The following is a 56484-nucleotide window of genomic DNA, read 5'->3' on the forward strand; positions in this document are numbered from 1 at the left end:
GCCGGCAGGCCAAAAAGATTCGCATGGCCGCGAGCACAGCGGCAAGCCGAGAATCGCGCCAGCCTTCCCATCAGGAATCCCCATGAGTCGCCGCTTCGCTTGCTTGCTCGCCCTGTGCCTGGCCTGGCCCGCCCATGCCGGCCCCGGCCAGGCCGCGCATTTCTATCTCTATCGCATGCAGCCGGGCGCCGCCGAGTCATTCGAGCAAGGCTATCGCCACCACCTGGAATGGCATCGCGCCCAGCGCGACCCGCTGTCGTGGTACGGCTGGACCATCGAAGACGGCGAGCGCAGCGGCTGGTTCGTCGATGCCAGCGTGGGTGAGTCGTTTGCCGCCTTCGACCACCGGGTGAACGTGGCTGGCGATGGCGCCGACTTCCGCGCCAACGTCGCGCCGTATGCCACGCCGATGGGCCAACCCACCTACGTGCTGCTGCGCGAAGCCAGCACCGGCACGCCATTGGAGAACCGCAAGCCCAGCGCCACCATGCAGGTGACGCACGTGCACGTCCAGCTCGGTATGGAGGCACGCTTCGAGCGCGCACTGGCGGCCATGCACCAGGCCTTGCAGAAGGAGCCGGATGCGCCGGCGCATACCTGGTATCGCCTGGTCACCGGTGGCGACTCGGCGCAATACATGTTGCTGGTGGCCCGCGACGGCTGGGCCGGCTACGACCGCTTCGAGCGCAGCCCCGGTGCGTTGCTGGCCGGCGACGAAGCCGCGCAGCGCGATATGGCCGAGTCAGTGCAGACGGCCACCACGGAAACCTGGCGTTACCGCGCCGAACTGAGCGCATTGCATTGACGAAGCGGGGGAGCGCAGCCGCTCCCCCGCAGTTGGCTTCAGCCGATCACGCCAAGCTCGCGCCCGACCTTGGTGAAGGCCGCGATCGCGCGATCCAGATGCTCACGCGTATGCGCCGCGCTCATCTGCGTGCGGATGCGCGCCTGGCCCTGCGGCACCACGGGATAGAAGAAGCCGGTGACGTAGATGCCTTCGTCCAGCAGCTTGGTCGCCATCGCCTGCGCCTTCTTCGCGTCGTAGATCATCACCGGCACGATCGGGTGCACGCCCGGCTTGATATCGAAGCCGGCCTGGCTCATCTGCTCGCGGAAATAGCGGGTGTTCTCCTGCACGCGCTGGCGCAGCTCGCCCGCGCTGGACAGCATGTCGAACACCTTCAGCGCCGCGGCCACCACGTGCGGCGGCAGCGAGTTGGAGAACAGGTACGGGCGCGAGCGCTGGCGCAGCAGTTCGATCACCTCGGCGCTGCCGGTGGTGAAGCCGCCCAGCGCGCCGCCGAGCGCCTTGCCCAGGGTGCCGGTGAAGATGTCGATCTTGTCCATCACGCCGTTGACCTCGGCCGAGCCGCGTCCGTGGTCGCCGAGGAAGCCGGTGCAGTGGCATTCGTCGATATGCACCATCGCGTTGTACTTCGCGGCCAGCGCGGTGATCTGGTCCAGCGGCGCGATAAAGCCGTCCATCGAGAACGCGCCGTCGGTGGTGATCAGCTTGGTGCGTGCACCGGCGGCATCGGCCGCCTGCAGCTGCTTTTCCAGGTCCGCCATGTCGCAGTTGGCGTAGCGGAAGCGCTTGGCCTTGCACAGGCGGATGCCGTCGATGATCGAGGCATGATTGAGCGCGTCGGAAATGATCGCGTCCTCTTCGCCCAGCAGCGGCTCGTACAGGCCGCCGTTGGCGTCGAAGCAGGCAGCGTAGAGGATGGTGTCCTCGGTGCCGAAGAACTCGGCGATTTTCTTTTCCAGCTGCTTGTGCAGGTCCTGGGTGCCGCAGATGAAGCGCACCGAGGCCATGCCGAAGCCGTGGCTGTCCAGCGCCTCCTTGGCCGCCTGGATCACGTCCGCATGGTCGGCGAGGCCCAGGTAGTTGTTGGCGCAGAAGTTCAGCACCTTGCGCCCGCCCTCCAGCTCGATCTGCGCCGACTGCGGCGAGACGATCACGCGCTCGGCCTTGAACAGGCCCTGCTCGCGGATGGAGTCCAGTTCGGCGGCGTAGCGCGCCCGGGTGGAATCGGAATAGCTCATCGGGATCGGCCCTGGGGGAAAGATGCCGATTGTGAGCCTTTGCGGCCCGCCGGAAAACCCGAGCCCCCATCAAAAAGCCCGCGTAGGTTGGGGTGAGCCGCAGGCGAACCCCAACATCGCAACGCCCGAACGCACCGCATCGTTGGGGTTCGCCTGCGGCTCACCCCAACCTACGCAGGCCGGCAAGCGTCAATGCAAGCCGAAATCCACCCGCGTCGTCTTGCCCTTGTCGTCGATCCCTTCCGGCGTCAGCTTGGGATCCTTCACCCCGTAGCGGTTGTCCGGCAGCTTGCCCTTCAACCAATCCCGTACCGCGTTCGCCCGCCGCCCGGCCAGGTCACGCATCGCCGCATCGTCCGTCTTGACGTTGGTCTCCAGCAGCGCGCGCATCTCATCCGGCTCCAGCGACTTCTTCAGACCCAGCGCGTTGCGCGGCTTGTCGATGTCCTCGGCGTGCTTGTAGGCACGCGCCAGATAGCGCTCTTCCTGATCCGGCGTGATCGCCACCGCGGCCAGCGCGGCGGGCGAGGTGTCGGCGTTCTTGCCGCCGTCGTCCAGCACCTTCTCCTTGCGGATCATGTCTTCGACGGTGACCTTGCGCAGCCCGTTCTGGTCCTGCGCGGGGTCGGCGCGGCCGACCACGTCCAGGGTCAGCGAGGTCTTCTGGTTGAGCATCGCGACGACCTTGCCCAGGCGCTCCTGCGCGGCGCCGTTGAGCACGGCCGAGCCGGGGTCGAATTCCACATAGCCGAGGTCTTCGTGGTTGCCGCCGCCGAAGGCCGAACCGAGCAGGCGGAACGGCGAGGTGACGGCCTTGACGATCAGGTTGCCGATGGCGCGCCAGATCAGGCCGCCCATGCTGAATTGCGGATCGTCCAGTGAACCGGAGACCGGCACGTTGACATCGATATTGCCCTGCGTGTCCTTCAGCAGCGCCACCGCCAGCTTCACCGGCAGGTGCGAAATGCCGGGGCTCTCGATGCGGTCGCCGAAGGTCAGCTGGGTGATGTAGATGTGGTTGTCGGCCTTGAGCTTGCGCTGGTCGAGGTTGTACTTCACGTCGACGCTGAGCTTGCCCGCAGTGATCGGATAGCCGGTGTACTTGCTGGAGTACGCGCTCAGCCGCGTCAGCTCCACTTCGTTGGCCTTGCCCTGGATATCGAGAAAGGCCACCGGCGCCAGCGGATTGATGCTGCCGCTGATGTCCACCGGCGAGCTGTCGTCCAATTGCGCCTGCACGGCCACGTCGGCCGGCGGACCGCCGGCGGTGCCGAAGGCGCCGATCTTGCCGGTGACCTTGGTCAGGTTGGCGGTGTAGTTGGGCTTGATGAAGTTGTCGGTGTAGTTGAGCTGGCCGTTGAGCAAGGTGATCTGGCCGAGCTGAATATCCGCTGCCGGTGCGATGGATTCGGTGGGCTTCTCCGCTTCCACCGTCTTGGCCACCTTGGGCGCCGCGGGAGCATTGGGTTCGGTGCGCGTCACCGATACCGGCGCTTCCTGCTCCGGCTTGGCCACCACGTCGGCAAGATTCAGGCGGCCGTTGGCGTTGACGATCACGCGCGCATAGAACGCGCTCAGCACCAGGCTGCCCACGTGCATGCGCGGCGTGCCGCTGCCGGCGGCGACGTCGAGATTGCCGGCATTGAGCGCGCTCCAGCGCATGAAGTCGTCGCCGGTGACCTTGTCCTGCACGCGCACGCGTTCCAGCGCGGCATTGCCCTTGAAGCCGAACTTCGGTTCGGCGCCGCGGCCGTCGTAGTGCAGCTTGCCCTTGCCGCTCAGGCGCGCGCTGGAGATGGTCACGTTGAGCGGCACGCTGATGTAAGGCGCGAAGGTGGCGATGTCCAGGCCGCGCGTGGTCACGTCCAGGTCGGCCAGGGCAGGGACGGGCTGCACCTTGCCGGCCAATGCGAACGTGCCCTTGCCGATCGCGCCGTCGAGCTTCATGGCGCGCTGCTGATTGAACTTGTCGCTGAGTTCGTCGATGCCACCCTTGAGCGACTGGATATCCAGCACGGCCGGCTTGCCATTGCCCACCGCGCGGTCGGTGAAGCGCACCGCACCGTTCTCCAGGCCGAGGTGGCCGATGCTCCATTGCCACGCCGGATCGGCATCGGCCGGCTTGCTCTTGGTGCGCGGCGCGGTTTTCGGCGGCGCGAACAGTTCGGACAGCGAGAGGTTGCCGTTGGCGGCGCGCTGCACGTCCAGGCTCAAGCCGGTACCGACCAGGCTCTTGAGGCGCGCCTGGCGCGAGGCCAGGTCCAGCTGGTCGATGTCCGCCTGCAGCTTGCTCCACGCCACCGGCGCGGCCTGGCCCTTGCCGCCCGCGTCCAGCGCGAAGTCGGTGACCGTCACCTGCGCCGGTGCCAGATGCGCGTTGGTGGTCTTGCCCCAGTCGAGCTGCAACTGGCCGTTGGCATCGAGCTTGCCCTTCGCTGCGCGCGCGGCGATGGCGGAACCCGCCATCGCCTGCAGCGGCACCATGTCCACCTGCTTCAGCGCCAGCGCCGCATTGAGCTTTGCCGCGGCCAGATCGAGCGTGCCCTTGGCGCCGACGTCGCCGCCGAACAACTGGCCAGCCAGGTCGAGTTTTGCCGGCGGCGCGGCAAGCATGCTCAGGCCGAGCAGGCTGCCGTGCAGGTTGGCGAGATCGAGTTTGTTCTGCGTCGCGTCGGTGTAGTGGATGGTGCTGCCGGTAAGCGCGATCGAGGCGATGCGCAGGTCGGTGGGCGTGGCCTTCCTGGTGGGATCCGCCGGTGCCGAGGGCGCCGTCAGCGTGTCGTAGTTGCTGTGCCCGCCTTCGCCTGCCGTGTAGTAGACCTGGGCCTGCTCCAGCTTCAGCGCGCCGAGCTGATAGCGCGACACCAGCGGCTGCACGTCCGCCAATTCCGCCGTGCCATGGCCGAGCCGCGCGATCGGTTCGCCCTTGCTGCTGTCCAGCGCGAAGTCGTCCAGCTGCAAGTTGCCGCTCAGGCGCACCTGCGGCGTCTCCGGCGTCTGCACGAAGTTCAGTTCCAGCTTGCCGCTGAGCTGACCCTTCGGAATCGCCACCGGCAGCGGCTTCGGCACGTAGCCCAGGTAGCGCGGCAGGTCGAGGTGGTCGAGCTGGAAGTCGATGGCGGATTCGCGATTGCTGGCGAAGGGCTTGGTCTGGCCTTCGATGCGCAGCGGGCTGCCGTCCACCTTCATCGCCAGCAGCGGCTTCACGAAGACGTCGGTGCTGCTGGGCAGGTTGGCGAGGAAGGGAATGCCCAGTTCCAGTTGCTCGACGTGGTGGCTGGCCTTGGCTGCCTGGTCGTCGAACAGGATATCGCCGCCGTGCACGCTGATATTGGACAGCGCGAAGCGCGCCGGCTTGGCATCCGGCGCGGCCGGCTGCGAGGCATAGCGGTCGATGATGTCCGAGAAATTGAAGCGCTGGTCGGCAGTGCGCGCCATACGGATGCGCGGCCGCTGCAGCGACAGCTCGTCGAGCACCGGCGCCAGGCGGAACAGCGACGACCACGAGGTGTTGGCGACGATCTGGTCGACGTCGACGAAGCTGGTCTTGCCGTCGCGTTCGCCGATATGAAGCTGGTCCAGCTGCAGCCGCAAGGTATAGGGATTGAGGTGCACCTTGCCCAGCGTCACCGGGCGGTCCAGCGCGGCGCTGGCGCGCTTCTCGAGCTGGCCGCGGATGATCGACGGCGCGGCAAGGAAGCCGAACAGGCCGAACAGCACCAGCACGATGGCGGCGATCAGCGCCGTCTTGCGCGTGCGTCGCGAGCGGTACACGGTGAGCGCGCGTGCGCGCGCCGCCGTCAGCCGGGAACTGCCGGAAGAAACCTGATCTGCCATGCGGGCGATGCTCCGTCAGTGATGCGACCCGACGGCGTGCGGCCCTACCCCAGCCGCGCACTTCCAAACCCAGTCCCATGTGCGCCGGTCGCGGCGGGGAGTTTACCCGGGCGTGAGACGTTTCGGTGGGCTCCCGCGCACGCCCGGCGCGGGAGCCTTCAGGCTTCGGCTCAGAGCCAGGAGCACACGACCTTGCCGCAATGGCCGGCGTCCATCAGGTCGAAGCCCTTCTGGAAGTCGTCGATATGGATCTGGTGGGTCAGCACCTTCTGCAGCGGGAAGCCGGTGAGCACCATCTGGGTCATCTTGTACCAGGTCTCGTACATGCGGCGGCCGTAGATGCCCTGCAGGGTGAGGCCCTTGAAGATCACCTTGTCCCAGTCGATGCCGGCGCCGCGGGGCATGATGCCGAGCATGGCGATCTTGCCGCCGTGGTACATGCAGTCGAGCATGTCGTTGAAGGCGCGCGGGTTGCCGCTCATCTCCAGGCCCACGTCGAAGCCTTCGATGTGCAGGTCCTTCACCACGTCGCGCAGGGACTGGTTGGCGACGTTGACCACGCGGGTGGCGCCCATGTCGGCGGCCAGCTTCAGGCGGTAGTCGTTGACGTCGGTCACCACCACGTTGCGCGCGCCCACGTGCTTGGCGATGCCGGCGGCGATGATGCCGATCGGGCCGGCGCCGGTGATCAGCACGTCCTCGCCGATCAGGTCGAACTCCAGCGCGCAGTGCGCGGCGTTGCCGTAGGGGTCGAAGAAGGCGGCCAGCTCGGAGGGGATCTGGTCCGGGATCGGCCACAGGTTGGAGGCCGGCATGGTCATGTATTCGGCGAACGCGCCGTTGCGGTTCACGCCGATGCCCACCGTGTTCGGGCACAGGTGCTGGCGGCCGGCGCGGCAGTTGCGGCAGTGGCCGCACACGATATGGCCTTCGGCGGAGACGCGGTCGCCGATCTTGTAGCCGGTGACGCCCGGGCCGATCTCGACGACGCGGCCGACGAACTCGTGGCCGATGGTCAGGCCCGGCTTGATGGTGCGCTGGCTCCACTCGTCCCACTTGTAGATGTGCAGGTCGGTGCCGCAGATCGCGGTCTTCTCCATCTTGATCAGCACCTCGTTGGGGCCGACCTCCGGCACGGGCACTTCTTCCATCCAGATGCCCTGCTCGGGCAAGCGCTTGACCAGGGCTTTCATCATCTGCGGCATGGGGAATCCATCGGCTGGCCCGCAAGGCGGGCGGGGAAAGCGGCGATTATAAAGTGCGGGCATGGCGGGGCGTCTTCGTGCAGTGCAGCGTTGCCCGGCTGGCGGCTTCGGACTATGGTCGCAAGTTTGTGCGAATACCCACGGGGGACGACGGATGCGTAAGAAGACGATGGGCCTGGCCGCAGCCATGGCGATGGGCCTGGCGCCGGGTGCGCAGGCCGACGAGGGCATGTGGATGCCGTCGCAGCTGCCCGCGATCGGCAAGCAGCTGCGTGCCGCGGGCTACCTGGGCAACCCCGCCGACCTGGCGGACCTGACCAGGCCGCCGCTCAGCGCGGTGGTCAAGGTGGGCGGCGCCACCGGCGCCTTCGTCAGCGCCGACGGCCTGGTGCTGACCAACCACCACGTGGCGTTCGGCGTCATCCAATACAACAGCAACCCGCAGCGCGACCTGATCCAGCATGGCTTCGTCGCCGGCGACCGCACGCAGGAGCTGCCGGCCAATCCGGACTTCCGCCTGCGCGTGACCACCGGCTTCGACAAGGTCACCGACCGGGTGCTGGCCCAGGCCCGGGGCAAGACCGGCCGCGCCTACTACGACGCGGTGGACGCCGCCGGCAAGGCGCTGGTGGCCGAGTGCGAGCGCGAGGCGGGCTACCGCTGCAGCGTGGTCAACATGTTCTACGGGCGCGACTTCTATCTGGTGAAGCAGCTGGAGCTGCGCGACGTGCGCCTGGTCTATGCGCCGCCGCGCGCGATCGGCAACTACGGCGACGAAGTGGACAACTTCGTGTGGCCGCGCCACAGCGGCGACTTCACCGTGCTGCGCGCCTACGTCGGCCCGGACGGCAAGCCGGCCGCTTATGCCAAGGAAAACCAGCCCTACCACCCGCCGGCGCATCTGCAGGTCGCCAGCGAAGGCGTGAACGAGGGCGACTTCGTGATGCTCGCCGGCTATCCCGGCACCACCTATCGCCACCGCACCGCGGCGGAGTTCGCCGACCAGGTGCAGTGGCGGTTGCCAAAGTCGGTAGAGGTGATGAAGCAGGTGCAGGGCGTGATCGAGGACGCGGGGCGCGCCGACAAGCAGGCGGCGATCCGCTATGCCTCGCAGCTGCAGTCGCTGAAGAACGGCATCAAGCGTTTCAGCGGCGAGCTGGATGGGCTCAAGCGCAGCGATGCCGTCGAGATCCGCCGCAAGGACGAGGACGCGATGCTGGCGTGGCTGGAGAAGCAGCCGCAGGCCAGGACGCTGCGTCCGGATATCGATGCGGTGGCCAAGCTGATCGCCAACGGCAATGCCAACCGCGAGCGCGACCTGCTGTTCGCCATCCTGCAATCGCAGACCCAGCTGATGCGCTCGGCGCTCACCTTGCAACGCCTGGCGCACGAGCGCACCAAGCCCGATGCCGAACGCGAAACCGGCTACCAGCAGCGCGACGAGGACCTGACCGCGGGCATGCTCAAGCAGGTGCAGCGCCGCTACGACGCCGCGGTGGAGAAGCACGTGCTCAGCGCGCTGCTGCTGCGCTACCAGCAGTTGCCGGACCCGCAGCGCGTGCCGGAATTCGACGCCGCCTTCGGCCGCACCCCGGCCGAACTCGCCACCACGCTGGACCACGTCTACGGCGCGACCCGGCTCGGCGACGAAGCGCAGCGCCTGCATTGGCTGAAGGCCCAGCCCGACGAAGTGGCGAAAGCGGACGACGCCCTGCTGAAGCTCGCCGCCACGCTGCAGCCGGCGCTGCTGCGCATCGAGGACCAGCGCAAGGAGCGTGACGGCGAACTGCTGCGCCTGCGCCCGGCCTACATGCAGGCGCTGATCGCCTATCGCGAGCAGCAGGGCCGGGCGGTCTACCCGGATGCCAACTCCACTTTGCGCGTCAGCTACGGCAAGGTCACCCCGCTGAAAGCGCGCGACGCGGTGAGCTATTCGCCGCTGACCAGCACCGCCGGCATCGTCGAGAAGAACACCGGCGTGGAGCCGTTCGACGCGCCCAAGCCGTTGCTGGACGCGATCGCCAAGGGCGACTACGCGGCTTACCTGGACAAGCGTTCCGGCGTGATGCCGGTGGACTTCCTCAGCAACCTCGACACCACCGGCGGCAATTCCGGCTCGCCGGTGCTCAATGCGCACGGCCAGCTGGTGGGGCTGAACTTCGACAGCAACTGGGAGGCGGTGAGCGCGAGCTGGATGTTCGACCCGCGCTACAAGCGGGCGATCCACGTGGACATGCGCTACATGCGCTGGCTGATGGACAAGGTGTATCCGGCGCCGTGGCTGCTGAAGGAGCTGGGCGTCCCGGCGCGCTGATGCCGCGTCGGCGGCGAACGTAGGTTGGGGTGAGCCCGGCGAACCCCAACGGACGTTTCAGGTCGCCGTACCAAACGGTAAGGCCGGGTACCGTGGCCGCGTCGGGGTTCGCTGCGCTCACCCCAACCTGCGCGGCGGATCAGCGCAGCGCCGAATAGATCAGCGCGAACACCAGGCTGGCCGCGACGCAGACCACGAACCAGAAGCCGCGGTTGTCCTTGTGCCACACCGGTGGCGCGCCATTTTCGCCCACGCGTTCGGGCTTGGCGGCGGCAGCGGGTGCCGAGGCGCGGTTGCCGGGTTCGGCCACCATGTACTTGCGTTTGTTCATCCCGTACTTCCCCCCGTTCAACGTATCTCGATCGTTCGCTATGGCTGACCACGGTTGCGATCGTGCAAGACACCGTGATTCTCGTCCAAAATGTGAAGCAAGGCACGTGCCCATGCCGTCCAAATGGCGTTGCGTTGCCGTTGGACGTGATATCGAGCGCGTCGCCGCCTGACCCTGCACGTCACCTTGAGCCCTCCGGAAGCCTGCATGCCTGCCGACTCGCGTCACCCCGCCATCTTCCTGATGGGCCCGACGGCTTCGGGCAAGACGGCGCTGGCCTGCTCGCTGAGCGAGCGTTTTCCGGTGGAGCTGGTGAGCGTCGATTCCGCACTGGTGTATCGCGGCCTGGACATCGGTGCGGCCAAGCCCGATGCGGCAACCCTCGCGCGCTATCCGCATGCGCTGATCGATATCCGCGATCCGGCCCAGCCCTATTCGGCGGCGGATTTCCGCACCGACGCCTTGACGGCGATCAAAGACATCACGGCGCGCGGCAAGGTTCCGCTGCTGGTCGGCGGCACCGGCCTGTACTTCCGCGCGCTGCAACAAGGGTTGTCACATTTGCCGGAGGCGGACGCCGCGATCCGCGCACGCCTCAGTGCGCAGGCCGAGCTGATCGGCTGGCCGGCGTTGCACGAGCGCCTGCGCGAAGCGGATGCCGCCGCCGCCGCGCGGATCGGGCCGAACGATGCACAGCGCATCCAGCGCGCGCTGGAAGTGATCGAACTCACCGGCCGGCCGCTATCCGAGCAGCAGCGCGGTGGCAACGGCGAACGCTTTCCCTGGCGCGTGCTCAAGCTGGCGCTGCTGCCGCTGGAGCGGGCGTCGCTGCACGCGCGCATCGCCGAGCGCTTCGACGCCATGCTGCGCGACGGTTTCCTCGACGAAATGCGCGGCCTGCGCGCGCGCGGCGACCTGTATCCGGACCTGCCCTCGATGCGCGCGGTCGGCTACCGGCAGGCCTGGGAGCATCTGGACGGTGCCACCGACGCCGCCCAGTTCCGCGACCGCGGCATCTTTGCCACCCGGCAGCTGGCCAAGCGCCAGATCACCTGGCTGCGCGGCGAGCTGGATGCGCGGGCGTTCGACCCCGACCGGCCAGGGCTGGAGGCCCGGGCGGTGGAGGCGCTGGAACTGTTCCTGGGGGTGGCGGGCTAGGCTTTTCGCGACCGGGTTCGCGCTTCGCCGGCGGGGCGCGCGAAAGCCGCTCGTTGACCCGCCGCGCTCTTTCATCAGCGATTTAAAAGTGGTTAATATTCCGAAGCCTTGGGCCGGGGCGCGCGAGCGTCTTTTATCCGGCCCGTCCGATGCGAGGGGAGAACAACAATGTCCAAAGGGCAGTCTTTGCAAGATCCATTTTTGAACGCATTGCGCCGCGAGCGCGTCCCGGTTGCCATCTACCTGGTCAACGGCATCAAGCTGCAGGGCACGATCGAGTCCTTCGACCAGTTCGTGGTGCTGCTGCGCAACCAGGTCAGCCAGATGGTCTACAAGCACGCCATTTCCACCGTGGTGCCCAGCCGCAACGTGCGGATGGGGACCAGCCACGAGGGCCACGTCGAGGCTACGGCGGCGCCCGAAACGGAAGGTTGAAACGGGCCTGGAATGACCCATGTGTAAGAGGCGGCGGGGCCTAGGCGCCCGCCGCCTGGTCGTTTCCGACCCCGCGGCCGCCGACGCCGCTACACTTTGCTTTCGCCTCATCGCGGCCATCCGGCCCGATGCCCGGCCCATTCCGCACAGGTCATTCCGCATCCGTGTTCGATAGACAAAAGAAAGGCGAGCGCGCCGTCCTGGTGCTCCCGCATTCCCGTGGCGAGGGCGACACCGTGCGCCGCGCCGAAGAATTCACCGAGCTGGTGAAATCCGCCGGCGCCGAGGTGCTGGGCAGCATTGCGGCCCGCGTCGAGGATCCGAACCCGCGCTACTACATCGGTTCCGGCAAGGCCGACGAGGTCGCCGAGATGGTGCAGGCGCTCGAGGCCGACGTGGTGCTGGTGGACCACACCTTGAGCCCGGTGCAGGAGCGCAACCTCGAGAAGCACCTGAAGACCCGCGTGGTCGACCGCGCCGGCCTGATCCTGGACATCTTCGCCCAGCGCGCCCGCTCGCACGAAGGCAAGCTGGAAGTGGAGCTGGCCCAGCTCAAGCACGTGGCCACCCGGCTGGTGCGCGGCTGGACCCACCTGGACGCCCAGCGCGGTGGTGCCATCGGCAACCGCGGCCCGGGCGAAACCCAGCTGGAAACCGACCGCCGCCTGCTCGCCGAGCGCGTGAAGATGCTCAGCAAGCGCCTGGAAAAGGTGCAGGTGCAGCGCACCCAGCAGCGCCGCGCGCGCCTGCGCAACACGGTGCCGCGGGTGGCCCTGGTGGGCTATACCAATGCCGGCAAGTCGACGCTGTTCAATGCGCTGACTTCCGGCGAGGTGTTTGCCGCCGACCTGCTGTTCGCCACGCTCGATCCGACCGTGCGCAAGCTGGACGACCTCAGCTGCGGTCCCGCCGTGCTGGCCGATACCGTCGGCTTTATCCGCGATCTTCCGCACGACCTGGTGGCCGCCTTCCGCGCCACCCTGGCCGAGGCGCGCGACGCCGACCTGCTGCTGCACGTAAGCGACGCCGCCGACGAGGAGCGCGAATACCTGCACAAGGTGGTCGACGGCGTGCTGGAGGAAATCGACGCCGGTGAGGTGCCGCAGCTGCGCGTGATGAACAAGATCGACCTGGCCGGCACCGAGCCGCGCATCGGCCGCGACGACGAAGGCCGCCCGGTCAGCGTGTGGCTGTCCGCCGCCACGGGGCAGGGCCTGGACCTGCTGCGCCAGGCGCTGGGCGAACTGCTCGGCGGCGAGCGCGTGCAGTCCGAACTGCGCCTGCCACTCACCGCCGGCCGCCTGCACGCACGGCTGAAGGCCGCCGGCGCCATCGCCAGTGAGGACGTGGACGAGGACGGCTGGCGCCTGCGCATCGATGCCCCGCGCAGCGTGATCGCCCCGCTCAGCGGCGGCAGCCCGGCGGAAGCGGAGCTGCTGCGCGGCGTGCTCGGCGAACCGCACGAGGCCTGACCGCGACCTTGCCTAACCCGCAGGGGAGAAGGACTCGCATCCAGCGCCTCTGCTAGAATGCCCGCTGTTTGTGCCGCTTCCGTGCCGGGCAGGACCTTGCCCGGACGCGACTCGCCACCATGATGCTTTCTGACCAAGGTGCTTCCGGCTTTACTGCCGGCCTCCCAGCGGCCTCAAGGAGACTGACAATGGCCTGGAACGAACCCGGCAACGGGCAACGTGATCCCTGGGGCAAGCCTCGCCAGAACCCCGGCAAGTCCGGTCTGGACGATGCCCTGAAACAATTGAAGAACCGGCTGTCCCGCCTCGGCGGCGGCCCCGGCGGCCTGCTCGCCGTGGTGCTGGTGCTGCTGCTGGCCTCGCTGCTGTTCAGCAGCGCCACGGTGGTCGATGCCCGCCAGGCTGCCGTCGTGCTGCGCTTCGGCCAGTACGCCCGCACGCTGGGCCCGGGTTTCCACTTCAAGCTGCCGCGTCCGCTGGAGACCGTCACCAAGGTCAGCACGACCGAGGTGCGCTCGGTCTCCGACAAGGTGCGCATGCTGACCAGCGACGAGAACATCATCGCGGTCGACTTCAACGTGCAGTACCAGGTGTCGGACGCGCGCAAATACCTGTTCTCGGTCAGCGGCCAGCCGGAAGACACGCTGCGCCAGGCGGCCGAGGCCGCGGTGCGTTCCGTGGTCGGCGCCAACGTGATGGACAACATCCTCACCAGCTCCGCCCCCGAGCAGGCCGTCGCGCCCGCCGCGCCTTCGACCAGCGCCGCGCCGGTCGCCGCCGCCGAAGTCGCGGTCAAACAGGCCGCCGCCGCCGCGCAGGCGCGCGACACGCTGCAGCAGCAGACCCGCGAGATCCTGCAGGCCACGCTGGACAGCTACGACGCCGGCCTGGCCGTCACCGACGTCAGCTTCCAGAACGTCTCGCCGCCGCAGGAAGTGAAGGAAGCCTTCGACGACGTCAACGCCGCACGCGAAGACAAGCAGGGCACCGAGAACAAGGCCCGCGCCTACGCCAGCCAGAAGATCCCCGAGGCCCGCGGCGAAGCCGCGCGCATCCTCGCTGCGGCCCAGGCCTACAGCGTCGAGCGCGTCGCCCGCGCCAACGGCGACGCCGCGCGCTTCGATCTCATCCTCAAGGAATACCGCGCCGCGCCCGAAGTGACGCGCCGCCGCCTGTGGCTGGAAACCATGGAAGACGTCATGTCCAACACGTCCAAGGTGCTGGACGGCACCAATGGCCGCAACATGATCTATCTGCCGCTGGACCGCGCCGCCGCGCGCGACCTGCCGGGCGTGGGCACCGTCGCGCCCGCCGCCGGCGACGACGCGGGCAAGGAGAAGCAGTGATGAAATTCCTCTCCGGCATCCTGGTGGTGCTTGCCGTCCTGCTCGGTTTCAACAGCGCCTACGTGGTGCATGAAGGGCAGAGTGCCCTGGTGCTGCAGTTCGGCCGCATCGTGCGCACCGGCGACACGCCCGGCCTGCACTTCAAGCTGCCGCTGATCCAGCAGGCCATCCTGTTCGACAACCGCATCCTCACCCTGGAGGCGCAGCCGGAGCGCTACTTCACCTCCGAGAAGAAGAGCGTCAACGTCGACTTCTACGTGAAGTGGCGCATCGCCGACAACGCCGTCTACTACCGCGCCACCGCCGGCGCCGAGCTGCAGGCCGCCAATCGCCTGTCGCCGATCGTGAAGGACGCGCTGCGCTTCGAGTTCAATGCGCGCACCCTGCAGGAGCTGATCGCCGGTGGCCGCAAGGACATCACCGAGCGCGTGCGCAAGCAGACCGACAACGCGGCCCGCAAGAGCCTGGGCATCGCCGTGGTCGACGTGCGCATCAAGCGCATCGACCTGCCGGACGAAGTCAGCGAATCGGTCTACAAGCGCATGCGCGCCGAGCGTTCGCAGCTGGCCAACGAACTGCGCTACACCGGCAAGCAGGCCTCCGACACCATCCAGGCCGACGCCGACCGCCAGGGCCGCGTGATCCAGGCCGACGCCGAGCGCGACGCTGCCAAGGTCCGCGGCGAAGGCGACGCGCAGGCCGCGGCGATCTATGCGCAGTCCTACGGGCAGGATCCGGAATTCTTCGCTTTCTATAGAAGCCTCGGCGCGTACCGCAAGTCGTTCGACGACGGCAAGGGCGTGCTGGTGCTGAAGCCGGATTCGGAATTCCTGAAATATTTCAACGACGGCGCGAGCAAGCGCTGAGGCGAGCGGGCATGTCGCATGACCTGGCCGCTGCGCTGTGCCTCGTGCTGGTGATCGAGGGGCTGGTGCTGTTCGCCTCCCCGCGCGGCTGGCAGAGCCTGGTGCGCGAGGCGCTGAAGATGGAGCCGCGCAGCCTGCGCATCTGCGGCGCGGTGGTCATGGCGGCCGGGCTGCTGTTCCTGCAGCTGGTGCATTGACGCGCGGTTGCCTGCAACGTTTTCGATTCAACATCCTCCGGCCCCCCGATGGGGCCACGACCTACGAGCGAGAAAGATCATGGGCAAGTCAGTCGTAATCCTCGGCGCGCAATGGGGCGACGAAGGCAAGGGCAAGATCGTCGACCTGCTGACCGAGCGGGTGCAGGCGGTTGCACGCTTCCAGGGCGGCCACAATGCCGGCCACACGCTGGTCATCGGCGGCAAGAAGACCGTGCTGCACCTGATTCCGTCCGGCATCCTGCGCGACGACGCGCTCTGCCTGATCGGCAATGGCGTGGTGCTGTCGCCGCAGGCGCTGAAGACCGAGATCGAAGAGCTGGAAGCGCAGGGCGTGGAAGTGCGTTCGCGCCTGAAGATCAGCCCGGCCACCCCGCTGATCATGCCGTACCACATCGCCGTGGATAAGGCGCGCGAAGCCGCCGCCGGCAAGAGCGCGATCGGCACCACCGGCCGCGGCATCGGTCCGGCCTACGAGGACAAGGTCGCCCGCCGCTCGATCCGCGTGGCCGACCTGATGTATCCGCACGAACTGCCGGAAAAGGTGAAGGTGGCGGTCGAGTACCACAACTTCATCCTGACCCAGTGGCTGAAGGCCGAGGCGGTCGACTACCAGCAGGTGCTGGACGATGCGCTGGCCTATGGCGAGTTCATCCGCCCGATGGTCGATGACGTCGCCACCATCCTGCACGACGTGCGCAAGGAAGGCGGTCACATCCTGTATGAAGGCGCCCAGGGCGCACTGCTGGATATCGACCACGGCACCTATCCGTACGTGACCTCGTCCAACACCACCGTCGGCGGCGCGCTCGCCGGCACCGGCGTGGGCGCGGGCGACATCGACTACGTGCTGGGCATCTGCAAGGCCTACGCCACCCGCGTCGGCGGCGGTCCGTTCCCGACCGAACTGCACGACGAGATGGGCGAGCGCCTGCGCAAGGTCGGCAACGAGTTCGGCGCCAGCACCGGCCGCCCGCGCCGCTGCGGCTGGATCGACCTGGTGGCGCTCAAGCGCGCCGTGCAGATCAACGGCATCAACGGCCTGGCCATCACCAAGCTCGACGTGCTCGATGGCCTGCCCAGCATCAAGGTCTGCATCGCCTACGAATACCGCGGCAAGCGCCGCGAACTGGCCCCGCTGGATGCGGACGGCTGGGCGGAGTGCAAGCCGGTGTACCTGGAATTCCCGGGTTGGGACGAGTCCACCGCCGGTATCCGCGACTGGAACAAGCTGCCGGCCGCGGCGCGCGCCTACCTGCGTGCGGTGGAAGAGCTGTCGGGCTGCCGCCTGGCGATCGTGGCGACCGGTGCGGATCGTGACGACACGATCGTGCTGGACGATCCGTTCGCCTGATCGGGCGTGATGGTTTGACGGTGAAAAAGCCCCGCCATGCGGGGCTTTTTCATGGCGGGGCTCTTCATTGGATGGGTTCGCCGTGGACGAGCGCCGCGGCCAGGCAAACGCCAGTCGCATCGTCCTGCCTTCATCCCGGCTTTCCATCATCAGAACATCATTATCAGAACATCATTATCAGAACATCATTATCAGAACATCATTATCAGAACATCGCTTCCACGCCATGCTGACCGCGCAGGTCGGACCATGAACTCTCCGCAGCAGGAGCGCATGCCATGGCTAATGCAGACAACAAGCAGCCCCGCCGCCACGTCGCCGTCGACAGCAGCAGTCACCAAGCGGCGCAGAAAGCGCAGCGCGAGCGCGATCCGGAGCAGGGCGCGCCGAATGGATCACCCGATGACGAGTCGGTGAGCGTGCCCGCCAGGCAATTGCCGCGCGAAGACGAGGACGAAGACGAGTCGGGATCGAATGGCGACGACGGCGAGCATGCCGCAGCGAGTTCGATGCCGGAGCGGGCGATCGCACCGGAAGGCGGCGTAGGCCATCGCAGCGGCACGGGGCAGGCGAAGACGCATCGTTCGTTCGACCAGAGCGAAGGCAGGCAGATGCTCGGGCAGGTGGTCGATCCGGAGAGCGAGCTGCCGGAGCCGCGCGTGGGCGACAGCTATCAGTCCGGCATACGCGTCAGGTCATGGCGTGGCAAATGACCGGGCGAGCGTGCGCACATGCTCGTCTGGCGAGTGTTCTGCGCAACGCGTGATAAGGCGCCGTGAAGAGCGGTGCGATCCAGCACGTGAATCGCATGTGCGCCTCTGCACAAACACAGTCATTGCAAGCCCCGATCCGCCGTTTCTTGGTCGCTTTGTGCGCTGGATAAAAGTCGAGGCAAGGAACGCAACCTAAGGTTGCGCGCAGCCATGGTCGGCTCCAGGCGGCCGGAGATGGTCAGCGGGCCGGAGTGCTTCAGTGCTCTTGGCTCGCGTCTGGTTTCTCCCCCTCCGTCACGCGGGCATCGTTACCCGAGCGATGCCACCCACGCGTGACGGATCTATTCCGACAGAAGCAGGGCCGTTTCGGCGACCCTGCTTTTTTTTCGTCTGGCGTTCGCTCAGGCCGCGAACACATGCATCGCCGCGTACTGCAGCAGCATGATGGTCTTGCCGTCGACGATTTCGCCGCGGCGAAGCATCGCCATCGCTTCGTCGAACGGCAGCTCCAGCACTTCGATGTCCTCGCCTTCGCCGGCGAGGCCGCCGCCGTCGCTCACCTTCTGCGCGGCGTCGTATTCGGCGACGAAGAAGTGCAGCTTCTCGGTGACCGAACCCGGACTCATGAAGGCTTCGAACACCTTGCGCACTGCGCCGATGCGATAGCCGGTTTCTTCCTCGGCCTCGGCGCGGATGCGCTGCTCGGGCGTGGCCTGGTCGAGCAGGCCGGCCGGTGCTTCGATCAGCATGCCGTCGTGGCCGTTGACGAAACAGGGGAAGCGGAACTGGCGCACCAGCACCACGCGCCGCGCCTCGCGCTGGTACAGCAGCAGGGCGGCGCCATTGCCGCGGTCGTAGGTCTCGCGCTGCTGGCGCTGCCAGCTGCCGTCGGCGCGGCGGAAGTCGTAGATGGTTTTCTTAAGCAGGTACCAGTCATGCGACAGCACCTGGCTGTCGATCACGCGGACGCGTTCGGCGGTGGTGGACATAGGGGAATCCGGCTGGACAGGGGACGCTGCTTACCGTATCGTGCAATTTCGTGCAAAGTCAATTAATTTCGTGCAAATACCATGCTGACCAGCCAGCGCAAGCAAGCCATCCTCGCCGCCCTGAAACGGGACGGGCAGGTCGTTGCCAAGACCATGAGCGAGGCTTTCGGCGTGTCGGAAGACACCGTGCGCCGCGATCTGCGCGAGCTGGCGGCCGAGGGCCTGCTGCAACGCGTGCATGGCGGCGCCTTGCCGGCTTCGCCGGCGATGGCGGACTTCGCACAGCGGCAGTACATCGGCCCGGAAGCGAAGTCCGCCATTGCGCAGCGCGCGGCGCAGATGGTGCTGCCGGGGCAGGTGGTCTTCATCGATGGCGGTACGACCTGCGTGCAGCTCGCCCGCAGCCTGCCGTCGACGCTGCGCGCCACGGTGGTGACGCATAGCCCGAGCATCGCGGTGGAGCTGGTGGAGCATCCGGGCATCGAGGTAGTGCTGATCGGCGGACGCTTGTTCAAGCACTCGGTGGTGGCGGTCGGCGCCGCTGCGATGGAGGCGATCGCAAGGGTGCGGGTGGACCTCTACTTCATGGGCGTCACCGGCGTGCATCCCACGGCAGGCCTGAGCACCGGCGATTTCGAGGAGGCCAGCGTGAAGCGTGCGCTGATCGAACGCGCGGCGGAAGTGGTGGTGCTGGCTTCGGCGGAGAAGCTGCACGCCGCGTCGCCGTATGCGATCGCACCGGTGCAGGCGGCGCAGACGCTGGTGGTGGAGGGCGATACGCCGGAGGCGGTGGTCGCGCCGTTCGTGGCGCTCGGCTTGGCGGTGGTGCGGGCGGGGGACGAGTAAGAACTCCGCGCGATTACAGCAGCGCGATTACAGCATGGCCAGCATCGGGCGAAGTGCGGCCACGGTGGTGGGCAGCCCCTGTTGCAGCAGGGTGGCCAGCACTTCCTCGACCGTCCTCGGTGGCTGCTTCAAGGCTTCGCGTTGAGCTTTCACCGCGGCACAGACGCTGGTCCGCTGCAGGTCGAACAAGTGATGGATGAATTCGTCGGGGTGCTGCGCTTCGATGTGGTATGGCTTGAGCGCGTCTTGCGGGAAGTCCTTGAGATTGAAGGTGACGATCACCCCGGCATGGCACTTGATCGCCGCCGCCAGCACATGGCGGTCGTCGGGGTCCTTGAGCGCCAGCCCTTGCTCAAGTGGCTCGTAGCCGGTGACGAGGCAATCAGGCACTGCCGCATTCATCAGCGTGCGCGTGCGCTCCAGCGCTTCCGGCTTCAGGTCCGGGCGCCTGGCCAGGACCGAGCGCATCCATTCGTGGTGAATGCGATCGGTCCAATGGGCCCGGAACAGGCCGGTAAGCGCAAGCCGCATGAGCAGGTCGCGCAAAGGCGCCGGATACAGCACGCAGGCGTCGTAGACCACCGGGAAGGGCACGATCAGTACCCAAGGCCCAGCTCTTGCGCCTGGGCGGCCAGCTCGTCCAGGGCGCTTCTGCTCTGCGCATCGCGCTGCTGGTGGTAGGCCAGCAGGTCGCTGGCGTAGATCCGCCGGTGCGTGCCGGTCTTGTGGAAATCGATGGCCCCGGCTTCCAGCAGGGAGACCAGGTGCGGCCGCGATACGTTGAGGAAGTCGGCGGCCTGCTGGGTGGTCAGCTCGGCCTTCACCGGGATGATGTTGACGGCCTTGCCTTCGGCCATGTTGGCGAGGATTTCCACCAGCATGCGCAGGGCGCTGACCGGCACGTCGATGGTTCCGTCGCCATCGATGACCATGATGCGTCCGCTGCCGCCTTCGCCGAGGTAGGCGGCCAGCAGGCGGCCGCTGGAACGGGCGGCTTCGGCTTCTTCGGGAGTGGGCGGCAGCGATGGAATGCCTTGGCGCAGCGCGGTCATGGGAGCCCTCCAGTGGTCGATCCTGACGACATTCATGGCAGATCCTGCTCCGTATTCGAAATAAATGCAATATCAGAAATAAACGAAAATTCGTCGTGCCAGACGTATAACCGTCGCCCCTACCCTTGCCGGCAAGCGCATGACTGCGCGGCGGTGGCGGAGTTGGGGGACAAGCCAGATTAGAGCCGCCCTTGATCGGCGGTCAGCCGGTTTGGCATGAAAGTCGGACAAAACCGCCTGGTGGAGGCTCGCGTCGCCGAGGTACGGCCGATGCAGAACGGGCCCGGTCATCGACCGGGCCCGTTCCGTTTCACACCATCAGGCTGCGACTTACTGCACGTTGAGGTTGACGTCATCCAGCACGAACGAGGTCTGCAGCGAGCTGTCCTCGGTGCCCGTGAACTTGATGGTCACGTTCTGCCCGATATAGCTGCTGAGGTCGAACGATTTCTGCGCGTAGCCCGAAGCCTTGTTGAGGTTCGAGTACGTGGCCAGCGTCTTCAGCACGGTGCCGCTGCTGTTGAGCACCTGCACCGACAGCTTGTCGTACGCCGTGGTGGTGGTGGTCTCGGCGGTGTCGATGTGCAGATAGAACGTCAGCGTCGCGCTGGTCTTGCCGCCGGGGATCGCCACGCTCTGCGAGACAGTGTCGGTGTGGCTGCTGCCATAGCCGTCCAGCCACGCGAACCAGCTGCCGCCGTGCGCGGTTTCACCGCTGCAGCTGCTGTTGCTGCACAGCACGCCGGAGCTCATCGACCAGGGCGACGCCGCGCCGGTCTCGAAGCCAGGGTTGACGATCAGCTGGCTGCCGCCACCACCGCCGCTGGACACCGCCACCGACGCGGTCTTGCTGCTGGTCTTGCCGCTGGCGCCGTCGGTCACCGTCTCCGCCACGCTGTAGGTGCCGTTGGCCGCATAGGTGTGGCTCGGGTTGGTGGCGGTGGAAGTAGCGCCGTCGCCGAAGGTCCAGGCGTGCGCGGTGATGCTGCCGCCGCTGTCGGTGGAGCTGTCGGTGAAGTTGGCGGTCAGGCCATTAGTGGTGTAGCTGAAGTTCGCGGTGGGCGTGCCGCCGGTACCGCCACCGCCGCCGACGACCGGATGCGCGAGATCGCAACGATTGGTGTCGTTGGACCAGGTGCTCTGCATGGCGAAGTTGCCGGTGCTCATCGCCACGTTGGCGCTGGCGCCCTGGCCGGAACTGAGCCAGGCGCACTCGTCGGCGTTTTCCTGCCCGTTGTAGCTGGAGCCGGTGTGATTGGTCCAGCCGCCGGCCGGATTCTGGTCGCTGATGGTCTCGGCGTACTCGTGGCCGTTCACCAGCGAGAAGCCGTCGAGATTGCCGGCGCTGCCGCTGTTGACGAAGTTCTGGCCGCAGCTGGAGCCCATGTCGAGCACGTAAGGCATGTTGGTGAATGCGATGTCGCCGTATGGCGAGCTCGCGCCCACGTCGCCGTTGTAGTCGTGCCACGCGCAGAACTGGCCGCTGGACGTATTGAAGCCGTCCGGATGCGTGCCGGTGGGCGACAGGATCACGTATTGCACGTAGCGGTTGGACGCGGCGGTGGTGTTGCCGAAGTGCGCTGCGGCCTTCACCGCTTCCTGGCCGAGCTGCGCGGCCGTGGCGTTGCCGGGCGAGGCGGCCGAGTTGTCGTACCAGATGCCGGCCAGCGTGGCGCCGCCGGTGGGATAGCCGACGTAGGAAGCGCCGGTGGGGCAGAAGGTGGCGCCGGAGGACACGCCGGTGCCGTCGCAATACTGGGTCATCACGCCGGACCACAACTCGCCGTTGCTGCCCAGGCCCTTGAACATCTGCTGCAGATAGGGAACGGCACCGGCGGCATCGCCGGACAGCGTCATGTTGCCGTTAGCGTTAGTGCCTGCGGTACCCCACTGGCTGCCGTACACCACCAGGTAGACCTTGGGCGTGCCACTGGTGACGCCGATGCCGTCGATGCCGCCGCCGTAGCTGAGCGTCTGCGTGCCGGTGGCCGCGGCGGTCGCCAGGTGGAACGCCGCCCATTGCTTCATCTGGCTGTGCGCTTCACGGGTGGGTACGGCACCGTGGCGATAGGGGTGCTCGTAGTTGGGCGCATAAGGATTGGTGACCTGATTGGCGGCGCCGGCGCCGGCGACGGGCGGGCCGCTGGCGGCGATAGCGCCGCCGCTCAGGGCGAGCAGCGCGGTCATGACGGTCACTGCGATGGAACACGTCTTCATGAGTGAATGACTCCCCGGTTGAGGTTGTTGGGGACAAGCGCGCCCGATGCGGCCGCACGGACCCCATGCACAAGTGAATGGCCCGGCTTGGGCCGGACCTGGTTTCGGTCTTGCTCCCCACGAATCCCGGACCGCTTCCCCTGGCACGGCGAGTCGACGCGTGCCACCGCGGCGCCTCCACCGGGATCTTCGTCAACCCCTCCCCGGGTCGGCGAATTGACGACGATATAAGTACCCGGGTGGCCCGGGTCAATCGGATTTTTGGGGCATTTTCCGTGGCTGTTTGTCGCGATTAACTTAGGTGAAATTCCGCAAATTAATGCGCTGGGTTTTTGCGCCGATAATGGTTCGCAAAACGATTTTCATTGCGGCACTGACCCGCTCGCTGCGCGGGTGCGAAGAGTGCTTGTTTTTAAGCATTACGCGAGGCTTTCGCGGTGAGTGAAAGGCGTGTGCAGGGATTTTTTAGGTAATCGTTTAAGGCCGGCAACTAATTGCGTTCCGAAAATCGAGATGCAGCGCACTACAGGGATTTATTCGAATGCTTCGCGCAAACTCCATCTAAGTATTTGCTAAGTCCGCGCTAAGGCGCATTTTCCGCCGCCGCGCGCTTTTGCCGTGCGGCCCCGTCCGGCGGCATCGCCGCCCCCGCCATGACTTCCGGGCCGTGCTACCGCCTGCCATGGCCGGCGACCATCGCGGGGACGGGCCGGAGAAGGGGAGCTTCGCCGGCCGCCCGCCCACGCACCCTCCCGGCATCCGCCGGACCCCACGCCTTTCCCAAGGAGCTGACATGCGCCGTTCCACCCTGGTTTCCGCGATCGTCCTGGCGCTCGCGAGCGCCTCCATGAGCGCCGTCGCCGCCGTTCCTGCAGCCAAGCACGCGGTCGAACAGACCACCACCCAGCTGCCGCGCAACGTGCGCCCCATCCACTACGACGTGACGGTGACGCCGCATGCGGACAAGTTGAGCTTCGACGGCAAGGTCGCCATCAAGGTCGACGTGCTGGAATCGACCGGCAGCATCACGCTCAACGCGATGGGCATGAGCTTTGCCGAAGTCACCCTGACGCCGGCCGGCGGCAAGGCGCAGACCGCCAAGGTCGCGGTGGACGAAGACAAGCAGACCGCCACCTTCAGCTTCGACAAGCCGCTGGCCAAGGGCAGCTACACGCTGGCCATGAGCTACGCCGGCAAGATCGGCACCCAGGCCAACGGCCTGTTCGCCATCGACTACGACACCAAGGCCGGCAAGAAGCGCGCGCTGTACACGCAGTTCGAGAACTCCGACGCCCGCCGCTTCATCCCGTCGTGGGACGAGCCGAACTACAAGGCCACCTTCAACCTCACCGCCATCGTGCCGGCGGACGAGATGGCGGTGAGCAACATGCCGGTGGCGAAGAAGAGCGACGCCGGCAACGGCCTGGCCAAGGTGGAATTCCAGCCTTCGCCGAAGATGTCCACCTATCTGCTGTTCTTCGGCGTCGGCGAGTTCGAGCGCGCCACCGCCATGGCCGGCAAGACCGAGGTCGGCGTGGTCACGCAGAAGGGCATGCTGTCGCAGGCCAACTTCGCGCTGGATTCGGCCAAGACCATCCTGGCCGAATACAACGACTACTTCGGCACGCCGTATCCGCTGCCCAAGCTGGACAACATCGCCTCGCCGGGCCGCAGCCAGTTCTTCGGCGCGATGGAGAACTGGGGCGCGATCTACACCTTCGAATACGTGCTGCTGCTCGACCCCACCATCTCCACCCAGGCCGACAAGCAGAACGTGTTCTCGGTGCAGGCGCACGAGATGGCGCACCAGTGGTTCGGCGACCTGGTCACCATGCGCTGGTGGGACGACCTGTGGCTCAACGAAGGCTTTGCTTCGTGGATGGAAGCGCGCACCACCGAGAAGCTGCATCCGGAGTGGAACACCAAGCTGGAGCAGGTCAACGTGCGCGAAGGCGCGATGGGCCGCGACGCCATCGCCACCACGCATCCGATCATCCAGCACGTGGAGACGGTGGAGCAGGCCAGCCAGGCCTTCGACGCCATCACCTATTCGAAGGGCCAGGCGGTGATCGGCATGCTGGAAGGCTATGTCGGCGCCGATGCGTGGCGCGACGGCGTGCGGCTCTATATGAAGCAGCACGCCTACAGCAACACCGTGTCCGATGACCTGTGGCGCGCGGTGGAGCAGGCTTCGAAGAAGCCGATCGCCGACATCGCGCACGATTTCACCCTGCAGCCGGGCATCCCGCTGATCACGGTGGACTCGGCCAGCTGCGCCGGCGGCAAGACCACGCTGAAGCTGAGCCAGGGCGAGTTCACCCGCGACCGCCCGGACAAGAAGCCGCTGTCCTGGCGCGTGCCGGTGATCGCGCAGACCCTAGGCGGTGCGCCCACGCGCACCCTGGTCACCGGTGGCAAGGCCACGCTCGAAGTGCCCGGTTGCGGCGCGGTGGTGGTAAATGCCGGCCAGAGCGGCTACTACCGCACGCTGTACGGCACCGAGCAATTCGCCGCGCTGAAGGACAACTTCGCCAAGCTGCCGCCGATCGACCAGCTCGGCACGCTGGGCGACACCTGGGCGCTGGGCATGGCCGGCAAGCGTCCGTCGTCCGACTTCCTGGACCTGGTGCAGGCCACGCCGGCCGATGCCGATCCGCAGATCTGGGGCGACGTCGCCAACGACCTGAGCGGCCTGGACGGCTATTACCAGGGCGACGCCGCGCGCCAGGCCGCGCTCCGCAAGTTCGCCATCGCCAAGCTGGCGCCGGTGTTCGCGCGCGTGGGCTGGGAGCCGAAGGAAGGCGAAGCCGACCCGGTGAAGATCCAGCGCATGGAGCTGATCGGCACGCTGGGCAACCTCGGCGATCCGGCCGTGCTGAAGGAAGCGCAGCGCCGCTTCGATGCACAGGACAAGGACCCCAAGGCGATGCCGGCGGCCCTGCGCCGCACCATCCTGGGCGTGGTCGCCCGCAACGCGGACGCCGCCACCTGGGACCGCCTGCACGCCATGGCCAAGGCCGAGAAGACCCCGCTGGTGAAGGACCAGCTGTACACGCTGCTGTCGATCAGCCGCGACAAGGCGCTGGGGCAGAAGACGCTGGACCTGGCGTTGACCGACGAACCGGGCGCCACCAACAGCGCCAGCATGATCAGCGTGGTCTCCGCCCAGCATCCGGAACTGGCCTTCGACTTCGCCGTGGCGCACAAGGCCGAGGTGGACAAGAAGGTGGATTCCAGCGCAAGCAGCCGCTACTACCCGCAGCTCGCCTCGCGTTCGCTGGATCCGGCGATGGTGGGCAAGGTGAAGGCCTATGCCGAAAAGTACGTGGCAGCCGGTTCGCGCCGCGATGCCGATACGGCGGTGGCGACCATCGAGTACCGCATCAAGGTGAAGAACGAGCGCTTGCCGGCCATCGACGCCTGGTTGAAGGCGCACGGCGCATAAGTTTCACCGAGGTGGTTTGAGTTTTGAGGCCCGCGCAAGCGGGCCTCTTTTTTGGATCGCCCATCGCATCCGGCCCAGGTTGGGGTTCGCTGCGCTCACCCCGGCCGGCGTAGTTCAGGAGCTGTGATCGAGCACGATCTTCCAGCCGCCGCTCGTCTTCTCCCACAACAACGAGAACACGCCATCATCCTTCGCCGCCGTGCCATGCGCGCTGCGGTCCAGGTGGAAACGCCCGGTTACCGCCGCATAGTGCGACTGGCCATCGGGACAAGGCAGCAGCCGCACGTCGATATCGGAGTAGGTGAGCTTGCCCATCTGCTCCTTGCCGGCGTAATTCTTCTTGTAGCTCTCCAGGATGCGTGCATAGCCCTGGCGGATCTTCGCGCCGATAAAGGTGGTATCCGGCGCGTCCTTGTAGGCGGTGACGAAGTTGTCGATGTCGCCGCGGTTCCAGGCGTCCTGTTGCGCGGAAAGCACGGAGCGGATCACCGCGCTTTCGTCGGCGGCATGCGCGAACGGCGCGAACGCCAGCGCGGCGAGCAGGAAGGGCAGGGTCTTGCGCATGGTGTGTCTCCTCGATCGTGGATGCGACAACCCATCATGCGTCATTCCGGCCTGCGCCGGAATGACGAGCTTCAAGGCTTGAAGCCGACCGATTCCCACAGCGGCGCCGGGTCGTACACGCTGCCGTTGGCGATGGTCTTGGCGATGCGCCGCGTGTTGTGGATGTCCGCCAGCGGGTCGCCGTCGAGCAGCAGCATGTCCGCGCGCTTGCCCACCTGCACGGTGCCGACTTCCTTATCCAGCCCCAGCACTTTCGCCGGCACGCTGGTCGCGGCCTGCAACGCTTCCATCGGCGTAAAGCCCGCCTGCACGTAGATCTCCAGTTCGCGATGCAGCGAATAGCCGGGAATCGCCTGGTCGGTGCCGGCCACGATGGTCAGGCCCTGGCGATGCAATTCGCGCAAGGTGGCGAGCATGTACTGATACCGCTTGGTGGTTTCCTCCGCGCGATCCGGCGGCGTGCCCATCGCGTTCAAGGCGGGCGCCAGCGGCGCGGCGACATGGTCGATGCCCGGTTCGATGGAGCGCAGCGGCGTCGTGCTGGGGTTCGAGAACAGTTCGAACAAGGCGATGGTGTCGTCGAACACCGTGTGGTGCTGCTTGAACAGCGCCAGCTGCCGGCGCGCGTTCGGCGTCTTGAAGTCCAGCGGCGGCATCGGCTGCCCGCGTTTCATGCCGAGCAGGTCGCGCGCGACGAAATGGATATGGTTGATCCCGTCGTAGCCGGCTTCCACCGCCTGCGCGCTGGTCATGCCCTCGGGCACGTGGCCGGTCACGGTGAGGCCGAGCTTGTGCGCCTCGGCGGTGATCACCGGCACCAGCGCGGGCTTCATGCTGCTGTAGATCTTGATCTGGATCGCACCGGCGTCCTTGTAGCGCCGCACTACCGCGCGTGCTTCCTCGGGCGTGTCGGCAGTGATGGCGCCCAGGGCGATCGGACCATTGCCGTCGACGATGCCCGCGATCAACAGGCGCGGGCCGATGCCGCGCCCGGATTGGATCGCGTCGCGCACGGTGGTGATGTAGTCGAACTCGTTGCCGCAGTCGCGCACGGTGGTGACGCCGGCGGCGAGATAGATCGGGCCCCATTCCACCTGCTCGTAGTGCGCGTGCATGTCCCACAGGCCGGGGATCAGGAATTTGCCGCTGCCGTCGAGCACGTCCAATCCTGGTTCGGCCTTGGGCGCCGCGCCGCTGCTGTCGATGCGCGCGATGCGGCCGTCTTCGACGTAGACGGAAGCGTTGCGCCTGGGCGCCGCGCCGGTGCCGTCGATCAGGGTGACGTGGGTGACCACCAGCTTCTTCGATGGCGGACGCCTGGCGCTCTCGGTGAGCTTGACCAGCGCCTCCAGGTTGTTGGCGGCGGCGCGCTGGATGAAGTTCGGCAGTGCGGTCTCGTAGCCGGTGCGCACCGCTTCGAAATGATCGAATTCGCTGTCGGTGGTGACCACCGCGGCGAGCTGCTGCCGGTCGTCCAGCCAGGCTGTCTCGTTGCCCCAGACCAGGCCGCTGATCACATAGCCATGCAGCTTCACCGTCTTGCCGTTGGCCTGGATCTCCAGGTCGCCGGCAGGCTGGATATGGATGTCGGCGTCCGGCGGCGCGGCGATGCGTTCCGGCTTGCCCTTGGCCAGCCAGTAGCGCAGCAGCATCTGCTGCATCGCCACCGGCGAATAGCCGTCCACCAGGAAGGTGGTGTCGGTGGCCGGGTGTTCGGTGGTCTTGCCGTCGCGCACGAGCTTGATGCGGCTGGTCTGCGGATCGAGCGTGAAACTGTCGCGCATCGGCGATTGGCGCGAGGACTGGCCGTCGCTCTTCAGGCTCAACGGATGCGTGATATCGGCCGCGGTGAACTCGGTCTTCAGCGGCACTTCGGTGCCGCGATCCTTGAAGCTGAAATCCGAGCGCAGGACCAGCTGACCCTTCTCGTTCGAAATCGTATAGCTCTCCGTGCCGATCGCGCGGGCGAACTTGTGCAGCACGAAGCTGCCCTGCTCGGTCGTGGCGGATGTCTGCGCAGGAGCAGGCAGGGGCGTGAGGACGAGCAAGCTGGCGAGGACGAGCGAACGAGCGAATAGGTGCGGCATGGTCGGCTCCCTGGGCTACGGCGCGGTCGGCGTAGGTTGGCGATCAGACCAGCCGTCTCCCACGCTTGCAATGCCCCGAAGGTCATTCCCGTGAACCGGCCCTCGAAACGAACAGGCCCCGCCGGAGCGGGGCCTGTCGCGGAGCGCGGATCGAAGCGTCGGCTTACGCCTCGGCCTCTTCCTTGTACGCATCGATCGGGATGCACGCGCACATCACGTTCTTGTCGCCGTAGACGTTGTCCACGCGCGCCACCGGCGGCCAGTACTTCTGCAGGCGCAGGGTGGGCAGCGGGAACACCGCCAGCTCGCGCGGGTAGGCGTGGGTCCACTCGCTGCCGACCACGGCGTTGGCGGTGTGCGGGGCGTGCTTGAGCGGGTTGTCCTCGCGGTCCAGGCGGCCGTCCTCGATCGCGCGGATTTCCTCGCGGATCTGGATCATGGCGTCGATGAAGCGGTCCAGCTCGTGCTGCGATTCGCTCTCGGTCGGCTCCACCATCAGCGTGCCGGCCACCGGGAAGCTCAGCGTCGGTGCGTGGAAGCCGAAATCGATCAGGCGCTTGGCCACGTCCTCGGCGCTGATGCCGGTGGCGTCCTTGAGCGGGCGCAGGTCCAGGATGCACTCGTGCGCCACCAGGCCGTTGCGGCCGGTGTACAGCGTCTCGTAGTGCGCGGCCAGGCGCTTGGCGATGTAGTTGGCGTTGAGCAGGGCCACCTGGGTCGCCTTGCGCAGGCCCTGCTGGCCCATCAGGGTGATGTACATCCAGCTGATCGGCAGGATCGAGGCGGAGCCGAAGCTCGCCGCCGAGACCATGCCCACCGTGCCTTCGCCGCCGAGCGTGCGTGGAAGGAACGGCGCCAGGTGCGACTTCACCGCGCAGGGACCGACGCCCGGGCCGCCGCCGCCGTGCGGGATGCAGAAGGTCTTGTGCAGGTTGAGGTGCGAGACGTCCGAACCCCACTTGCCCGGCTTGGCCAGGCCGACCAGCGCATTCATGTTGGCGCCGTCGGTGTACACCTGGCCGCCGTGCTTATGCACGATGTCGCAGATGGCGACCACGTCTTCCTCGAACACGCCGTGGGTGGAGGGGTAGGTGATCATCAGCGCGGCCAGGCGCTCGCTGTACTGCCCGGCCTTGGCGCGGATGTCTTCCAGGTCGACGTTGCCGTTGGCGTCGCACTTGGTCACCACCACGGTCATGCCGCACATCTGCGCGGAAGCGGGGTTGGTGCCGTGCGCGGATTCGGGGATCAGGCACACGTCGCGGTGCTCGTCGCCGCGCGAGCGGTGGTAGGCGCGGATCGCCAGCAGGCCGGCGTATTCGCCCTGCGCGCCGGAGTTCGGCTGCAGGCTCACCGCGTCGTAGCCGGTGCACTCCACCAGCATCGCTTCCAGCTCGTCGATCAGCTGCTTGTAGCCCTGGGTCTGCGCGGCCGGCGCCAGCGGATGGATATTGCCGAATTCCGGCCAGGTCACCGGGATCATCTCGGCGGTGGCGTTGAGCTTCATGGTGCAGGAGCCGAGCGGGATCATGGTGCGATCCATCGCCAGGTCCTTGTCGGCCAGCGAGCGCATGTAGCGCAGCAGCTCGTGCTCGCTGTGGTGGGTGTTGAACACCGGGTGCTGCAGGAACGCTTCCTGGCGCAGCAGCGCGGCGGGCAGCGCGTCCGCCGTGGCGGCGTCGACTTCGTCGATATCGCCCAGCTCCGCGCCGAACAGGTCGGCCAGCGCCTGCACGTCGGCGCGGGTGGTGGTCTCGTCCAGGCTGATGCCGACGCACTGGCCGTGGATCTGGCGCAGGTTGAGCCCGAAGCTCGCCGCCTTGGCGTGGATCGCGTCGGCGTCGACGCCGGTGATGCGCAGCGTATCGAAGAACTCGCCGCCCACGTCCAGGCCGGCCTTGCGCAGCGTCGCCGCCAGGATCGCGGCCAGGCGATGGGTGCGGCGCGCGATGCGCTGCAGGCCCTCGGGGCCGTGGTACACGGCGTACATGCTGGCCATCACCGCCAGCAGCACCTGCGCGGTACAGATGTTGGACGTGGCCTTCTCGCGGCGGATGTGCTGCTCGCGGGTCTGCAGGGTCAGGCGGTAGGCCGGCTTGCCTTCGGCATCCACCGACACGCCGATCAGGCGGCCCGGCATGGAGCGCTTGTAGGCGTCGCGGCAGGCCAGGTAGGCGGCGTGCGGGCCGCCGAAGCCGAACGGCACGCCGAAGCGCTGGCTGTTGCCGATCACGATGTCCGCGCCCCAGCTGCCGGGCGAGGCGATCAGGGTAAGCGCGAGCAGGTCGGTGGCGACCGCCACCAGCGCGCCGCGCGCATGCACGGCTTCGGCGGCGGCGCGGTAGTCGTGGATGCTGCCGTAGGTGTTGGGGTACTGCAGCAGCACGCCGAAGCTGTCGACGCTGGCGGCATCGGCGGCCGGGCCGACCTGCAGCGCGATGTCCACGCCGTCGGCGCGGGTGCGCAGCACTTCCAGCGTCTGCGGGTGCACGTCGTCGGCGACGAAGAACACGTTGCTCTTGGACTTGGCCGAGCGCTTGGCCAGCGTCATCGCCTCGCCCGCGGCGGTGGCTTCGTCCAGCAGCGAGGCGTTGGAGATGTCCATCCCGGTGAGGTCGGCCACCATGGTCTGGAAGTTGATCAGGGCCTCCATGCGGCCCTGCGAGATCTCCGCCTGGTACGGCGTGTAGGCCGTGTACCACGCCGGGTTCTCCAGGATGTTGCGCAGGATGACGTTCGGCGTATGCGTGCCGTTGTAGCCCTGGCCGATGAAGCTGCGGAACACCTTGTTCTTGTTGGCGATGGCGCGGATCTTCGCCAGCGCCTCCACCTCGGTCATCGCTGGCGCCAGCGCCAGCGGCGCGGCCGACTTGATCTGGCCCGGGACGATGGCGTCGGTCATCGACTCCAGCGAGTCGTGGCCGATCGCACGCAGCATGTGCGCGATCTCGGCGTCGTTGGGGCCGATATGGCGCTCGATGAAAGCTTCGTGGTGCTCGAGGTCGCGCAGGGAAGGGGAGGCGTGCTGGGTCATGACGTGGGCGTCCAAGGGGGCCTAATACAAGCAGGACGTGCGTGCCGCACGTCAGGCGCCCCTCTGTCCTTTTGCCTGAGAGTTTGGAAGCGGGTTGCGCTTCGTGCCCCTTCGGCGCCGGATCTAACCGGTCTCTCCAGAGTTGTTCCGCAGCGTCGGTGGTATGGGAGCCTGAGCGATTACGGGCGTTGCGCCTTCGGCAGCGGACGTGTCCGCTTCTCCCACCGCGCTTTAAGGGGGCGATTATACGATGTCGGCCCTGGATTCGCCCCCCGGGCCTGGAACCCTTGTTCCAACCCTCTCCCGGATGCGCGCTGAGCCATCGCTTGGCCACTGTGGCCAAGCGATGGGATTCCGGAAGCAAAGTCCGGCCAGCGGACGTGCGGCGCTGACCGGCAAAATCGGCGCTTGCCTAGCCCGGCAGGCTGACCACCGGCACGAAGCCACCGAAGATCATGCGCTTGCCATCGAAAGGGCAGTCGGCGGCGGCTTCCATGCGCGGGTCTTGCATGAATTTCGCCATGCCGGCGTCGCGGGCGGCCTTGTCGGGCCATTCCACCCAGGAGAACACCACGGATTCATCCTCCTTCGCCTGCACGGCGCGGCGGAAGTCGGTGAGCTTGCCGTCGGGCACGTCGTCGCCCCAGCACTCCACCACCCGGATGGCGCCAAACTCCACGAAAATGGCGTCGAAGGTACGGGCGTGGGTGATGAACTGTTCGCGGTTGGCGTTGGGTACGGCGATCACGAAACCATCGATGTAGGACATGGCAGTTTCCTCGGGGGAGGGGGCGGCCGAGATGGCCGCCTTCATGCATGCGACGAATGAGCGTGCGCGGGATCGACACGGGACTGTGCGAGATCGCGTGCCGCAAGGAGACCGGCTCGATTGACCCATCGCCCCCGTCCCCGCCATCGAAAACTTGCATTTCAGCCCGCCAGCACCACTGCGTAGCTGGTACAACTCCTCCTCGCATTCAGGTACCGCAGCATGAGCCATCCCCCCTTCCGCCTGCGCCAGCTCGACCACATCGTGCTGCGCGCCATCGACCCCGCCGCGCTGGAAGACTTCTACTGCCGCGTGCTCGGTTGCACGGTGGAGCGGCGGCAGGAGGCGATCGGCCTGGTGCAGCTGCGTGCCGGCACCTCGCTGATCGATATCGTCGGCATCGATACCAAACTGGGCCGCCTGGGCGGCGCGGCGCCCGGCCAGGAAGGCCATAACGTGGACCATTTCTGCCTGGCGGTGGAGGGCTACGACGAGGCCGCCATCCGCGCGCACCTGGAAGCCCACGGTGCGCGCATCGGCGAGAGCGGTTCGCGCTACGGTGCGGAGGGCGAAGGCCCCTCGCTGTATCTGTACGATCCGCAGGGCAACATGATCGAGTTGAAAGGGCCGCCGGCGCAGGTCTAGGCGCAAGGCCAGGTCCAGGCGCAAGGCGACGCATCGAAGGGGGCTTCATGCGCGACGGGTTGAACCGATGGTGCGGGCGCGTGTTCGGGCTGCTGGCGCTGGCCGGCATGCTGGCGGCGTGCGCCCCGCCGGTGCGCCGCCTCGTGCCATCCGCACCCGCTGCCACCCTGAGCGTGGCCAAGAGCTGGGCCATGGACGCCATGCGGCAGGCCGCGCCGGAGCGCGCGGCGCGCGGCTGGCTGCGCTGTGCCGCAGGTGCCTATCGCGCCGCTCTGGCGGGTGGCCCGGTCGCCGACGAGGCGGTCGCGCTCGATACGCAATGCACCGGCCACCTGCTCGATTTCCTGCTGGCGACCGAAGCGGAACACTGGAAGGCGCGCACCCTCGACATCGGCGGCGATCCGCTGGCGGTCCAATTGGGAACGCTGTCGCCTGACCTGGCTGGCGCGCCGATGTTCGTGCGCGCCGACCGCATCCAGATCTCCAGCCTGATGTTCGGCCAGCGTTTCGCCACCAACGGCTTCGGCGTGGCCCTGGTCGCCGCCACGCGGCGTTGCGAAGGCACGCCGCGCTGCCGCCTGTTCCCGCCCGAGGGCGTGACGCGCACCGCGGTGGCGTGGATCGAGGCCGATGCGGAGGGCGGCACGCCGCGGCTGGTCTTCGCCGATCCGCTGAAGCTGGGCAGCGTGGCGATCGGCCCGCGCGAATACGTGCTGTCGATGGACACCACCGCGCCCTACGCCATGCTGGCCGACTCGTCGCAGCTCAAGCAGCTGGCGATCCGCAACCTGCTGGTCAACGGCAAGGACATCGGCCAGCGCCAGGGCGTGTACCTGCTGGAGGATTACGACCCCGGCAAGATCCCGGTGGTGATGCTGCACGGCCTGGCCGGCAGCCCGCTGGTATGGGCGCGGCTGACCAACCGCATCCAGGGCACGCCGGCACTGCGTTCGCGCTACCAGGTGTGGCACGTGGTGTACCAGACCAATGCGCCGGTGCTGCTGTCGCGGCTGCGCGTGCAGGGTTTTCTCGACCATGCATGGGCGGCGGTGGATCCCGCTGCGCACGATGCGGCGCGCGCACGGCTGGTGCTGGTCGGCCACAGCATGGGCGGCATCATCGCGCGGCTGCTCACCGCCGACAGCGGCGACGTGCTGTGGCGCGCCGCCTTCCTGGTGCCGGAGCAGCAATTGCACGGCAGCACGGACGACATCGAGACGATGCGCCGCGTGCTGCGCTTCGTGCCGTATCCCGGGGTGGATACCGCGTTCTTCCTGGCCACGCCGCATCACGGCAGCCCGGTCGCGGAAGATTTCTTCGGCCGCCTGGCGCTGCGCCTGGTTAAGCCGGGTGGATCCGAACTGGATGCGATCGCGCGCCTGGTCAAGGCCAACCCCGACGAAATCCAGCCGGACCTGCTGCGCGCCTACCGCGAGCGCGGCCTCAGCAGCATCAGCTCGCTGAGGCCCGACCAACCGGTGAGCCACGCCGCATGGTCGCTGCTGCCGGTGCCGGGCGTGCGCTACTACACCATCGCCGGCAGCCTGCCGGGCGAGGCGGTGCCCGGCGATGGCGTGGTGCCGCTGGAAAGCAGCTTCCTGCCGGGTGCGGTATCCACCACTACGGTGACCTCGGGGCACCGCGTGTACCGCAACGACGAGGCGATCAACCTGATCGTGAAGACGCTGGGCGAATCGCCGTAGCTTTGCGCGGCTTACAACTGGCTCATGCCGCCGTCGACGATGATTTCGGTGCCGACGATAAAGGCCGATTCGGGCGAGGCCAGATGCAGCACGGTCGAAGCCAGTTCCTCCGAGGTACCGAAGCGGCCCAGCGGTACCTGGTTCTGGATCTGCGCAGCGGTGCTCTCCAACGTCGCCGCGTCCAGGCCCAGCTTGCCGTACAGCGGGGTGCCGATCGGGCCGGGGCTGATCACGTTGATGCGGATGCCCTGCGCCAGCAGTTCGCCCGACAGGGTTCTGGCCAGCGAGATCAACGCGGCCTTGCTGGCGGCGTAGACCGACGAAGCCGGCATGCCGATATGCGCATTGATCGAGCCGTTGAGCACGATCGAAGCACCGCGGTTCAGCAGCGGCAGCAGCGCCTGGATCTGGAAGTAGGCGCCCTTGACGTTGATGTCGAACATCTCGTCCCAGAAGTTCTCCTGCACCTCGGCGAACGCGGCGAAGCGGGCGATGCCGGCGTTGATGAATACCGCGTCGAGGCGGATGGCCTGGTCGGCGAGAGCGCCGGCCAGCTGGCGCGCGGCGGCTACATCGCCGGCGTCGTTGCGCACGGCCAGCGTGCCCGGGCCGATGGCGGCGGCGGCTTGTTCCAGTGCGGTGGTGTCGCGGCCGGTGATGACCACGCGCGCGCCTTCGGCGGCGAACGCTTTGGCGGCGGCGAGGCCGATGCCGCTGCTGCCGCCGGTGACGAGGATGGTCTGGTTGGCGAAACGGTTCATGGCTTGTCTCCAGGTAGTGGGTTGGACCTGGAACAGATGCTGCGCTCCAGCCGGACCGATGCCGTGCCGGCTTTTCGACGGAAACGTTCGACGGGATCGAACGTGTTGCCGTAGCATCGCGGCGCACATCGCACGGGGGAAGCAGCATGCTGTCGGACGACGAACTGGCCCTGCTGGAGGCGATCCGCGAAAGCGGCAGCCTGTCTCGTGCGGCAGTGCGGCTGGGCAAGGCGCCGTCCACCGTGTCGCATGCCGCTCGCCAACTGGAAGCGCGTTTCGACGCGCTGCTGTTCGACCGCCGCCGCTATCGCCTGCAACTGACGCCGGCCGGGCAATTGCTCGCGCAGGAGGCGGCGCGGCTGGCGCTGGAAAGCTCGCGCCTGAGCCGGCGCGTGAAGCAGGTCGCCGGTGGCTGGGAAGACCGGCTGTGGATCGTCACCGACGAACTGCTGGAGTTCGCCACCCTGCTGCCGGTGATCCGCGCCTTCGATGCGCTTGCTTCGGGTGTCAACCTGCGGGTCACCCACGAAGTGCTCGGCGGCACTTGGGAAGCCCTGCGCGATGGCCGTGCCGACATGGTGGTCGGCGCGACCAACGAGCCGCCATCGATGCCCAACCTGCAATGGCGCGAACTGGGCGCACTGGAATGGGTCTTCGCCGTGTCGCCGCGGCATCCGCTGGCCAAACAGAAGGAGCCGCTGGGGCGCGAGGCGATCCAGGCCCATCGCGCAGTGGTGGTGGCCGACACCGCGCGCCAGTCGGCGGGACGCGCCTATGGCCTGCAGGGCGGCCAGGCGGTGCTGGCCGTGCCGAGCATGCACGCCAAGATCCTGGCCCAGCGCGAAGGCCTGGGCGTGGGCTGGCTGCCGAAACAACGTGTGGCCTCGCTGCTCAAGCGCGGCGAGCTGGTGGCCAGGCGCACCGCCGATCCGCGCGAGCCGAACACGCTCTACGTGGCCTGGCGCGGCGACCACGAAGGCCGCGCGCTGGCCTGGTGGCTGGAGCAGTTCGCGCAACCACGGCTGGCCAGGCGGCTGGTCGACGGGGTGGACGCGTTCGCCGAGGGGTGACACCCCAGGGCAACCTTTCCTGGCCAGCGAGGTACTCACACCCAGCCAACATCCATGGGTCGCTACCGCGAGGCCATCGATCACGTGCATACCGGGGCGCAGTACCACCGCATCTTCATGTCCTCGAAGCGCGATGTAGCCGTGCGCGACAGGTTTCAGCGGATGGCGCTGGGGCTGCTCGGCAACGGGGACGAGATACTGGATTTCGGCGCCGGTACCGGGATCGATGCCAAGGCTTATGCCGCGCGCGGTCACCGGACGTTTGTCTACGAACCCGCGGACTCGATGCGTGAGTATCTGGAAATCCATTGCCGCGACGAGATCGCCGGCGGCCGCGTGATCGCGCTGGAAGCCCGGCTGGGCTGCAAGGTGCAGGCGGTCACCGCCAACTTTGCCGTGCTCAATCATTTCGCCGATCACGTGGCGCTGTTCGAGCAATTGGCAGGCGTGGTGGGCGAGGGCGGATTCGTGCTGGCCAGCATGCTCAATCCCTACTATCTCGGCGATGCACGCTACGGCTGGTGGCGCAGGAATCTGCTCGCGCTGGTGCGCCATGGCCGTTACACCTTCGACACCGCCAGCGGCGTGCATCGTTTTGCGCCCGGCGTGGTGGCGCGGGCCGCGGCGCCGCATTTCCGGCTGGAACGCATGGCGCCGAGAGGTCTGGGCATGGTTGCCAGCCTGTATATGTTCTTGCTGTTCCGGCGTGTCTGATATGTGGAAGGACTGGCTCAGGCCGTTCGTGCGCCCCTTGCCGCAATGGTCTTCGGTGGGGGTGGCGCCGTCATCGCGGATAGTGACGGCCACGCTGCGCGGGGATGGCCGGGCGGACGATGTCACGGCGGATCACACGGTGGCGTCGCTGCATCCGCTGACCATCGCGACCAGTGTCGATGGCGGCGCGCATCCGGTTCTCGAATACCGCGATAGCGCCAGCGGGCGCCTGCTCGGAAGCCTGCAGCTGGTGCGCGCTACGTCGGTGACTGCCGACGTGGCGCCGCTGGCGTTCTATCGGATCGAAGCCGGCGAGCATCGCTGCCTCGGATGGCCGCTGCGCCGGTGGAACGCGTGGCTGCAGAACCGCAGCATGGCCAGGCACGCCGCGTCGAATCACTTGAACATGCCGCCGGCCGCGGCGCAGCAGTTGATGATCGCCTACCTGTGTCCGCGGCCGGTGGTGCTGGTGTCGGTCGATGGGGCAGGGCACCGCAATATCTTTCCGATGGACCTGATCGGACCGCTGGAGCGAAGCGGGCTGTACTCGCTGGCCTTGCGCAGCACCAATGTCTCCGAGCCGGTGATGCGCGAGGTTCGCCGGGTGGCGCTCTCGCATATTCCGGCGGCGATGAAGGGCGTGGTCTACAAGTTCGCTGCGCATCACAAGCGGGCGCCGCAGGATTGGAGCGCGCTGCCGTTGCCCACGCGGCCTTCGAAGGAGTTCGGCCTGCCGACGGTGGCCGGTGCGCTGCGCGTGCAGGAGCTCGCGATCGTGCATAGCCAGGTGATCGGTTCGCATACGTTCTTCCTCGCGCGCATTGCCGCCACCGAGGAGCGCGAGGAAGGCGTCCAGTTGCATCACACTGCCGGCTTCCATCAGGCCTATCGGCGCCGGCGGCACCAGGCCTTGCCGGAGGCGTAGCGCGTGGATGGACTCGCGCGGACGGACGCGCACAAGCTGGCATGGATTCAGGCGCTGCGAGGTCTCGCCGCGCTGATGGTGGTGATGGTGCACAGCCGCAGCATGCTGCTGGGCACGGCGGCGGGCAAAGCGATCGCCGACCAGGTGCTGTTGCCGATGGCGATGGGCGTCGATCTGTTTTTCATCATCAGCGGTTTTCTGATGGTGTGGACCACGCGCGACTTCGATGGAAGCAAGGCCTATGTCGGGCAGTTCCTGGCCAGGCGCTTCGCCAGGATCTGGCCGTTGCTGGCGGTAATCACGCCGATCGCCCTGGTGGTGGAACATGGCTTTGGCGGATGGCTCGACCGCGCGCTCGTCCTTTCGTATGCGGAAGGACTCGCTTTTATTCCGCATGACCCGGGCGCATCGGGCATCTATTTCCAGATGGCCGTAGGTGTTGCCTGGACGCTGTGCTTCGAGTGGTATTTCTATCTGGTGTTCGCGCTGGCGATGTTCTTCGGCCGCTGGCGCTACGTCGTCATGGCGGCATGGTTTGCCTTGACCTTGCTGGCGATTCCGCTCTGGCGCGGGGGCTACACCCTGCAGGTGGCAGCACAACCGCTGGTGGCATGGTCCAGATACGCCAATCTCGCCATCAACCCGATCGTGTGGGATTTCGTCGCCGGCATGGCGGCTGGTTGGCTTTACGGTTCCCGCGTCAGGATCGGATCGGCCGCCATGGTCTACGCCGTCGCGATGCTATGGCTGACGTTGCTGTGGATGGTCTGGCAGCCGTTGGGGATGGTGAATTTCTTCGGTCCGCTGGGATGGGGTGCGCCATTGGCCATCGTGTTCGTCGGCATCGTGCTGCTGGCGAAGATCGATGCGCTCAAGTTGCCGCGATGGTCCGTATGGATGGGCGGCATCTCGTATTCGCTGTATCTGGTGCACGTCTATGTGTTCGAGCTGATGCAACGCGTTGCCACCGCGCTTTCCTTAAGCCATCCGGCATTCGAGATCGTGCTCCTGCTGACGCGCCCGGTGATGGCAGTGATCTGCGCCTGGGCGCTGTTCCGCTATGTGGAGCGGCCGCTGTCGGCATGGACGCGCGCGCGGCTGTCCAAGCTTTCGGTGCCCTGGCGGCTGCGGGGGAAGCACGCCAACAGCGCGTCTACCGCCTGATCGGCAGGATCTGAAACGACGAAGCCCGCCTTGCGGCGGGCTTCGTTTACAATTGGTGCCCAGGAGAGGACTCGAACCTCCACGGTTTTACCCGCTAGTACCTGAAACTAGTGCGTCTACCAATTCCGCCACCTGGGCAGGTGTCCCGCACCGCGCTAAGCGAGCTGCGTGAGCCGCGTAGATTAAGGATGGAGTAGTGGGTTGTCAACTATCCTTTTACCGTTTCTTCATCGCGCTTTGCCACGCTTGGCATGGCGCCATCCATCAAGGCTGATAAGTGACCCGAAAAGACCAGGACCAGCCGGCTAACCCCGGCAAGAAGAAGACCTCGAACCGCCAGGCCCCGGCCGGCAAGGCGGCGCCTGAATCGCGCAAGCGCGCCGCGCCGCCGTCGGTCCGCGGTGACGCGAAGAGCGAGGCCGATCCGCATGCCGAGCGCGAAGCGCAGCGCTACGAGCGGCCGATTCCCAGCCGCGAGGCGATCCTCGCCCTGCTCACCGAGCACGGCGAGCTGCTGAGCGAGGCGCGCATCGCCGAGTCGCTGCAGTTGCACGACGAATACGACCTGCATGCGCTGCGCAAGCGCCTGGGCGCGATGGTGCGCGACGGGCAGCTGCTGCTTGGCCGCCGCGGCGGCTATGCGCCCAGCAACAAGCTCGACCTGATCGCCGGCCTAGTGCTGGCCAATGCCGAGGGCTATGGCTTCCTGCGGCCGGAGGACGGTACCGAGGATCTGTACCTGTCGCCGCAGCAGATGCGCCTGGTGCTGCACGGCGACCGCGTGCTGGCCAGCGTGGTCGGCCTGGACCGGCGCGGCCGCAAGCAGGGCGCCATCGTCGAAGTGCTGCAGCGCCGCTCGCCGCGGCTGGTCGGCCGCGTGGTGATGGAGAACGGCGTGACCATGGTGGCGCCGGATGACCGCCGCCTGCACCAGGACATCATGATCAAGCCCGGCCAGGACCAGGGCGCGCGCAACGGCCAGATCGTGGTGATCGAGATCACCGACCAGCCCACGCCGCATCGCGGCCCGATGGGCACCATCCTCGCCGTGCTGGGCGAACGGCTGGAGCCTTCGCTGCTGGTGGAGATGGCGATCGCCAGCTACGACCTGCCGCGCGAATGGCCGCCGGAAGTGACGCGCGATGCCGCCCAGATCGAACCGCAGGTGACCGCCGCCGAGCGCGAGGGCCGGGTGGACCTGCGTGCGCTGCCGCTGGTGACCATCGACGGCGCTGATGCGCGCGACTTCGACGATGCGGTCTACGCCGAACCCAGGCGCGGCGGCGGCTACCGCCTGGTGGTGGCGATCGCCGACGTGTCGCACTACGTGCCGGTCGGCGGCGCGCTGGACCGCGAGGCGTACGAGCGCAGCACGTCCACCTATTTCCCCGGCTTCGTCGTGCCGATGCTGCCGGAGACGCTGTCCAACGGCATCTGTTCGCTCAACCCGAAGGTCGAGCGCCTGTGCATGGTGTGCGACATGACGGTGGACGAGGAGGGCGAGGTCATCCGCTCGAAGTTCTACAGCGCGGTGATGTACTCGCATGCGCGCTGCACCTATGACCGCGTGTGGCAGGCGATCGGCCTCAACGATGCGGATGCGCGCCACGAGCTGGTCAACGTGCTGCCGCAGCTGGAAAACCTGCATGGCCTGTACAAGCTGCTGGCCGCGCAGCGCAAGCGCCGCGGCGCGATCGACTTCGAAACGCCGGAAGTGAAGTTCCGCTTGGACAACACCGGCGACGTGGTGGCGATGGGCGCTACCCAGCGCAACGACGCGCACAAGCTGATCGAGGAATGCATGATCGCCGCCAACGTGCAGGCGGCCATGTTCCTGGCGAAGAAGAAGATCCCCGCGCTGTTCCGCGCGCACGAGCAGCCGCCGGAAGAGAAGTACGAGGATGTGCAGCAGTTCCTGCGCGAATTCAAGCTGCGCCTGCCGCCGCTGGACGAAGTGACCCCCGGCGATTTCGCCGACGTGCTGCGCATGGTGCAGGACCGTCCCGAGCGCGAGCTGGTGCAGTCGGTGCTGCTGCGCGCGCAGAGCCTGGCGGCGTATCAGCCGGACAACCGGGGCCACTTCGGCCTGGCGCTGGAGGCGTACGCGCACTTCACTTCGCCGATCCGCCGCTATCCGGACCTGCTGGTGCATCGCGCGATCCGCTACGCGGTGGACGGCGGCAAGCCGGCCGACTACGTGTACAGCCCGGCGCAGATGGCCGCGATGGCACTGCATTGCTCGCAGCGCGAGCGCCGTGCCGAGGAAGCCGAGCGCGACGTGGACGAGCGCTACAAGTGCGCGTGGATGTCCAAGCACGTGGGCAGCGAATTCGACGGCACCGTCACCGGCGTCACCTCGTTCGGCCTGTTCGTGGAGCTGAAGGAGTCGAAGGTGTCCGGCCTGGTGCATATCAGCCAGTTGTCGAATGACTATTATCATTTCGATCCGATCCGCCATCTGCTGAAGGGCGAGCGCAGCGGCGCGCAGTTCCGCCTGGGCGACCACGTGCGCGTGCAGGTGCTGCGTGCCAGCCTGGAGGACCGCAAGATCGACTTCCGCCTGGTCGCCAAGAGCGAGGCGGTCGCACCGCCGCGTTCGGGCCGCGCCTACGACTACGCGCAGGCGGGCGAGCGCTATTCGCTGCCCAAGCTGCCCAAGGCTCCCGAGCAGGGACGCAAACCGGCGCCGTCGCGCGATAATGCGCGCGATGCGGCGCCGCCATCCCGTTTCTCCCAGGGCGGCGCCAAGGCGAAAACCACGGGCGGCGGCAAGACTCCGGCGAAACAAGGCAAGGCCGGGCATTCGTCCGGCAAGCCGCGGCCCGATAAAGGCAAGGGCAAGCGATGAGCGAGAGTTGGATCGTCGGGATCAACCCGGTCGAAGGCGCGTTGAGCAACGACGCCGAACGCGTGCGCGAAGTGCTGGTCGAGAACGGCCAGCGCAACGCACGCGTGCTTGAGCTGGCGGAGCGCGCCAAGACGTTGCGCATTCCGGTGTACCACCGTCCGCGCGAGCAGCTGGACAAGGTCGCCGGCGAAGCCCGCCACCAGGGTGTGGTGGCGCGCTACGAGGCGCCGCCGATGGCCGACGAGGGCGACCTGCCCGAACTGATCGAGCAGGCCGGGCCGGACGCACTGGTGCTGGTGCTGGACGGCGTCACCGATCCGCACAACCTCGGCGCCTGCCTGCGCAGCGCGGCGGCGGCCAAGGTCACCGCGGTGGTGGTGCCGAAGGACCGCGCCGTCGGCCTCACCCCGGTGGTGCGCCGCGCTTCGGCCGGCGGCGCCGACCGCGTGCCGCTGGTGGCCGCCACCAACCTGGCGCGCGCACTACGCACGCTGAAGGATGCGGGCGTGTGGATCACCGGCCTGGCCGGCGAAACCGAAACCTCGATCTACGACATCGACCTGAAGGGCCCGGTGGCCCTGGTGCTCGGCAGCGAAGGCGAGGGCATGCGCCGGCTCACGCGCGACACCTGCGATTTCCTGGCCAGGATCCCGATGCCCGGCACGATGGAGAGCCTCAATGTCTCCGTCGCCACCGGCGTGGTCCTGTTCGAGGCCTTGCGTCAAAGGAGTGCGAAGCGATGAATATCCTGTGGCACGACTGGGCCGGCTATATCGGCGTCGCGCTGGTGCTGCTGGCCTTCCTGCTGCTGCAGGCGCGCAAGCTGCACGGCAACGGCCTGGTCTATCAGCTGATGAATGTGCTCGGTGCGCTGGGCGTGATGCTGTCCCTGCTGTTCGGCAGCTTCAACACCTCGGCCTTCGTGATGCAGGTGGCGTGGCTGGTGATCGGCATCTACGGCATCTTCAACAGTGCGCGTGTGCGGCGCGAGCTGAAGGGCGTGGAGAGCCGCATCAGCTGAATAGCGGGTCAGGAGGCGGGGCGCGCGGCTTGCTAAAATGCGCGGGCCCGGCCTTCCGGCCGGCTTGCGGGGACGGCCCCGCTCGTACTCTTCTCCCGCAGGGACGGCCCTGCAGTTGCGTCGGATGCCGTCCGCACGCGTGAGGCGTGCGTGGACCGGCTCCCAAGGAGTCTGTCATGCCCTGGATCTATCTTCTGCTCGCCGGCTTGTTCGAGATCGGCTGGGCGATCGGCCTGAAATACACCGAAGGTTTCAGCCGCCTGTGGCCCACCGTGGGCACGGTGGCGGCGATGACCGTGAGCGTGGTCCTGCTCGCGCTGGCGGTGAAGACCTTGCCGATCGGCACCGCCTATGCGGTGTGGACCGGCATCGGCGCGGTCGGCGCGGTGATCCTCGGCATCGTGCTGTTCGGCGATCCGGCGACGCCGGCGCGATTGTTGTGCGTGGCCTTGATCTTCGCCGGCATCATCGGCTTGAAGCTCACCGGCGGGGCGCATTGAGCGACGTCATCCGGCGTAGGTTGGGGTGAGCCAAAGGCGAACCCCAACGTGGCCAGGCGCATCGCATGGTTGGGGTTCGCCTGCGGCTCACCCCAACCTGCACAATCAAAAAGCCCGCCGATCGGCGGGCTTTTTTTGCAACCGATCAGCCTTACTCGCGATCGCCCAGCTTGGTGATTTCCGGGCTGGAGGTGAAATCGCGCTTGCTGCGCTGGGTGGTCAGCGGCTCGCCGTGCACCTGGAACCAGATGTTCTCGGCGACATTGGTGGCGTGGTCGCCGATGCGCTCGATGTTCTTGGCCATGAACAGCAGATGCGTGCACGGGGTGATGTTGCGCGGGTCTTCCATCATGTAGGTGAGCAGCTGGCGGAAGTAGCCGGTATAGGCCTCGTCCAGCAGCGCGTCGTCCTTCCATACCTGGTAGGCGCGCTCGGCGTCGCGGTCGCGGTAGGCCACCAGCACTTCGCGCACTTCGCCGGCGGCCAGCTCGGCGAGATAGCCCAGGCCATTGGTCGGCGCGACCGGCGCCACCATCGACAGCGGGATCGAGCGCTTGGCCACGTTGGCGGCGTAGTCGCCGATGCGTTCGATGTCGGCGGCGATGCGCAGCGCGGCGAACACGTTGCGCAGGTCGCCGGCGATCGGCGCGCGCAGGGCCAGCAGGCGCACCACGTCGTGGCTGATTTCCTGTTCGAGCTGGTCGATCGCGTCGTCGTTGGCGACCACGCGCTGGGCGGCGCGCTCGTCGCGGCGCTCGACCACGTCGATGGCCGATTCGAGCTGCGTCACGGCCAGTTCGCCCATGCGCACGATCTCGCCGGTGAGGCGGGCGAGTTCGTCGTCGTAGCTCTTGATGATGTGTTCCTTGTTGCTGCCGCTCATGTGTTTGGTCTCGTTTTGAGTCGGGTTGGACAGGGTATCGCCAGAGCGCCCCCTCACCCCAGCCCTCTCCCCGGAGGGGAGAGGGAGCAATAATGCTTAGCCGAAACGACCGGTAATGTAGTCTTCCGTCTGCTTCTTGCCCGGCTTGGTAAAGATCTGCTCGGTGCGGTCGAACTCGATCAGCTCGCCCAGGTACATGAAGGCGGTGAGGTCCGAACAGCGGGCCGCCTGCTGCATGTTGTGGGTGACGATGACGATGGTGTACTCGCTCTTGAGCTCTTCCACCAGCTGCTCGATGCGGCCGGTGGCGATCGGGTCCAGCGCCGACGTGGGCTCGTCCAGCAGCAGCACTTCGGGCTTGAGGGCGATGCCGCGGGCGATGCACAGGCGCTGCTGCTGGCCGCCGGAGAGGCCGAGCGCATTCTGCTTGAGCTTGTCCTTCACCTCGTCCCACAGCGCGGCGCTGCGCAGCGCCTGCTCCACGCGGATCTCCATGTCGGCGCGCGACAGGCGCTCGTGGTGGCGGATGCCGTAGGCCACGTTCTCGAAGATCGTCATCGGGAACGGCACCGGCTTCTGGAACACCATGCCGACCTTGCTGCGCAGCTTGTTCATCGAATAGCGCGTGTCGAGGATGTTCTCCTCGTCGAGCATGATCTCGCCCTTCGCTTCCAGCTTCGGGTAGATCGCATAGATGCGGTTGAAGATGCGCAGCAGCGTGGACTTGCCGCAGCCGGAGGGTCCGATGATGGCGGTGACCTTCTTCTCCGGAATGTCCATGTTGATGCCTTTCAGCGCATGGAATCCGTTGTAGTAGAAATTCAGGTCACGCACGCGCAGCTTGGTCGGCGCCAGCACGGCGGCAGGCTGCGGATGAATGCCGGCGGCGGCGGACTCAGTCATGGGACACCTTGTTGCGGGAGAGGATCAGGCGGGAGAGCAGGCTAAGCGCAAGCACGAACATGGTGATGACGAAGGCGCCGGCCCAGGCGATCGAGTTGATCGCCGGGTCCGGGTCCTTGGTGTATTCGTAGATCGCCTGCGGCAGGCTCGGCATCTTGTCCATCGGGTTGAAGGTCAGGAAGTTGTTGCCGAACGCGGTGAACAGCAGCGGCGCGGTCTCGCCGCTGATGCGCGCCAGCGCCAGCAGCACGCCGGTGATGATGCCCGAGCGCGCACCGCGCATCAGGATCTGCATGGTCAGCTTCCACTGCGGGATGCCCAGCGACAGCGCCGCCTCGCGCAGGGTGGAGGGCACCAGGCGCAGCATTTCGTCGGTGGTGCGCACGATCACCGGCAGCGCGATCAGCGCCAGCGCAATGCCGCCGGCCAGGCCGGAGAACGTGGTGTTGCCGTTGGTCAGCGCGGTGGTCGGCAGCACCACGATGGTGTAGACGAACAGGCCCAGCACGATCGACGGCGCCGACAGCAGGATGTCGTTGAGGAAGCGGATCGACTCGCCCAGCTTGGTGCGGTTGGCATATTCGGCCAGCCAGGTGCCAGCCAGCACGCCGATCGGGGTAGCGATGGCGATGCCGAGCAGGTCGAGGATCAGGCTGCCGACCATCGCATTGGCCAGGCCGCCGTTCTCGCGATACACCGAGATCTTGGAAAAGAGATTCCAGTTGATCGCGCCGATGCCCTGGCGCAGGGTTTCCCACAGGATCCAGGCCAGGAATATCAGGCCGATCAGGGTCGCGACCGAACTCAGGCCGAGCGCAATCACATTGGTGATGCGGCGGCGCAGATACAGCGAGGAGGACTTCATCAGCGGCCCTCCTTGTGGGCGAGTCGGCGCAGCATCAGGCGGGCGATCATCAGCACGATGAAGGTCACCACGAACAGCAGGAAGGCCAGCGCCATCAGCGCGGACTTCTGCAGGCCGGCGGCCTCGCCGAACTGGTTGGCGATGGTGGAGGCGATGGAGGCGCCCGGATCGAGCAGGGAGGGCGACAGCTTCATCTTGTTGCCGATGATGAAGGTCACCGCCATGGTCTCGCCCAGCGCGCGGCCTAAACCTAAGAAGATGCCGCCGATCACCGCCGAGCGGGTATACGGCAGCACGATGTCCCAGGCCACTTCCCAGGTGCTGGAGCCGAGCGCATAGGCCGACTCCTTCAGGCGCGTGGGCACGGTCTGGAACACTTCGCGCATCACCGAGGAGATGAACGGGATGATCATCACCGCCAGCACGATGCCCGCAGTCAGCACGCTGCCGCCGAACGGGTTGTCGTTGCCGAACATGCGGCCGATGAAGGGGATGTGCTCGGCCACCCAGGACACTTTGCCGTCGTCCGGCTGGTTGCCCAGGTAGCTGGTCAGCCAGGGCTTGACGTGGTCGGCGAAGAACGGCGCGAACACGAACAGGCCCCACATGCCGTAGATGATCGAGGGAATGCCGGCCAGCAGTTCGATGGCCGAGGACACCGGGGTGCGCAGCCACGGGGGCGCCACCTCGGAAAGATAGAGCGCGACGCCGAAGCTGATCGGCACCGCTACCAGCAAAGCGATGAACGAGGTGACCAGCGTGCCGAACACCGGCACCAGGGCGCCGTAGACGTCGTCGCTGGGGTTCCACTCGCTGCTGGTGAGGAAGCCGAAGCCGAAGTGCGCGAAGGCTTCGCGGCCGCCCCACAGCGTGGAGCCGGCGGCGCCGAGCAGGCTGGCCAGGACGAGCAGGGCGCAGCCCTTGAGCAGCCAGCCGAACAGGCGGTCGTCCCGGGCATCGCGATGCGCGCGGACTTCCTGGGTGGAAAAGGGCGCTGCCGCGGCCTCGTTCGCTTGCATGGTTTCGCTTTCCTGGCAACGCCGGCCGGCATGGCCGGCCGGTCGATGGATTGGGCGCCGCGTCGGCGCTGTTCAGCAACAGGCCGCCCCATCCTGCGAAGGGGCGGCCCGATCCCGCAGCCGGCTTCCGTGCCGGTGGCGGCGGGTCGCTTCACGACCCGCCGCGATAGTCATCAGTGCTTGAACTCGGAGGCCCAGTAGGCTTCGATCTTCTGCACCAGCGAGGCCGGCAGGGCCACGTAGTCCAGCGAGGCGGCGTCGCCCTGGCCGCTGTTCAGCGCCCACTTGAAGAACTCGAAGGCCACCTTGGTGTGCTCGGCGTTCTTCGGCGACTTGTACATCACCACCCAGGTGGTGGCGGTGATCGGCCACGCCTGCGCACCCGGGGCGTTGGTCATGATCACGTTGAAGTCCTTGGCGCTGGTCCAGTCGGCCGTGGCGGCGGCAGCGGCGAAGCTGTCGGCGCTGGGGACGATGAACTGGCCGGCGGAATTCTTCAGGTCGACCCAGGCGATGGTGTTCTTCTTCGCGTAGGCGTACTCGACGTAGCCGATCGAACCCGGGATCTGCTTGACGTACTGCGACACGCCTTCATTGCCCTTGCCGCCCACGCCGGTCGGCCACTCGACGGCGGTGCCGAACTTCACCTTCTCCGCCCACTCCTTGCTGACCTTGGACAGGTAGTTGGTGAAGTTGAACGAGGTGCCCGAACCGTCGGAGCGATGCACCACGGTGATCTTCTTGGCCGGCAGGCTCAGGCCCGCGTTCAGCGCAGCGATCTTGGGGTCGTTCCAGTTGGTGATCTTGCCCAGGAAGATGTCGGCCAGGGTCTCGCCGTCGAGCTTGACCTGGTCGGCCTTGATGCCCGGGATGTTCACCACCGGCACGATGCCGCCCACCACCACCGGGAACTGGCCCAGCTTGAAGCTGGCGAGGTCCTCGGCCTTCAGCGGCGCGTCGGTGGCGCCGAAGTCGATGGTGCCTTCCTTGATCTGCGCGACGCCCGCGCCCGAACCGACCGACTGGTAGTTGAGCTTGTTGCCGGTCTTTTCGGAATAGCCAGCGGACCACTTCGAGAGCACCGGGTAGACGAAGCTCGAACCCGCGCCGGTGATGTCCGTGGCGTGGGCCGACATGCCGAACAGCGACGCCGCGGCGAACACAGCGGACGTGCCGAAACGGGAGAGATATTTGCTAGAGGTCAACACGGTTGCTCCTTAGTGATAAGGGTCACGGGGGATTCCCGCCCGAGCGCTATTTCATGCGCGCCGTGTTGCAATGAAATGAGCTGAATGTTTCAGCGATATGACAACTTGTCATATCGGCCGGAACGTCCGCTGCGATCCGGCCTTCGCGCATTCCTTATCTATAGGGTTTTCCGCGACCTACAGCACATCCAGTCCGATGTGCTCACGTTCGAAGGTTTCCAGCCTGCGCCAGCGATTGACGATCGCGCAGAACAGGTCGGCGGTGCGGTCGGCGTCGTACACGGCCGAGTGCGCTTCGCGCGTGTCGAACTCGAAGCCGGCGGCCTGCACCGACTTGCTCAGCACCGTCTGCCCGTAGGCCAGGCCGCCGAGGGTGGCGGTGTCGAAGCAGCTGAAAGGGTGGAATGGATTGCGCTTGTGGCCCGTACGGCGCACGGCCGCATTGAGGAAGCCCAGGTCGAAAGCGGCGTTGTGGCCGACCAGGATGGCGCGCAGGCAGTCCGCGTCGCGCATGCGCTCGCGTACTTCCTTGAAGATATGGTCCAGCGCCGCCCGTTCGTTGAGCGCGCCGCGCAAGGGGTTGTCCGGGTCGATCCCGGTGATCTCCAGGGCGCGCGGGTCGAGGTTGGCGCCCGGGAACGGTTCCACGTGGGCGGAGACCGCCGGGCGAGGGCGCAGGTAGCCCTCGGCGTCCATGTCCAGGGTGACGGCGGCGATTTCCAGCAGGGCGTCGCGCTCGGCGTCGAAGCCGCCGGTTTCCACGTCGATGATCACCGGCAGGAAGCCGCGGAAGCGGTCGGCCAGCCGGTTGGACATGCTGTTGCTCAGGTTTTCCGATTTATCCATCCACGAAGCATATCAGCCGGCCCGGGGCGGCCGTGAATCGGCCTGGGGTGGGCGTGGCGTGGCGGGCGGTGGCTTTGTTGCAGCCGGTCGCACCAGTGTCTTTGTTTTGTCATGCAAGTAGCACGGAATCGTAAAGGACCGACCGCATGCTGCCGGCCATTACCTGGTTGGCCGTGCCGATCGAGAGGGGGCGGTCCAGGCAATGTCTACCAACATACGGAGAACATCCATGCGTTCTAAGTTGCTCGCGGTGGCGATTGCTGCCGGTTTGGGCGTAGTCAGTTTCCACGTGGCTGCGGAGCCGGCGACGAAGGGCAAGGCTGCCCAGACCTCCAGCCAGGGCTCGCAGACGTCGCAGAACGCCGAGATCGAGGCGCTGAAGGCCCAGCTCGCCGAGCTGCAGGCCAAGGTCGTCGCGCTGGAAGAGCGTACTGACGCCCAGTCGGACATCAACGTGTCCACCGGCCAGAACCTCGAGGCCGTGCAGAAGGCGCAGGTCGCGTCCGACAAGAAGATGACGACGATCGACAAATTCGTGAACAACACGAAGATCGGCGGCACCATGTTCTTCGACCTGACCAACGCCGATCACAAAGAAAAGGGCAAGACCGGCGGCTTCGTCAGCAAGGACGGCCACGGTTCGGTCAACGGCACCGGCTTCGACGTCAAGCGTTTCTACCTGACCGTCGACCACAAGTTCGACGACACCTGGTCGGCCAACCTGACCACCGACTTCAACTACCAGTCCACGCTGAGCCAGACCAGCCTGTTCGTGAAGAAGGCCTACGTGCAGGGCACGTTCGATCCGCTCTTCACGGTGCGCTTCGGTGCGGCCGACATGCCGTGGATTCCGTTCGCCGAGAAGTGGTACGGCTACCGCTTCATCGAGAACACCCTGACCGACCGCAGCATCGACGGCGGCCGTGGCACCGTGGGCGTGGCCCCGGCGGGCGTGGGTTCGTTCGGCAACTCGTCCGACTGGGGTATCCATGCCCTGGGCGCGACCGCCGGCGACAACGCCGTCAACTACCAGCTGTCGGTGGTCAACGGCCGCGGCTTCCGCAACCCGTCGCGTTCGGATGGCGTGGACGTGGAAGGCCGCTTCGGCTACCAGCCGATCCAGGAGATGGTCATCGCCGTCGGTGGCTACGACGGCAAGCGCGGCAACAAGGTGCAGAGCGGCGCGGCTACCCAGAACGCGACCCGCGGCGACGTGCTGGTGGCCTACCGCGACAAGACCTTCGGTGTGGGTGCCGAGTACTTCACCGCCAAGAACTGGGACGACGTCCTGAAGTTCAGCGGCGTGCTGCCGGCCCCGGCCGTGGTGCGCGACAAGGCCGAGGGTTACTCGCTGTTCGGCGATTACTCCTTCGCTCCGCAGTGGTCCCTGTTCGCCCGCTACGACCGCGTGGACTACAAGTGGTGGGGTGTCAGCGGTCCGCAGAACAAGCTGAAGGACACCTACTACAACGCCGGTATCGCCTACGACGCACTGAAGAACCTGCGCCTGGCGTTCGCTTGGAAGCACGACAAGCTGGAAGGCCCGATCCGGGCGTTCGAGTATAAGACCAACGAGATCGGCTTCTGGGGCGTGCTGTCTTACTGACATCGCCTCAAGAGCCAGCGGTTATCGGAAGGGAGTTCTACCCAAGGACGGAAAACGGCGGGCCTCAAGCCCGCCGTTTGCTTTTTCCGGCAGCCAGAAAATCTACGTGTGGTGGCGAAGCCGCTTCAGTAATTCACTTGCAGCTGCACCCTCAGCAGGTCGCCGCCGATGCGCCGATAGGGTGCGGAGCTGACATTGGTGCGGCGCATGTTGGCGTAGGCCACCGCCAGTTCCACCGCATTGTTCGGCTGCCATTCGACGCCGATCTCGGTTTCGTCGACCAGCATGCGCGGCGTGTTGGTGTCGAATTTCGAGGCGCCGCGATAGGTCTGCCATTTCAGGTACGGGAACAGCGTGCCGATGCTGCCGCCGTCGATCTTGTAGGTCGCCTGCACATAACCGCCGCGCAGTGACCTGGTGCGGATCTGGCGCCTGGCCAGGTCCAGTTCCGGGCCGCGGCCCACCGTCCATTCCGCCTGCAGGCCGAACGGCTGCGGATAGTAGATGGCATGCACCGCCACGCGCTGGTCGATCGAGCCGTTCACCGGCGCGGTGTCCTTCGGCGTGAAGCTGCGGCCGTTGACGGTGATCGAGGCCGGCGTGGCGACCTTGAAGCGACCGCTGTACGCATCGGCGCCGACTTCGAAGAACTGCCCGTTGGCGAATTTGAACGGGTAGCTGAAGTGCAGCACGGTGTGCAGGCTGTTGTTCTGCTCGGCGCGGTTGGCGCCCTGGCCGTTGTAGAAACCCAGGCCCAGCACGCCGTAGTCGCCGGAGCCCTTGAGGCCGGACTTCACCAGGTACTGGTAGCGCTCCTGCACGTGCTTGGGCGTGTAGTAGAAGAACACGCCAAGATCGCGTTCGTCGCGCACGCCGGAGTTCAGTGCATCGGCGCGGTCCGGGGTGATGCGGTTCTGGCTGGACTGCAGGTTTTCCCAGCCGTACGGCACTTTCGACTGGCCGGCGCGCGCACGGAATTCGCGGTCCTTGTCGAAGTAAATGTCGGCATAGGCATCGCGCAGCTGGGCGAAGTTGCTGGTGCTGGAACCGGTCGGCGTGCTGGCGAAATCCGGCTGCAGGTAGATCGACACTCGATCGTTGAGATCGCCGCTGATCACCACGCGGGCGCGGCGGATGCCGAAGCCCTGGTTGTCGCCGATAAAGCGATCGCCGGGCGAACGCAGATCGGCCGCGTCGCCGCCCAGGCCCTGGTTGTAGCGCAGCTGGGTATAGCCGCGCAGGGCGATGCGGTCGTACCACTTCTTCTCGGCCGGCTTGGCGGGTTTCGCTTCGGCGGCCGGCATGGCGGCGACGGTGGAGGAGGGCGCTGCGGCCGGCGTGCTTGCGGCTGCGGCCGTGGTGGCGCCGGTGTTTTCGTCCACCTGCATGAAGGTGCCGAGCTTGACCCTGCCGGGGCCGGGTTCGGCGAAGATCTGCTGGGTCTTGCGGTCCACGTACAAGTCCAGCGTGGCGGCGGCAGCCGTTTCCGAAAGCGCGGCAGCGCCCACGGTCCAGAGCATCGAGGCGAGTTTTTTTCTCTTCATGGTCGTCCAGGGATCGGCGGCAAAGGCCGCGTGGCGGAGTGCGCGCCGCGCCGTGTGGATTCCGTCCCTGGATGCTCGGCGCCGGCTCGGCGGATGCGCGCGCAATTTCTTGCGGCTTGCGGGGCGGCGAGCCTAGGGGCCATGGATGTCGGTTTTGTGACGGCGGTGGCGCGAGACGGCTCGCTGCCGAAGTAAAGCCCGCATAAAAACCCTTGTTTTTGGCTTCACGGCACTGAACGAAATGGACGTCCATATTCAGCTTGGACGAAAATTGTGCGCTGCAAGGGCTTGAGCATCGCGCTGCAAGCCCGTATCTTCTTGCGTTATGCGCTTCCGCTACTCCCGCGTCTTCGTCCTGTTCATGGCATGCCTGTTCGGCGTGCTGGTGACGTTTGCGTCGACGGCGCAGAGCATGGGTAAGGACGGGCGCAGCGCCGTCGCGGCGGTGGTCGATGCCGACATCGCCCAGGATCTCGCCGACGACGGCGAGGACGGTTCCGACGCGCTTGCCGGCGCCTGCGCCATCGACGACCAGTGTCTGGACGACATCATGGTCGAGTCGATGGAGTGGTCCGTGTGGCATGACCGCGCCCCTTCCGTGGCCATCGGCCCGGTGCCCGACGTGCACGAACGCGCGGCCGGGCTGATCTGCCCCCCTCCCAACGCCTGATTCCCCTGCGCGCTTTCCGTCGCGGCGCCTGAGCGTCCGCGGCTGATGTCTCCGCGCGCCTGAGGGCAGCTTGCCTGCCCCTGCCTCGCCATGTCCGTGCGAGGCCTATCCCCACACATCTTCATTTCGGCGGCCCGTTTGCCGCCCAGTCCCCTACTGCTCGGGAGATATACCCATGGAACGTCTGCTCGAAGGCTTCGAACACTTCCGCCGCACCGTCTTTCCGGAACAGCGCGAGCTGTTCAAGAAGCTCGCCACCGGCCAGAGCCCGCATACGCTGTTCATCACCTGCGCCGATTCGCGCGTGATGCCGGAAATGATCTTCTCGGCGCTGCCGGGCGAGATCTTCGTCTACCGCAATATCGGCAATATCGTGCCGCCCTACGCGCAGCACGTGAGCGGCGTGGTCGCTGCGATCGAGTACGCGGTGAAGGTGCTGCAGGTGAAGCACATCGTGATCTGCGGCCACTCCGACTGCGGCGCGATGAAGGGCCTGCTGGCGCCGGCCAAGGTGGCGCACATGCCGTCGGTGGCTGCGTGGCTGAAGCATGCCGACGTGGCGCGCTACGTGGTGGCGGAGAACAGCCCGCACCTGCAGGGCGAGGAAGCGCTGCGCCGCGTCACCGAGGAAAACGTGGTCGGCCAGCTCGAACATCTGCGCACCTTGCCGGCCGTCGCTGCCGCGATGGCCAACGGCAGCGTGAGCATCCACGGCTGGCTGTACGACATCGCCCTGGCGGAACTGCGTGCATTCGATGCGCACAGCGGCCACTTCGTAATGATCGATCCGGCCAGCCGCAAAGTGCCGGATGCAAGCCCGCATGCGCGCTTTGCGGCTTCGGCGTCCGCGGCTTAAAGGAGCAGCCCAGTGAGTTCCAACCCGATCTCATCTAACTCGATCTCGAAATACTTTTCGAGCAACTTCTTCAGCCGTGACCTGCTCGGCTCGGTGGTGGTGTTCCTGGTGGCGCTGCCCTTGTGCATGGGCATCGCCATCGCCTCCGGCATGCCGCCGGCGACCGGCCTGATCACCGGCATCATCGGCGGCCTGGTGGTCGGCGTGATCGCCGGCTCGCCGCTGCAGGTCAGCGGCCCCGCCGCGGGCCTGGCGGTGCTGGTGTTCGAGCTGGTGCGCGAACATGGCGTGGCGGCGCTGGGTCCGGTGGTGTTGCTGGCCGGCCTGATCCAGATCGCCGCCGGCCTGTGCCGCGTCGGCATCTGGTTCCGCATGACCTCGCCGGCGGTGGTGGCGGGCATGCTGTCGGGCATCGGCATCCTGATCGTCGCTTCGCAGGCGCACGTGCTGATCGATGCCAAGCCGATGGCGCGCGGTCTGGAAAACTTCGCGGCCTTGCCGGGTGCGTTGGCTAATGCGTTCTCCGGTGAAGGCACCGGGCTGGCCGCGCTGGGCGTGGGTGTCGCCACCATCGCGATCATGCTGGGCTGGGAAAAGCTGCGTCCGCAGAAGCTGCGCTTCGTGCCCGGCGCCTTGCTGGCGGTGGTGGCGGTGACGGCGTTCGTGCAGTTCCAGGGCGTGAACGTCAACAAGGTGGATGTACCGGCCAACCTGCTGTCGGCGATCTCGCTGCCCAGCTTCACCGACCTCGGCAGCCTGCTCGAACCCTCGCTGCTGGTCGCCGCGCTGACCTTCGCCTTTATCGCCAGTGCGGAAACCTTGCTGTCGGCGGCGGCGGTCGATCGCATGCACGACGGCAAGCGCACCAACTACGACCGCGAGCTGACCGCGCAGGGCCTGGGCAATACGCTGTGCGGCCTGCTCGGCGCGCTGCCGATGACCGGCGTGATCGTGCGCAGCGCGGCCAATGTGCAGGCCGGTTCCGCCACGCGCATGGCCACCATCCTGCACGGCGGCTGGTTGCTGGTGTTCGCGCTGCTGCTGCCGTGGCTGATGCGCATGACGCCGATTTCCTGCCTGGCCGGCATCCTGGTCTTTACCGGCGTGAAGATGATCAACTTCAAGCAGGTGAAGAGCTTCGCCGCCTACGGCAAGGGCACCGCGGCGATTTATGTGGCGACCACCTTCGCCATCGTCGCCACCGACCTGCTGGCCGGCGTGCTGGTGGGCTTCGCGCTGTCGCTGTTCCGCCTGGCCCTGCTGTCCTCGCGGCTGAAGGTGAACCTGGCCGAGCACGACGACGAACCGGGCGCGGCCAAGCTGCACCTGACCGGCATCGCTACTTTCCTCAAGGTGCCGTCGATGGCGCGCACGCTGGAACAGGTGCCGCCGAACACGCGCCTGCACGTGGTGATGGACGATCTGCACCACGTCGACCAGGCCAGTTTCGAGCTGCTGCGCGACTGGGCTCGCAACGCCAAGTCGAAGGGTTGCGAACTGGTGGTGGATTGGATGGAGCTTGAGCGTCGCGTGGAAGGACCGGCCAAGGCGGCCTGATCGATTCATGCGGTTTTGCCATACCCCGCGGATGCCCAGACGCGTCCGCGGGGGTTCTTTACATGCGGAAGGGGAGGTTGGCCGATGCTCGCGGACATCACGGCGGCGCTGGGCGCCATCAAGACCGGTTCGGATATCGCCCGCGAGATGGCCGGCGCGGATTCGCTGGACGAGACACGCGGCAAGGCGGCGGAACTGTACGGCGCGATGGCCGAGATCCAGCATCGCCTGGCGGCCATGCAGCTCGCCCATGCGGCCTTGCTGGAACAGCGCGATGCGCTGGTGCGCGAAGTGGAAGAAGTGCGCCAGTCACGCATGGAGCGCGAACGCTATGTGCTGCATCAGCTGCCGCAGGGCGGACTGGTGTATCGCTTCAAGGCCAGCCGCGAATCCGGCGCGGTGCCGCACGACCTGTGCGTGCATTGCTACGAAGGTGGGGTGAAGTCGATCCTGCAACCGAACGGTTCGCACCTGGTGTGCCCAACGTGCAAGACCAAGTTGCGCTCGAAAGGCACGGCGGCGATCGCCTCCCGGCGCGGTGGCGTGTGCGTGTGGACGCTTTGAATATGCGCGAAACATCCGGCGTAGGTTGGGGTGAGCCTACGGCGAACCCCAACATTCGCACGGCCGAGGCGCAGTCGCATTGTTGGGGTTCGCCGTAGGCTCACCCCAACCTACGCCGCGATGCGGCTTTCTTCGTGGCTGCCTTTTTGGCGGGCGCCTTTTTCTTCTCGGGCTCCGCCGGCGTCTTGTCCTTGTACTGGCACAGATCGCGGATCACGCACTGCGGACAATCCGGTTTGCGCGCCTTGCATACATAGCGGCCGTGCAGGATCAGCCAGTGATGCGCGTCCTGCTTGAACTCCGGCGGCACCGCTTTT

49 protein-coding genes, 1 tRNA gene and 1 riboswitch (1 of these 51 cut by a window edge) are annotated in these 56484 nt (G+C 66.8%); of the genes, 28 read left to right on the forward strand and 22 right to left on the reverse strand.

Annotated features, from left to right (window positions below; genetic code table 11):
• Positions 1-82: 82 nt before the first annotated feature.
• A complete protein-coding gene (locus AB4083_RS01135) occupies positions 83-805 on the forward strand; it encodes a hypothetical protein (protein ID WP_441605914.1) in 723 nt (240 codons plus the stop codon).
• A gap of 38 nt (positions 806-843) precedes the next feature.
• Here the strand turns inward: AB4083_RS01135 and kbl are convergent, their stop codons facing one another.
• The 3 genes from kbl to tdh form a co-directional block, all read right to left on the reverse strand.
• Positions 844-2046: a glycine C-acetyltransferase gene (gene kbl / locus AB4083_RS01140; RefSeq protein WP_441605915.1), complete on the reverse strand. Its 1203-nt coding sequence runs from the start codon at positions 2044-2046 to the stop codon at positions 844-846.
• A gap of 189 nt (positions 2047-2235) precedes the next feature.
• A complete protein-coding gene (locus AB4083_RS01145; RefSeq protein ID WP_441605916.1) occupies positions 2236-5883 on the reverse strand; it encodes a DUF748 domain-containing protein in 3648 nt (1215 codons plus the stop codon).
• 170 nt (positions 5884-6053) lie between these two features.
• Positions 6054-7088: an L-threonine 3-dehydrogenase gene (gene tdh / locus AB4083_RS01150; protein WP_441605917.1), complete on the reverse strand. Its 1035-nt coding sequence runs from the start codon at positions 7086-7088 to the stop codon at positions 6054-6056.
• Positions 7089-7242: 154 nt separating this feature from the next.
• Here tdh and AB4083_RS01155 point away from each other — a divergent pair, with 154 nt between their 5' ends.
• Positions 7243-9402, forward strand: a complete 2160-nt coding sequence (locus tag AB4083_RS01155) for a S46 family peptidase (protein ID WP_441605918.1) — start codon at positions 7243-7245, stop codon at positions 9400-9402.
• A 139-nt stretch (positions 9403-9541) separates the two neighbouring features.
• Here the strand turns inward: AB4083_RS01155 and AB4083_RS01160 are convergent, their stop codons facing one another.
• Positions 9542-9733 (reverse strand): hypothetical protein, encoded by a 192-nt coding sequence (locus AB4083_RS01160; protein ID WP_441605919.1) that lies wholly within the window; start codon positions 9731-9733, stop codon positions 9542-9544.
• 207 nt (positions 9734-9940) lie between these two features.
• Here AB4083_RS01160 and miaA point away from each other — a divergent pair, with 207 nt between their 5' ends.
• The 9 genes from miaA to AB4083_RS01205 all read left to right on the forward strand — a co-directional run bounded on the left by miaA (position 9941) and on the right by AB4083_RS01205 (position 17292).
• Positions 9941-10891, forward strand: coding sequence for a tRNA (adenosine(37)-N6)-dimethylallyltransferase MiaA (miaA, locus tag AB4083_RS01165; RefSeq protein WP_441605920.1), 951 nt, complete (start codon positions 9941-9943; stop codon positions 10889-10891).
• Positions 10892-11059: 168 nt separating this feature from the next.
• Positions 11060-11326, forward strand: coding sequence for an RNA chaperone Hfq (gene hfq / locus AB4083_RS01170; protein WP_441605921.1), 267 nt, complete (start codon positions 11060-11062; stop codon positions 11324-11326).
• A gap of 164 nt (positions 11327-11490) precedes the next feature.
• Positions 11491-12798 (forward strand): ribosome rescue GTPase HflX, encoded by a 1308-nt coding sequence (gene hflX, locus AB4083_RS01175; RefSeq protein WP_441605922.1) that lies wholly within the window; start codon positions 11491-11493, stop codon positions 12796-12798.
• A 188-nt stretch (positions 12799-12986) separates the two neighbouring features.
• The gene (gene hflK, locus AB4083_RS01180; RefSeq protein ID WP_441605923.1) at positions 12987-14144 is read left to right on the forward strand and encodes an FtsH protease activity modulator HflK; all 1158 of its coding nucleotides are present in this window, start codon (positions 12987-12989) and stop codon (positions 14142-14144) included.
• Complete coding sequence (gene hflC / locus AB4083_RS01185) at positions 14144-15010, forward strand: protease modulator HflC (RefSeq protein WP_441605924.1); 867 nt, start codon at positions 14144-14146, stop codon at positions 15008-15010. Before hflK ends, hflC begins: the two co-directional genes overlap by 1 nt.
• A gap of 11 nt (positions 15011-15021) precedes the next feature.
• Entirely contained in the window at positions 15022-15207 is a 186-nt protein-coding gene (locus AB4083_RS01190) for a DUF2065 domain-containing protein (RefSeq protein WP_441605925.1), read from the forward strand.
• Positions 15208-15286: 79 nt separating this feature from the next.
• A complete protein-coding gene (locus tag AB4083_RS01195; RefSeq protein ID WP_441605926.1) occupies positions 15287-16579 on the forward strand; it encodes an adenylosuccinate synthase in 1293 nt (430 codons plus the stop codon).
• 82 nt (positions 16580-16661) lie between these two features.
• Positions 16662-16832 (forward strand): hypothetical protein, encoded by a 171-nt coding sequence (locus AB4083_RS01200; RefSeq protein WP_441605927.1) that lies wholly within the window; start codon positions 16662-16664, stop codon positions 16830-16832.
• Positions 16833-16857: 25 nt separating this feature from the next.
• Positions 16858-17292, forward strand: coding sequence for a hypothetical protein (locus AB4083_RS01205; RefSeq protein WP_441605928.1), 435 nt, complete (start codon positions 16858-16860; stop codon positions 17290-17292).
• A 401-nt stretch (positions 17293-17693) separates the two neighbouring features.
• On the opposite strand, the gene AB4083_RS01210 is transcribed toward AB4083_RS01205, so the two are convergent.
• Positions 17694-18281 (reverse strand): NUDIX domain-containing protein, encoded by a 588-nt coding sequence (locus AB4083_RS01210; protein ID WP_441605929.1) that lies wholly within the window; start codon positions 18279-18281, stop codon positions 17694-17696.
• Positions 18282-18362: 81 nt separating this feature from the next.
• On the opposite strand from AB4083_RS01210, the gene AB4083_RS01215 reads away from it, so the two are divergent.
• Entirely contained in the window at positions 18363-19127 is a 765-nt protein-coding gene (locus AB4083_RS01215; protein WP_441605930.1) for a DeoR/GlpR family DNA-binding transcription regulator, read from the forward strand.
• Between the two features lie 27 nt (positions 19128-19154).
• Here AB4083_RS01215 and AB4083_RS01220 read toward each other — a convergent pair whose 3' ends face one another.
• From AB4083_RS01220 to AB4083_RS01230, 3 genes are all read right to left on the reverse strand, one after another.
• Positions 19155-19721: a PIN domain-containing protein gene (locus AB4083_RS01220; RefSeq protein ID WP_441605931.1), complete on the reverse strand. Its 567-nt coding sequence runs from the start codon at positions 19719-19721 to the stop codon at positions 19155-19157.
• A 2-nt stretch (positions 19722-19723) separates the two neighbouring features.
• Positions 19724-20179 (reverse strand): helix-turn-helix domain-containing protein, encoded by a 456-nt coding sequence (locus AB4083_RS01225; protein ID WP_441605932.1) that lies wholly within the window; start codon positions 20177-20179, stop codon positions 19724-19726.
• 330 nt (positions 20180-20509) lie between these two features.
• Positions 20510-22396, reverse strand: a complete 1887-nt coding sequence (locus AB4083_RS01230; protein ID WP_441605933.1) for a PKD domain-containing protein — start codon at positions 22394-22396, stop codon at positions 20510-20512.
• A gap of 793 nt (positions 22397-23189) precedes the next feature.
• On the opposite strand from AB4083_RS01230, the gene AB4083_RS01235 reads away from it, so the two are divergent.
• Entirely contained in the window at positions 23190-25841 is a 2652-nt protein-coding gene (locus AB4083_RS01235; protein WP_441605934.1) for a M1 family metallopeptidase, read from the forward strand.
• A gap of 114 nt (positions 25842-25955) precedes the next feature.
• Here AB4083_RS01235 and AB4083_RS01240 read toward each other — a convergent pair whose 3' ends face one another.
• The 4 genes from AB4083_RS01240 to AB4083_RS01255 form a co-directional block, all read right to left on the reverse strand.
• The gene (locus tag AB4083_RS01240; RefSeq protein ID WP_441605935.1) at positions 25956-26405 is read right to left on the reverse strand and encodes a YybH family protein; all 450 of its coding nucleotides are present in this window, start codon (positions 26403-26405) and stop codon (positions 25956-25958) included.
• A 71-nt stretch (positions 26406-26476) separates the two neighbouring features.
• Positions 26477-28492 carry an amidohydrolase family protein gene (locus AB4083_RS01245; protein WP_441605936.1) on the reverse strand — a complete coding sequence of 672 codons (2016 nt, stop codon included), beginning with the start codon at positions 28490-28492 and terminating at the stop codon, positions 26477-26479.
• Between the two features lie 163 nt (positions 28493-28655).
• Positions 28656-31526, reverse strand: a complete 2871-nt coding sequence (gcvP, locus tag AB4083_RS01250; protein WP_441605937.1) for an aminomethyl-transferring glycine dehydrogenase — start codon at positions 31524-31526, stop codon at positions 28656-28658.
• A gap of 53 nt (positions 31527-31579) precedes the next feature.
• Positions 31580-31676, reverse strand: a riboswitch (glycine riboswitch).
• 262 nt (positions 31677-31938) lie between these two features.
• Positions 31939-32295, reverse strand: a complete 357-nt coding sequence (locus AB4083_RS01255) for a DUF1428 domain-containing protein (RefSeq protein WP_441605938.1) — start codon at positions 32293-32295, stop codon at positions 31939-31941.
• Between the two features lie 222 nt (positions 32296-32517).
• Between AB4083_RS01255 and AB4083_RS01260 the strand changes: the two genes are divergently transcribed.
• A complete protein-coding gene (locus AB4083_RS01260) occupies positions 32518-32940 on the forward strand; it encodes a VOC family protein (RefSeq protein ID WP_441605939.1) in 423 nt (140 codons plus the stop codon).
• A gap of 47 nt (positions 32941-32987) precedes the next feature.
• Positions 32988-34643, forward strand: a complete 1656-nt coding sequence (locus tag AB4083_RS01265; RefSeq protein WP_441605940.1) for an esterase/lipase family protein — start codon at positions 32988-32990, stop codon at positions 34641-34643.
• Between the two features lie 11 nt (positions 34644-34654).
• Here the strand turns inward: AB4083_RS01265 and AB4083_RS01270 are convergent, their stop codons facing one another.
• Positions 34655-35404, reverse strand: coding sequence for an SDR family oxidoreductase (locus AB4083_RS01270; RefSeq protein ID WP_441605941.1), 750 nt, complete (start codon positions 35402-35404; stop codon positions 34655-34657).
• 146 nt (positions 35405-35550) lie between these two features.
• Here AB4083_RS01270 and AB4083_RS01275 point away from each other — a divergent pair, with 146 nt between their 5' ends.
• The 4 genes from AB4083_RS01275 to AB4083_RS01290 all read left to right on the forward strand — a co-directional run bounded on the left by AB4083_RS01275 (position 35551) and on the right by AB4083_RS01290 (position 39277).
• A complete protein-coding gene (locus AB4083_RS01275; RefSeq protein WP_441605942.1) occupies positions 35551-36474 on the forward strand; it encodes a LysR family transcriptional regulator in 924 nt (307 codons plus the stop codon).
• 54 nt (positions 36475-36528) lie between these two features.
• Positions 36529-37188, forward strand: a complete 660-nt coding sequence (locus AB4083_RS01280; protein WP_441605943.1) for a methyltransferase domain-containing protein — start codon at positions 36529-36531, stop codon at positions 37186-37188.
• 139 nt (positions 37189-37327) lie between these two features.
• Entirely contained in the window at positions 37328-38113 is a 786-nt protein-coding gene (locus tag AB4083_RS01285) for a flavin reductase (RefSeq protein ID WP_441605944.1), read from the forward strand.
• Between the two features lie 3 nt (positions 38114-38116).
• The gene (locus AB4083_RS01290; RefSeq protein ID WP_441605945.1) at positions 38117-39277 is read left to right on the forward strand and encodes an acyltransferase family protein; all 1161 of its coding nucleotides are present in this window, start codon (positions 38117-38119) and stop codon (positions 39275-39277) included.
• A gap of 53 nt (positions 39278-39330) precedes the next feature.
• On the opposite strand, the gene AB4083_RS01295 is transcribed toward AB4083_RS01290, so the two are convergent.
• Positions 39331-39415: transfer RNA gene (locus AB4083_RS01295), tRNA-Leu, on the reverse strand.
• A 139-nt stretch (positions 39416-39554) separates the two neighbouring features.
• On the opposite strand from AB4083_RS01295, the gene rnr reads away from it, so the two are divergent.
• The 4 genes from rnr to sugE all read left to right on the forward strand — a co-directional run bounded on the left by rnr (position 39555) and on the right by sugE (position 43646).
• Entirely contained in the window at positions 39555-42125 is a 2571-nt protein-coding gene (gene rnr, locus AB4083_RS01300; protein WP_441605946.1) for a ribonuclease R, read from the forward strand.
• Entirely contained in the window at positions 42122-42868 is a 747-nt protein-coding gene (gene rlmB, locus AB4083_RS01305) for a 23S rRNA (guanosine(2251)-2'-O)-methyltransferase RlmB (RefSeq protein WP_441605947.1), read from the forward strand. The genes rnr and rlmB overlap by 4 nt, the downstream gene beginning before the upstream one ends.
• Positions 42865-43146, forward strand: coding sequence for a CBU_0592 family membrane protein (locus AB4083_RS01310; RefSeq protein ID WP_441605948.1), 282 nt, complete (start codon positions 42865-42867; stop codon positions 43144-43146). The genes rlmB and AB4083_RS01310 overlap by 4 nt, the downstream gene beginning before the upstream one ends.
• Before the next feature lie 176 nt (positions 43147-43322).
• Positions 43323-43646, forward strand: a complete 324-nt coding sequence (gene sugE / locus AB4083_RS01315) for a quaternary ammonium compound efflux SMR transporter SugE (RefSeq protein WP_441605949.1) — start codon at positions 43323-43325, stop codon at positions 43644-43646.
• 151 nt (positions 43647-43797) lie between these two features.
• Here the strand turns inward: sugE and phoU are convergent, their stop codons facing one another.
• From phoU to rnt, 6 genes are all read right to left on the reverse strand, one after another.
• Positions 43798-44529, reverse strand: a complete 732-nt coding sequence (gene phoU / locus AB4083_RS01320; protein WP_441605950.1) for a phosphate signaling complex protein PhoU — start codon at positions 44527-44529, stop codon at positions 43798-43800.
• Between the two features lie 96 nt (positions 44530-44625).
• Positions 44626-45432, reverse strand: coding sequence for a phosphate ABC transporter ATP-binding protein PstB (pstB, locus tag AB4083_RS01325; RefSeq protein WP_441605951.1), 807 nt, complete (start codon positions 45430-45432; stop codon positions 44626-44628).
• Positions 45425-46297, reverse strand: a complete 873-nt coding sequence (gene pstA / locus AB4083_RS01330; protein WP_441605952.1) for a phosphate ABC transporter permease PstA — start codon at positions 46295-46297, stop codon at positions 45425-45427. The genes pstB and pstA overlap by 8 nt, the downstream gene beginning before the upstream one ends.
• Entirely contained in the window at positions 46297-47316 is a 1020-nt protein-coding gene (gene pstC / locus AB4083_RS01335; protein ID WP_441605953.1) for a phosphate ABC transporter permease subunit PstC, read from the reverse strand. The genes pstA and pstC overlap by 1 nt, the downstream gene beginning before the upstream one ends.
• Before the next feature lie 173 nt (positions 47317-47489).
• Positions 47490-48521 (reverse strand): phosphate ABC transporter substrate-binding protein PstS, encoded by a 1032-nt coding sequence (gene pstS / locus AB4083_RS01340; protein WP_441605954.1) that lies wholly within the window; start codon positions 48519-48521, stop codon positions 47490-47492.
• Positions 48522-48701: 180 nt separating this feature from the next.
• Positions 48702-49370 (reverse strand): ribonuclease T, encoded by a 669-nt coding sequence (gene rnt, locus AB4083_RS01345; RefSeq protein ID WP_441605955.1) that lies wholly within the window; start codon positions 49368-49370, stop codon positions 48702-48704.
• Positions 49371-49599: 229 nt separating this feature from the next.
• Between rnt and AB4083_RS01350 the strand changes: the two genes are divergently transcribed.
• Positions 49600-50976, forward strand: coding sequence for a porin (locus tag AB4083_RS01350; RefSeq protein ID WP_441605956.1), 1377 nt, complete (start codon positions 49600-49602; stop codon positions 50974-50976).
• Between the two features lie 125 nt (positions 50977-51101).
• Here AB4083_RS01350 and AB4083_RS01355 read toward each other — a convergent pair whose 3' ends face one another.
• Positions 51102-52520 (reverse strand): porin, encoded by a 1419-nt coding sequence (locus AB4083_RS01355; RefSeq protein WP_441605957.1) that lies wholly within the window; start codon positions 52518-52520, stop codon positions 51102-51104.
• A gap of 325 nt (positions 52521-52845) precedes the next feature.
• On the opposite strand from AB4083_RS01355, the gene AB4083_RS01360 reads away from it, so the two are divergent.
• The 4 genes from AB4083_RS01360 (at position 52846) to AB4083_RS01375 (ending at position 56167) form a co-directional block, all read left to right on the forward strand.
• Positions 52846-53190 (forward strand): hypothetical protein, encoded by a 345-nt coding sequence (locus AB4083_RS01360; protein ID WP_441605958.1) that lies wholly within the window; start codon positions 52846-52848, stop codon positions 53188-53190.
• Between the two features lie 175 nt (positions 53191-53365).
• Positions 53366-54046 (forward strand): carbonic anhydrase, encoded by a 681-nt coding sequence (locus tag AB4083_RS01365; protein ID WP_441605959.1) that lies wholly within the window; start codon positions 53366-53368, stop codon positions 54044-54046.
• Between the two features lie 27 nt (positions 54047-54073).
• On the forward strand, positions 54074-55603 hold the full coding sequence (locus tag AB4083_RS01370; protein ID WP_441606460.1) for a SulP family inorganic anion transporter: 1530 nt from the start codon (positions 54074-54076) through the stop codon (positions 55601-55603).
• A gap of 84 nt (positions 55604-55687) precedes the next feature.
• The gene (locus AB4083_RS01375) at positions 55688-56167 is read left to right on the forward strand and encodes a hypothetical protein (protein WP_441605960.1); all 480 of its coding nucleotides are present in this window, start codon (positions 55688-55690) and stop codon (positions 56165-56167) included.
• A gap of 100 nt (positions 56168-56267) precedes the next feature.
• Here the strand turns inward: AB4083_RS01375 and nth are convergent, their stop codons facing one another.
• Positions 56268-56484 carry the end of an endonuclease III gene (gene nth / locus AB4083_RS01380; RefSeq protein ID WP_441605961.1) on the reverse strand. It continues 491 nt past the right edge of the window, so the window shows 217 of its 708 coding nt (coding positions 492-708); the start codon falls outside the window, past its right edge; its stop codon occupies positions 56268-56270.

The organism is Dyella sp. 2RAB6 (genome assembly GCF_052115385.1).
Lineage (GTDB): Bacteria > Pseudomonadota > Gammaproteobacteria > Xanthomonadales > Rhodanobacteraceae > Dyella_D.

Coding starts and splice junctions, on each gene's coding strand:
- AB4083_RS01275 (WP_441605942.1), top strand. CDS start 35,551: ATGCTGTCGGACGACGAACTGGCCCTGCTGGAGGCGATCCGCGAAAGC.
- AB4083_RS01245 (WP_441605936.1), bottom strand. CDS start 28,492: ATGCCGCACCTATTCGCTCGTTCGCTCGTCCTCGCCAGCTTGCTCGTC.
- AB4083_RS01280 (WP_441605943.1), top strand. CDS start 36,529: ATGGGTCGCTACCGCGAGGCCATCGATCACGTGCATACCGGGGCGCAG.
- AB4083_RS01155 (WP_441605918.1), top strand. CDS start 7,243: ATGCGTAAGAAGACGATGGGCCTGGCCGCAGCCATGGCGATGGGCCTG.
- pstB (WP_441605951.1), bottom strand. CDS start 45,432: ATGACTGAGTCCGCCGCCGCCGGCATTCATCCGCAGCCTGCCGCCGTG.
- AB4083_RS01235 (WP_441605934.1), top strand. CDS start 23,190: ATGCGCCGTTCCACCCTGGTTTCCGCGATCGTCCTGGCGCTCGCGAGC.
- AB4083_RS01225 (WP_441605932.1), bottom strand. CDS start 20,179: ATGACCGCGCTGCGCCAAGGCATTCCATCGCTGCCGCCCACTCCCGAA.
- tdh (WP_441605917.1), bottom strand. CDS start 7,088: ATGCCGCAGATGATGAAAGCCCTGGTCAAGCGCTTGCCCGAGCAGGGC.
- pstC (WP_441605953.1), bottom strand. CDS start 47,316: ATGCAAGCGAACGAGGCCGCGGCAGCGCCCTTTTCCACCCAGGAAGTC.
- AB4083_RS01135 (WP_441605914.1), top strand. CDS start 83: ATGAGTCGCCGCTTCGCTTGCTTGCTCGCCCTGTGCCTGGCCTGGCCC.
- AB4083_RS01360 (WP_441605958.1), top strand. CDS start 52,846: ATGCGCTTCCGCTACTCCCGCGTCTTCGTCCTGTTCATGGCATGCCTG.
- phoU (WP_441605950.1), bottom strand. CDS start 44,529: ATGAGCGGCAGCAACAAGGAACACATCATCAAGAGCTACGACGACGAA.
- AB4083_RS01375 (WP_441605960.1), top strand. CDS start 55,688: ATGCTCGCGGACATCACGGCGGCGCTGGGCGCCATCAAGACCGGTTCG.
- hfq (WP_441605921.1), top strand. CDS start 11,060: ATGTCCAAAGGGCAGTCTTTGCAAGATCCATTTTTGAACGCATTGCGC.
- AB4083_RS01195 (WP_441605926.1), top strand. CDS start 15,287: ATGGGCAAGTCAGTCGTAATCCTCGGCGCGCAATGGGGCGACGAAGGC.
- AB4083_RS01270 (WP_441605941.1), bottom strand. CDS start 35,404: ATGAACCGTTTCGCCAACCAGACCATCCTCGTCACCGGCGGCAGCAGC.
- AB4083_RS01310 (WP_441605948.1), top strand. CDS start 42,865: ATGAATATCCTGTGGCACGACTGGGCCGGCTATATCGGCGTCGCGCTG.
- AB4083_RS01215 (WP_441605930.1), top strand. CDS start 18,363: ATGCTGACCAGCCAGCGCAAGCAAGCCATCCTCGCCGCCCTGAAACGG.
- AB4083_RS01365 (WP_441605959.1), top strand. CDS start 53,366: ATGGAACGTCTGCTCGAAGGCTTCGAACACTTCCGCCGCACCGTCTTT.
- AB4083_RS01265 (WP_441605940.1), top strand. CDS start 32,988: ATGCGCGACGGGTTGAACCGATGGTGCGGGCGCGTGTTCGGGCTGCTG.
- AB4083_RS01350 (WP_441605956.1), top strand. CDS start 49,600: ATGCGTTCTAAGTTGCTCGCGGTGGCGATTGCTGCCGGTTTGGGCGTA.
- gcvP (WP_441605937.1), bottom strand. CDS start 31,526: ATGACCCAGCACGCCTCCCCTTCCCTGCGCGACCTCGAGCACCACGAA.
- hflC (WP_441605924.1), top strand. CDS start 14,144: ATGAAATTCCTCTCCGGCATCCTGGTGGTGCTTGCCGTCCTGCTCGGT.
- AB4083_RS01255 (WP_441605938.1), bottom strand. CDS start 32,295: ATGTCCTACATCGATGGTTTCGTGATCGCCGTACCCAACGCCAACCGC.
- AB4083_RS01260 (WP_441605939.1), top strand. CDS start 32,518: ATGAGCCATCCCCCCTTCCGCCTGCGCCAGCTCGACCACATCGTGCTG.
- AB4083_RS01205 (WP_441605928.1), top strand. CDS start 16,858: ATGGCTAATGCAGACAACAAGCAGCCCCGCCGCCACGTCGCCGTCGAC.
- rnt (WP_441605955.1), bottom strand. CDS start 49,370: ATGGATAAATCGGAAAACCTGAGCAACAGCATGTCCAACCGGCTGGCC.
- AB4083_RS01160 (WP_441605919.1), bottom strand. CDS start 9,733: ATGAACAAACGCAAGTACATGGTGGCCGAACCCGGCAACCGCGCCTCG.
- AB4083_RS01240 (WP_441605935.1), bottom strand. CDS start 26,405: ATGCGCAAGACCCTGCCCTTCCTGCTCGCCGCGCTGGCGTTCGCGCCG.
- AB4083_RS01145 (WP_441605916.1), bottom strand. CDS start 5,883: ATGGCAGATCAGGTTTCTTCCGGCAGTTCCCGGCTGACGGCGGCGCGC.
- AB4083_RS01230 (WP_441605933.1), bottom strand. CDS start 22,396: ATGAAGACGTGTTCCATCGCAGTGACCGTCATGACCGCGCTGCTCGCC.
- hflK (WP_441605923.1), top strand. CDS start 12,987: ATGGCCTGGAACGAACCCGGCAACGGGCAACGTGATCCCTGGGGCAAG.
- miaA (WP_441605920.1), top strand. CDS start 9,941: ATGCCTGCCGACTCGCGTCACCCCGCCATCTTCCTGATGGGCCCGACG.
- AB4083_RS01210 (WP_441605929.1), bottom strand. CDS start 18,281: ATGTCCACCACCGCCGAACGCGTCCGCGTGATCGACAGCCAGGTGCTG.
- AB4083_RS01190 (WP_441605925.1), top strand. CDS start 15,022: ATGTCGCATGACCTGGCCGCTGCGCTGTGCCTCGTGCTGGTGATCGAG.
- pstA (WP_441605952.1), bottom strand. CDS start 46,297: ATGAAGTCCTCCTCGCTGTATCTGCGCCGCCGCATCACCAATGTGATT.
- AB4083_RS01355 (WP_441605957.1), bottom strand. CDS start 52,520: ATGAAGAGAAAAAAACTCGCCTCGATGCTCTGGACCGTGGGCGCTGCC.
- rlmB (WP_441605947.1), top strand. CDS start 42,122: ATGAGCGAGAGTTGGATCGTCGGGATCAACCCGGTCGAAGGCGCGTTG.
- sugE (WP_441605949.1), top strand. CDS start 43,323: ATGCCCTGGATCTATCTTCTGCTCGCCGGCTTGTTCGAGATCGGCTGG.
- kbl (WP_441605915.1), bottom strand. CDS start 2,046: ATGAGCTATTCCGATTCCACCCGGGCGCGCTACGCCGCCGAACTGGAC.